Raw genomic sequence first — 55,693 nt, forward strand, 5'->3', positions numbered from 1 at the left:
AGCACCTCCAGATTGTCGACCTTCAGCATCAACTTCGCCGAGCCGCGCCCAGGCACAGGGCTTTTCGCAGCAAACAGCCCGGTGTCCCCGTCTTCGTCAAACGCGAAACCGACGGCCGCGCCATCATCGCCTGCCTCGGCCGGATCGCCTTTATTCGCACGGAAAGCCGCCCCCCAGACCCGGCGTTCAGCGTCGCGCCAGGCGGCATCGGTAATGCCATAGCCATCCAACGTAGAAGGCTTGCCAGACGTGATCTTGCTCCAGTCCAACGTGGGCACATCGTCACCGGACAGTTGGCGGCCGTTGGTCACACGGCCTTTCACGTCGACAGTCACAATGGGGTAGCTACCCGGCTTCACGCCGCTGTTGGCCAGCGTCAGCGCTGCGCTGGCGTCGCCACTACCGTCAAACGCTACATTCCAGCTACCGTCGCCGGTCAGGGTGATCTGGCGTGCTGTCCTCAGCTGCGCGGCGTAAGCTGCCGTCGACGTGCCGCCTGCAAGCTCATCCAGCTGCTTCTTCAGAAAAGCGGTGCGGTTGGCCAGCTGTTTGCCCTGCAGATTGTCGATGCCGTCCGGCCCGGCCAGTACCGGGTCGGAGGTTTCCAGTTGATAGATGCCCGCCTCCCAGACGGGCTTTTCCTGCAGATTGGCCATCAGGCGCTCCCTCGGTTGAATTGCTTGTTACGGCGGATCACGCCGTTGTGGCGGTTGGCCGCGGCCTGGTACTCCAGGCTGGCCAGGTGGCAGCGTGCCGGCGCGACGGCACGCAGCGCGCTGCGCAGGCTCACGGCCTGATCGTTGGTGATGGGTTGCTGCAGCACCACGCGATACTTCGCCCATGAATCGACCTCGCCATGCACGTGCATGCCGTCATGCCGAATGGTGCCGTTGCGAAGCTGGCCGGCCAGCCCTTCGATCAGCGTGGCCTCACCCAGGCCCAGCCGGCGGATCACTTCTCGGACGGCCCACGGCGTACCCTTGTAGCGGTGCAGCTCGATGGCACCTTTGATCATGTGCCGCCGCGCGTCGTCGGACTCGGCCAGTTCCCAGCCATCGCCTGGCAGGCTGAATTGTTCGGCCAGCAGCGGCAGCGCCGAGCTGGTGACGTTGTCCACCAGGTAGACCAGCAGCCCGGACACGTCCACCGCGCTGATCCTGGCCGCCAATACACCGAGAATGCGGCTGCGGGTATCGCCGGCCAGGGCCGGCGGCAGAGGCAGGTCAGCCATTCGTCGCCTCCGTCGGCACGAGCTTGATTCCAATGCAGCGCGCCCATTCGTTCTCAGCCAGCTGCAGCCGTGGCGGATTGACCAGCGTGACCTCGTAGACGCCCGTCACCTGCAGTGCGGCGATGATTTGGCTGGGCACGATGTCCCGTCCCAGCGCGGCAGCATGTTCCGCTGCGTAGGCGGCGGCCTGCTGGTTGGCGGTGGTACACACCTGCGGGGCATCAGCCTGAGTAAATAGCTTCAGCTGTGCCTCGATCACATAGTCCACGGCGGCCGGCGCCAGGGCTTCGACACGGTCGGTCAGCGGCCGGACCTTCTCGGCCGAACACGTGGCCTGTACCAGGGCGAGCATGTTGGCATCCGGCAGTCCGGTCTTCAGCAGCGGGTAGAGCTGAACTACGCCAGGCGTAGGCGACAGCACGGCGACGTCGACAATGTTTTGGTGCGCTCGCAGCGCGTGGAAACGGTAGGCCGCCACGCTGCCTGCATTGGAGAACGATTCCGGTGCCAGCGTGATGCGTTCGCGCAACCTCTCGTCGTCCTCCTCGTCCACACCACCGGCCGTGGCTCCCGTGTTGGTCACCACCACGTCCATGTCGCCCAGATCGTCCATCAGATTGACGATCTGGCCGGTCTGCCAGCCGTTGCCGGTGATACCGGCGTCCTGGCAGGTTGCTGCAGCATCCAGCGATATGCTGCCGACCGGCAGCGTCACGGCCTCGTCGGTGGCGAACGCCACCACACCGTCGCCACTTTCGACGCGCGTACCTGCCGGGATCAACAGCGGGCTGGCCAGCGGCGCGTCTAGGCTGAAGCGGAGTACGGCGCGGGCCGGTTGGGCCGGCAAGCGGGTAACACCTACCAGCTGGCCCAGGTAGTCCAGCATCGGCGCGCGGGCAAATGCCACCAGGTTCTGCTTGGCGGCCTCCTGGATGCCGACGCGGACCAGCGTTTCGCGGTAGGCGATCAGGTCGATCAACAGCCGTTCCACCTGAGCCGGATACAGGGTTTTGCCGCTCATCTGCTCGTATTGGGCGATGATTTCGGCCGTAATGGCATCCGGGTCGCGGGCGATGAATTCCGGTGCAGGTAGGGTCACAGCGTCACCTCCGTTTCGCGTACGCCGGCAGCAATGCGCCAAGTCACGCGCAGAGTGATGCGGGCGCCGTCGATCAGCGGCGCCACCTTTACCAACTGGCAGCGCGGCTCCCATGCCCGGATCGCCTCCACGGCTTCGCGCACCACGTGCGGTACGGCCAGGGTGACGGGATAGTCGAGGTAGAGATGGATGTCGGAGCCAAAGTCCGGCCGATGCGGATCGCTGCCCTTGGGGGTGGTCAGGATGATGCGGATGCACTGGCTGATATCCGCCTCGGCCTCGACCAGGTCAGGGCGGTTCAGCGCGGGTTGCCAGTGAATGGAGTCAGATAGCTTCATGCCACTATTAATCCGGCAGTAATAATCCGTACAGATTGTATACTTCCGGCATGGAAAAAATCGATGTGCGCAAGCTTGAACTGGCCGCCCGTGAGCAGCTGAGGCGTACCGCTATCCGGATGTACAAGCGAGGCCGGTCTCAAGCCAGTATTGCCGAAGAACTCGGGCTGCGCCGCCCCACCATTTCCGCCTGGGTGGTGCGTGAGGCAGCACTAGGTGCGCAGGGATTCAAAGAACAGAAGCGCGGTCGCGCCGAAGGCACCGGCCGTCGGCTGACCGAGGCGCAGGAAGCCCGGATCAAGCAGGACATCGTGGATCGCACGCCAGACCAGATGAAGCTGAGGTTTGCCCTGTGGAGTGCTCAGGCGGTCAAGGCTGTAATCAAGCAGATGTTTCTGATCGATCTGCCGATCCGTACTGTCCGTCTGTACTTGGCCCGCTGGGGCTTTACGCCGCAGCGCCCGCTCAAACGCGCTTATGAGCAGCGACCGGCAGCAGTCGAGAAATGGCTCAAGGAGGAATACCCGGCTATCGTCGCGCGTGCCAAAGCGGAAATGGCTGAAATCAGCTGGGGCGACGAATCGGCGGTGTCGAGTGTTGAGCACTTTCCGCGTGGCTACGCCCCAAAAGGCCAAACCCCAGTTCTGGTGTTATCCCAATCGAAAAGAGCGCGCATCAACTTGATTTCGGCCATTACCAACCAAGGCAAGATGCGCTTCATGCTGTACCGGGAGACCTTGACGGCCCGGGTGCTGATCAAGTTTCTGATGCGGCTGATCCGTGATGCTGGCGGCAAGAAGGTGTTCTTGATCCTCGACAACTTGCGCGTGCATCACAGCAAGCTGGTGCAAGCATGGTTGGAGGAGGAAGAGAACAAGAAGGCGATTGAGTTGTTCTTCCTGCCCAGCTACTCACCGGAACTGAACCCGGATGAATACTTGAACGGCGACCTGAAGGCCAGAATGAGCGCAGGTGAGCCGGTTCGATCAGACGGTCAACTTCAAGGGAAAGTGCTGTCCCATTTACGCTCATTGCAGAAGCAGCCGGCCAGAATCCGGTCGTACTTCCGGCATGAAAAAATCCGCTACGCGGCATGAGCTTTCTGTACGGTATTTGACTGCCGGATTAATAGCGTCACTGGCGTCTAGATCAGACCCGGCATGCAAAATCCCCCTACTTGAACGGAGATGCGGAGGATGGTTGGGCTTCCGGCTTGCTCAACGTGAAGCGCAATTTCTGCACCTTGGCTGCCACATCACTCATATCGCTTAGCAAGCGGTAGTGAATCCCGCGGGACGCAGAAAGGCCGTTATTTGGCAAAGACTCTGCCGGTCCTGCGGTAACGACGTAGCCGGTGGAAGCCGCCACGGTGAACACTCCATCGAAGCGCTGTTTGAATTTTCGCTTGGTGATCATGCCTATTTGGTTTTCGACCATATTGCGGTTGTGCTGGCTGATCAACCATGGCCAGTCCCACTTCGAGTTTGCCGGCCTAAGGTATTGCGATAGCAAGTCCCGTGTAGCGTTCAGACCGTCGTAGCCGCCGAACTTGCCGAGATAAAACGGGCGGTCCGTCGGATGGCCATTGAGGGCATTGCCGCCATAGCGGAGGAAGTTGTACAGTTCAGCATCGTAAGTTATGTAGATCATTGAGGTATAAGGGGTATCTGCCCTTTGCTCATATAGCGTCAGCGTGATCTCACGCTTGGACCGGGCTGGTAGTTGAACCTGGTACTCGGCGCTCTGGGATACGGTTTCTTTATGGTCGCTTGCAGTTATCCAGTCTGCATCGGCATTGATTTTCACCGCCACCGAACTCCCCTCGCTATCGCCCAATGGCAGGCTGGCGTTCCATGGCCTGGCCACGGTGACGGGACCATTGACGGTTATATTGTCCACCTTGCTCCAAGCGACTGCAGACTCATAATTCAGATTGGCCACGGTGGAATCATCGATGTCGCCGTGGTTTTCCAGCAGAACCTTGATGGTCTTGATCGGCTGCTTGTCATGCCGCCGTGACGCCATCAGGACCAGATCATCGGGTGTTGTCTCCCACTGGATGTTGAGAAACGCCATGCGAAAACGCTTGTCTGCCCAATAGCCGCCTGGGCCGTTGGGGTCGTATTTGCTGTTAAACATATAACGGCGCCTGCTATCCGAGATCGATAAATCATCCAGACGGGTGTCTATTCTCCGATACTCCATTTCGGAACCCACCTCTTCGTTTTGATTGGTATTGCCGCCTACCCAGCCGTAGCCCAGCATATCCGCCAGCTCCGTCCAATGTTTAAAAAATTTCTCGTTAGTGATGATTTTTCGAATGGTTGATTCATTGTCCAATGAAGGCTCATCGAATATCAGGTCGGGATAGGCGGGGACGGTATCATCCCCCCAGGCATGGGTTTGGATTGTGGAAAACAATACGATCGCCGAGGCGATAAATTTTACGCGATTCATACTGTATACCTTTTGGATTAGGAATTAAATTAATGATGTTAATTCATTGATTGACAATATTCGCAGTCGGCAATTAAAACCAAGAAATGGCAATGCCATATATTTCATGCTAGAACCGTGCCTAGTCATAGGCAATTAGTATTGACTCATTTCTTGTGAATGAATTGTAAATGGCTAGGATATTCAACATGAAACTCGAGATCGAAAATGTGCACAGTTGAATTTATGGAATGCTGGGCCATTAAAATGGTGCGCTAATATCAAGTAAGGAAGGGGTTTGCCTTGCAGGATGTTGAAGGGTGAGGATGAGTGGAAGAGTAAGTTCTAAAGAAAGAGCTTTAAATAAATTAAAGCCGTCCGGTCTAGCTCGCAAGCGCAGAGCATCAGAGGCACGGCTGCAGAAATGTCGAGATCACCAGGGGCTTCCAGGCAACGGTTTGCGCGAATCTGCCGGGCATTTCCAAAAAAAAGCCCGGCGCAAGGCCGGGTCAAGGGTATTGCCTAGATAACGACATGCAAGTACACGCCAACAATGTCCCAAAACCCGTCAGCACAAAGCGCGCCACGCAACCGCGCTCGAAGCGCAATGCAGAGGACGGTGCGGCGCCAAGGAAAAAAGACCCGGCGCAAGCCGGGCCAACATCCTTGGAGAAGACTGTGACGAGCAAGGCACGCCACACACGCAGCATGGACTCAGTTGTCGCCGGCAGCCGCGGGAAAATCGAATATTCGGAATATTCCGAGGAATGGCTCGTCCTGCCCAGGAGAATGGACTGGGAATGTGAGAAATGTTGATCATGATGCAGCGCTCGCCCGCGAGGCGAGCGCATTTCAGGGAAAAACAGACTATTCCGAACCAAGCGCGGCGCGAAACGGCCGCCTTGGCTAGGGAGGGGGCTGCGTCAGCCAGGTCGGAGTGAAGACCATATTCGATCTTTCAGTCCACGTCGCGCATGCATTTGTCGGCGCCATCAGGCAGAGTGTTTTTGTCATCGACATCGGCAAAGGACCGCTCGAGGATGCACTCATCCGAAATGGAACTGTCCGTATTAATAGCCGCTAACAAAACCTCGCAGAGTCCCAGAGCCAAGGCGCGCCGACGCAGGCAGTGCAGAGAGTACGATAAGGAGGCGCAACGCAGGATCAGGGGTTTTGTTAGCGGGTCTAGAGGATTGAGCCGAAAGACCTGTGGTGTGTCGTATGGCAAGCTGCGCAAATGGCATTGGGTATCGAGCCGCTTGCTCGATACATCGACCATAACCGCAAGACCTTCAACCGTCGTCACCGCGGCGGGAAGCCAGGCGGCGATGGCGCGATTTTATTCATCGGCACCAAAACGGACTGTAAGCTATTTGCCGAAATCATCGAGGAAGCCCTGCATCATCACCACCAGCCAATGCGCCGCTCAAGGACGCTGGCAAGCTGGCCGATGATCAGACCGATTGCTGATTCTGCGTCGCCTTGGCGGGCCCGGTCTGGAGACGCCTCGGGGAGGTTCGCCAGTGGCTTGAAACCGGCCCCGCTACTGCTGGCTTCTGGTCGAGACGCTATTGATTGCTCGCTTGGTCCGCTGATCCGCGGTCGGCCTAGCCTCCGCGGCGCGGGCTGGGAGATGCGGACGGTGGTCGCCGAGTGCGACACCGCTCAGAATGCCGCTGTTCGGCTTGTTCGCGAAAATTGAGCGGATCTGGTTGCGTGAAGGTCTTGATCGCTGCGCGCGCAAAGGGATGTTTACCAGCTTGCCCGAAAGACTTGAGCGAGTAAACTTATTGCCCACTTTCGCACCAATCCTTGCAGCCACCTTGCTTGGCATGGCTATCCAGTGGCGCCATAAATGACAGGTCTGGGCAAAAAAAAAGCCCGCTAGGGGCTTTTTTGATGACAGCAATAATTTTACAGCGGCTGAATGCCGGATGCTGCCGGACCTTTTTGGCCCATGGCTCGGGTGTAGCTTACTTTTTGACCTTCATGCAGCGATTTGAAGCCATCGGCACGAATTTCAGAAAAATGAGCGAACAGGTCATCGCCGCCATTATCCGGGGTGATGAAGCCAAAACCTTTTGCGTCGTTGAAAAACTTAACGGTACCCGTTTCCATAATGCACTCCTTGTGTCGGTTAACGGCAATAAAATTGCCAAGGGCATGATAATCAAGGAATAGATAAGGAAACAATGAAGACCAACTGGGTGGGCAACGCGGTGTCGATAGATATGATGCTTGAATATCCTGCTTTATCAATTTTGCACAGGTTGCCTTCCAACTGTCAACAATATTTTTTAGACCCGCTAACAAAATCCCTGATCCGGCGTTGTGCCTCCTTGGCGTGCGGCTGGTACTGCCCGCGTCGGCGCGCCTTGGCTCAGCTTCTCCGCGAGGCTTTGTTGGCGGCTCCAAGCCATGCTCCGGGGAATGGCTTATCAGCCGCCCTCTGACGGATCGCGATTTCATTCCGGCCAGTCCGATAGGCCCGCTATCTGTTTGGAATGCCATCAAGATTTCCAGCGACATAGGCAAGCGATCGCTGTAGCGCCATGTCCAGGAACGGAATGTCGTGGAGACGCTCGTCGCCGGCGGCGCCCTGCGCGCGTGCGCGCTCAAGGGCAAGATCCAAATCCTGGATCACAGCCAGCCTCGCCTCTACGCCCTGCGCGAAGCCGCTTTCGTTGGGAAAGAGATCGGAGACGATGAAGGCCTCGCGGAACTGCGCCGTCAGCTGCTGGGCTTCCTGCAGCGTGGGCTGGCCACGCCGGATCGCTCGAAGGGCGATGTTCAGTTCGTCGGCGAGGACGTCAAGGGTATAGGGTTTCATGCCGGTCCGTATTTGAATTTGTACAAATTCAAAATACAGCGAGGGCGCCCCGACGGCAATAAGGATCCGACGAACGGTTGCGCAGGAAAATGTTGACCAAAAAGCGGACCAAACCACCTCAAGAGCCCAAAAAAAAGCCCTGCATAAGCAGGGCTGTTTTTGGTAAGCAATTAACTTGCTTGGAATTGGTGGTGGAGGCGGCGGGAATCGAACCCGCGTCCGAAAGTCCTCTACAGTGAGTTCTACATACTTAGTCGTGTCATTTGGATTTAACCGCTGCCACGCCGACGGACAGGCTGGACTTTGGCGAGTTACCTATTATTTCGCACTGAACCAAGTAACCCGGAGCAGCACTAGCAGATGTAGAGTGACACTACAGGGTTTTGACGCCCCCGGCCCATCTGCGAACCGTTGTAGTGTCTAGCCGGCCGTTAGGCTGCTAGAGCGTAAGTTTCGTCGTTTGCGACTAAAAAAATTCAGTGTTTTACGGGGTGACTGAAATCCCGGTATGCCCCCATCTGCTTCGCAACCCCCGTCGAAACCAGGTCGCCCCCAGACAAGACGATCATTGTATTACAACTCTCATCGCTTGGCGAGCCTTCGCATGGTTCGCCTGCGCAATTTACTTGAACAGCATGTGACCGAGCTTGGCGGCCTTGGTGTCCAGGTAATGGTCGTTATATGGGTTGCGTCCCACTTGCAGCGGCACACGCTCCACCACATTGATGCCGGCATTTTGCAGCGTCGCCAGCTTGCGCGGATTATTGGTCATCACCCGGACGCTGCTGATGCCGAGATGTTCCAGCATGTGCCGGGCAATGCGAAAATCGCGCATATCGGCCGGGAAGCCCAATCGTTCGTTGGCTTCCACCGTGTCGGCGCCGCCGTCCTGCAGCTTGTAGGCGCGAATCTTGTTGATCAGGCCGATGCCGCGCCCTTCCTGGCGCAGATACAGCAAGGCGCCCCGCCCTTCCTTGCTGATGGCCTCCATCGCCGCCTCCAGCTGGAAGCCGCAATCGCAGCGCAGAGAAAACAGCGCGTCCCCGGTCAGGCATTCGGAATGCAACCGCGCCAGCACCGGATCGCCGTCGGTCACTTCGCCCAGCGTCAGCGCGACATGCTCCTGTCCGCTTTCCTCTTCGAAACCGTGCATGGCGAATTCGCCCCACGGCGTGGGCAGCTTGCAGCTGGCGATGTAGTGGATAACAGGTTCGGGAACAGGCTGGGGTTGCGACGACATGACTTCTCCGGAGTATCTCAATGGCAATGCGAACAGGCCGCTCAAGCGGCCCGGACCGCGATTAGTTGGGGGACGATTCCGTTTTTTCAAGCGGAGGCAGCTTGCGCAGCAGCTGCGGCAGCACGATGGCCAGCGCGGCCAGCCATACCTGGCGCTCCTCGGTGAAGTGGCCGGCGGTGAACGACTCCGCGTCGATGATGCCGAGCACATTGTCGTCCGCGCCCAGTACCGGCAGGCAGATCTCGCTCATCACCTTGGGGTCGCACTCGTAATAGCCGCCGCCTTCGGCACGCCATTGCGCCACGTCGTCGATCAGCACCGCCCAGCCGGTCAGACCGACGCGGCTGTTGTTGCTGAATTCGGCGAAGGCCTCTGTCAGCGGAAATTCGGCGCGGCTCTCGACGCCATGGTAGGCCAGCTTGACCAGCATCGCCTTGCTGCCGACGCCGATCTTGCGGTAGATGCCCAGCCAGTCCGCGCCGATCTTGGCATTGACCGAATCCAGCAACGCGCCCAGATTGACCAGCGTGGCGGTGGTCTCCGCCGACTCGCCGCCCAGGACCGCGGCCAGGTCGTACGGCGTTTCGTCCAACTCGTCGAACAGCGAGCAGCTGCCACCCTCGCCCAGTTTGGGCACCAGGTAACGGTACAGGTCGCGGCGAGGCGCAGGCTTGTCGATGGCGATCACCGCCTGCAGCGTCATCACCGCGATCTGCAATTCGGTGATGTCGAGTTTCAGGGCTTGTTCGCGCAGATAGTCGGTCAGCTGGCTTGCGGGTATCATCGGGGAACTCCTGGGCTGCGGCGCGCGCCGCGACGCGCGCGTGATTCGAAACGGAACAGGATAACAAACCCGACCACGCTTCGCCATTTCGCCACTCTTATATCCTAATGACCGCCATTCATATTCGCCACGCCGCGCTTATCGTCAAGGCCGGCGCCCGCGCCCGCCAGTTGTTGCGAGACGGGCTGCGTCCCGAACAGGTGGCCATGCTGCCCGGCGCCGCCGGCGGCCCGAAGGCGGTCGGCATCACCGGCCTCGATCAGGCGGTGTTCGGCTGGCTGGCCGACGCGCCGCGCGAGCGCGAATTGGTCGGCGCATCGATAGGCGGCTGGCGCTTCGCCTGCGCGATGCAGGACGATCCGGCCCGAGCATTGGCGCGACTGGCGGAACGCTATACGGCGGAAAGCTATCATCCGGGCGTCACCACCGGGCAGATCACCGCCCAGACCCGGCAGATGCTGCGCGACATTCTCGACGACGACGCGCTGGCGGCGATACTCGCCCATCCGCATTATCGGCTCAATCTGTTGCTGGTGCAGTCGCGCGGGCTCGCCAACCGCGAGAACAAGGCGGCGCTCTTGTCCGGATTGATGCTGGCCGCCGCCTTGAACGCGGTGTCGCGACCGCTGATTCGCCACAGCTTCAGCCGGGTAATCTGTCACGACGCGCGCAGCCGCCTGCGCTTCGCGCCGCGGGACGCCATCCCGACGAGGCTGCAGCCGCTGGATGCCGGCAATCTGGAAACCGCGCTGATGGGCACGGTGGCGATTCCCGGCGTCCTGCACGGCGTGCAGCTGCCCGAGGCGCCGACGGCGGTCTACCGCGATGGCGGGCTGACCGACTACCACATCGATTTTCCTTTCGCCCACGGCGACGATATCGCGTTGTATCCGCATTTCACCGACCGCATCGTGCCGGGCTGGTTCGACAAGACGCTGCCCTGGCGCCGGCATAGCGCCGCCAACCACGCCAACACCGTGCTGCTGGCGCCGTCGCGCGAATACCTGGCCGCCCTGCCCGGCCACGGCCTGCCGGACCGCAAGGATTTTCGCCGCTATCTGGGCCGAGACGAGCTGCGTCGCCGGCACTGGCGCGCGGCTACCGCCGAAAGCGAGCGGCTGGGCGACGCGTTCCGGGAGTGGCTGGAAAAACCCGGCGCCGTCGCCGTGCAAGCCTTGTAGGCTGCCGCCCGGCATTCCCGGTCTGTGCATTGTTTCAGACGCAAAAAAGCCGGGCGATTGCCCGGCTTCGCTTGCTCGTCGGCTCAGCTCGACCTCAGCCCGCCTGTGCCCAGCACTGCTCTTCCGGCATGTCGCGCGGCGTGGCGTTCAGTTCCACCACCACATCGCGGAACTGCGCGCCCTTGCTGAGACGGACCGTCATCTTGTCGGCCACGCCCGGTTGATCGAGGTCGCGGCGATAAGTGAACGATCCCCAGTCCGATATCGCCGCCCGGCCCAGTTGCGGCGCCTGCACCAGCTGGTAGCGCTCCACGCCGCCTACACCCTGCAACTGTCCGCGCAGGCAGCGCGACGCGCCCCCGTAGCTCAGCTTGGCCAGGTTCAGCTCGCCTTCCTGCGGCGGCAGGGGCTTGGCGCCGCCGGCCGGACCCAGCGGGCCTTCGCAGCGCAGCGCCGCAGTTTTGCGCTTGAAGTCGTAGTCGGTGGCCGAGCAGTTGGTCGCCGTCAGGTTGTTGAGGCCGGCGGTTTTCACCAGATTCTGCAACGCGTTGTCCAACAGCTTGTCCAGCTCCTGGCGCGCCTGGGTGTTGCCGGTCGCGGTCAGCGGCAGCGTGCCCTGGCATTCGAAACGGCGCAGCGCGCTGTCCTTGCCGTCGGCCCATACCTGGCAGCCTAGCGGCAGCGAGCGTCGCAGCGCCGCCTCCACCGCGGCGGCGTCGCCGGTCTGCCATTTGTCCTGCGCCATCCAGTCCGTGCCCTCGACGGTGGAGGTGTTGCCCAGCTGACCCGCCTGCGCCAGTTTCACCTGCTGGTCGACATAAGCGCGGAAGCCGGCAACCAGCGCGGCATCGCCGCCCATGTCGCGCACCAGGGCGTCGAAGCGCTTGACGTCGTCGGCGCGCAACGAGGCCAGGATATCGGCGATCTTGCCGGGCTGCTGTTGGTTCAGATAGTAGAACCACAGCGCGGAATGGCTGTAGAAGTCCCAGCCGTCGCTATAGCTGGAGCGCATGATGCGGGACGGCTCCAGGAAGCTTGTCGGCCAGCCGCCCGCGACGACGTCCACCACATGGCCGCGCACCTTGATGCCGTCGCGCGAGGTGCTCCAGGCCATGAACTCGGCGAAACCCTCGTCATACCACGGCATGCGGCGATCGTCGCGATAGAACTCCGACGTGCCCCACATGCCGGGCTGGATGAAGCGGCCGGACAGATAGTGCACGTATTCGTGCCGCACCAGCTCCTCGAGCGTCAGATAGCTTTCCTTTGGCACTTCGCGCTGGAAGGTGTAGAAGGTGCCGTCCTTTTCGATGTAGATGCCGCCGTTGTCGGTGGACAGCTCGTTGAGCAGGCCCTGGAAACGCTGATAGGCGGTCTTGCTGCCGTAGATCACCATGCGCAGCTTGGCGTTGGGGTCGTCCGCCACCGGCTGCTTGGTGCCGGCGACGCGGAACAGCTGGGTTTGCACCTGCTTCATCGCATAGTACAGCGGCTCCACCTCGGCCAGGCTCAACGGCGTCTCGAATACCAGATTGCCGTTATCGAAACTCCAGCGGTTGGGGAACAACTGGGCGCGCAGCTCCTGCTCCGCCTGGCAGATGCCGTAGCGTTCGCACGGCACCTTGCCCAGCGTTTTCAAGGCATAAACGGCCTCGGCCCAGGCGGCGCCGAACTTCTCGCCGTTCAGATGCTGGGCGACGGCGGCCTCGGCCTGCGGCGCGGTGCGCGGATACTGCATGAAACGGCCGGTTTCGCGCAGGGTGTTGAGGAACATCTGCTCGTCGGCGAAGGCCGGCTGGCCCGCGCGGGTCAGCGCGACCAGGCTGGCCACCAGGCCGTCCAGCTGCCCCTGTCCGACCTTGTCGGCGAAGCCCGGCTGGTAATGCATATTGAACAACAGCGTTTGCATCGGATGCAGCGCGAAGCGCGCCCAGCTATCCTTCGCCGCTGCGTTGTAGCGGCCGAAGAAGCGGGTCAGCAGCGGCAGCGCGTAGTCGGCCTTTCGCACCGAGTCGGCCAGAATCAGCGTTTCCGCCACGCTCTGACGGGCGTCGCGCTCGCGGTACCAGGCATCGTGGTCGCCGCGGCCGTCGATGGCCTTGACCTCCCACAGCGCCGGATTGGCCGCCATCGCCTCCACCACCTGCATCACCGGCTGGTCGACGGCGGGGCCATAATCACCGACTTCCTGGGCGTGGCTGTATTGCAGGAAGTAGCCGGCCTTCAAGAATACCGACAGCGGCCACAAGCCGTTGGCGTTTTGGCCGTCCCAGCCGGCCGCGCGCTGACGCGCCTCGGCGGCCACCAGTTTCATATTGACAGGAGAGACCGCGCGGTAGCTCAGCGCGTCAGCCTGAAACAGGCGGTTGACGCAAGTGCCGTCCACACTGGCCACATAGCGCACCAGTTCCTGTCCGGACAGCTGGCCGAACTTGGCGGGATCGCAGTCGGCGTAGCTGGGAGCAGTCAATTGGGCGCGCGCCGCCAGTCTGGTCGCGGCCAGTCCTTGCGGCCCCTGAGGCTTGGCCGTCGGAGCCGGACCGTCGTTGTCCGGCGCGGCCGGCGGCAAGCCGTGAGGGTAGTCGGGCTTCTCGCCCAGGGCCGGCGAGTGCGAGGAGTAGCGGGCCGAGGGCTGATTGGCCTGCGGCGCCGGCTGGTTGGAAGCGGCCGGTTTGCCGCTGTCGGTCGCCACGCAGGCGGACAGCGTAGCGGCGGCCATCACGGACAATCCCCATGCCAGGCCACGGCGGGGAAGTATTGTTGTATTCATTCTGTCATCCATAAGCTCGTTGAAATGACGCCAGGTTATTTTCCCTGGCGAGGCGAAGCATAATGGATGACGGCTGGATTGAGTATTGTGTTTAAGACCAAAGGCTGATTTTAAACAACAAAATCAATTGGGTAATTTTCACGCAACAAATCCGCGCGATGCGCGCAAAAAAAGCCGATAAAGCGGCTTTTGGGGAGGAATGTGCCTTGATTTAGTGGCGAGCTTCGCGTGCCGCGGCCACCACGTCGTAATCGAACAACTGGTTGGCGTCTTCCTCGTCGAACACGTAGCGCTGGTTGCAGTAGTCGCAGACAATCTCCACGCTGCCCTGCTCCAGCAGCACGTCGCCGACCTCCTGACCACCCAGCATGGTCAGCATGTCGCTGACCCGTTCGCGCGAACAATTGCAGTTGAAGCTGACAGCCTCCTGCTCGAACACCCGCACCTGCTCCTCATGGAACAGGCGGTGCAGGATGTCTTCGGCGCCCAGGTCCAGCAGCTCCTCCGCCTTCAAGGTGCGGCCCAGCATCTGGACGCGGTTCCAGCCTTCCGGCTCGCCATGACCTTCCGGCAGTCGCTGCAACAGCATGCCGGCAGCTGCAGCGTCGCCGCTGGCCAATACCAGGGTGGTTTCCAGCTGTTCCGAACGCCGCATGTAGTTTTCCAGCATCTCGCCGACCGAAGCGCCTTCCAGCGCCACGATGCCCTGCCAGGTCTGGTTTTTGTCCAGCCGCGGCTCCAGCGTCAGCACGAACTTGCCGCCCTCGCCCAGCAACTCGGCCAGCGGCTTGTCGGCCAGCTCGCCCTGCCATTTGGCGGTGGCGCGTACCGTGCGGTCATGATTGCACTCGACCACCGCCAGCTTCAGCGCGCTGCTGCCGTGAATCTGCAGGATCAGCGTGCCGTCGAATTTCAGATTGGCCGCCATCAGCACCGAGGCCGCCATCATCTCGCCCAGTATGGTCTTCAAGACCTCGGGATAGGCGCGTCTGGCCAATACCTGCTGCCAGGCGCCGTCCAGCCGCACCAGCGCGCCGCGGACAGGCGCGTCGTCAAACAAAAAACGTTGCAATTTGTCGTGTTGGTTCATTCTGATGCTTCCTTGGCCGCGCCGGCGGCCACTTCAACGGTGTAGATGGACAGCGGCAGCGAGGAGCTGACATCGAATTCGCAGCCGGCCCGCACGCCGATTTCAGCGATCTCCCTGGCGGAGAGATCCTGGTCGTATACCGCGTACATGGCCCCCATCGCAAATTTGCGCCCGGAGCCTATCGCCCATATCCGGGAGAACTCGTAAATCTCGCGCATCGGGTAAACACCGAAGATGCCCTGAGAGTTGGCGATCACCACCATCATCTGGCTGGATTCGTACGGATCCTCTTCGTCCTCTTCCGGGCGCAGATAAAACCCGTCCTTCAGCTTCGGGTGAAGCTTGCGAAAGGTTTCGAAAATACCTTGACGGCTGCCCAGATCCTTCTTTTTCAGGTCCTTCAGCGCGCCTTGCAGCACCAGGTCGTGCGCGGCGGAACCAGACACCGCCAGATAGCTGTCGCCGTGGCGGAAGATCTTGTTGTGGAAACAGTCGTACGGCGCCAGCAGCTTCTGGTCGTCGCCGAAGGTGGTCTGGCTGTCGGCTGCGATGGCAATCTGCTTGCCCTTGCGCACGGCCACAATGGTCGTCATGCGTTTACCTCTTAATGATCGGGGGCGGAGGCGTTTGCGCGCCCGGCGCCCGACGCCGAACCGGGAATCATAGCACAAACCGGGCCGTCGCCGCGCCTGGATGCGCGCCCCCGGACAGAGCCCACCGTCGGATTCAGGCTCGCCCGGATTTGTAAGCCACTGTTCCAACGGCCATTTCCATGGAGGCTAGCGGTTCCTACTTATAAACAAATCAGCCGAACCTACATATGATGTAAGGGCAAAGTTCAGCCCGCCCCACGCCATCAGCTCAAGGCGGAGACCCCTTTTTCAAGAGGTGAGTGCCATGCTTGACAGCAATTTCGAACTGGATGAGCCGTTGGAGGCCATCCTGCAGCGTCCCCTGACCTGGTTTGAAAAGCAACAGATCAAGGAGAAGCTGCAAACATCCTCAAATGAAGCCCTGGAGGGTTCAGAGGATACGGCAGACGCTCACCCGCTGCGCCGGCGCTTGAAGGACATGGCCCTGATGCAAGTGGCGCATGTCGACTATCAGCCGCGCGAGGCGCGCAAAGGCCTGATCGAAATCCCGCTCAACGCCAAAACCGCCTGAACCGCCGCGCAGCGATCGGATCAAGACCCCGCGATGCCGCGGGGTCTTGGCGTTTGGCGCGTGTCGAATGTGAAATCGGAAGCAAGGCGCGTTGGCGCGAACAGCGCAGGCCGCTCGGCGACACGTGGCAATAGAATGGATGGATGGCGGTCTTGTCTAAACGACAGAACCGCGTCTGTGGACCCGGGCATCGATTGGCCAGGCCGGAACATGGCCGGAAGGACATGCCTGATATTCGCTACTGGCGGGAACCGCGCGATTGCCATCCGCCCGCGCGGCTCCCGTCCGCCTCGAGACCGCTCAGCCGCGAGACAGGATTTGCCGCTTCAAGCCCAGACGGTGCCGCAGCAACTGTCCGGTGGCGTGAACGATGCCGCCCAGCGTGACTGGCACCAAGGTCAACAAGCCATGGCCCAAGTGATAGCCTGGATTGCGCTGGATGTAGAACTGCGCCGCCCGGTTCGGATGTTGCTGCCAGCGCAGGCGGTCCAGTTCATTGTCCCGGGTCTGCCAGCCCACGTGCACCACCCCCGGCACCGCCGGGTCGACGGGCTGCAGACCGAACAATCGACTCAACTGGCCGATCACGCCGCCGTAATCCCGCTCGGCGGACGCATCGACGCTTGGCCACACTTTGGGCGCGTACTTGTCCAGCGCCATGTAGCTGGAAGGATGGACCAGCGCGCCCAGATAATAAATGCGCCTGCCCGGCCGACTCAGCCGGTATCCCAGCACCTGGCGGCAGACGAACGGCGCGTTGCGATTTCGCCCGCGATAGGCCCGCATCAAACCGGCCTCCATCCGGATCACCGTCGCATCGCACCCATCGAGCCTTTGCTCGAAAAAATGGATTGCGCAATATCCGACAGGCCGCCCGTTTATATCATTGTGAATCAGAATGCGTGTTTGGTTTGCCTTTGAATTAACCACGTAATTGGCAAAATCCTCCTTGCTAACGCCGTCGAATATATCACAATGCACGCCATATAATTGATCAACCAACTGGTCACGATCAAATATGGACAATGCGCCCGGAGATACAATCTCAGACTTTCCCATTCTAGACATATCAAACCCATCCTATCTAAACGGTAAATTGCATTAATATTTCACAAATTGGAATTTTCAATCCCAATGCCGTGGAAAATGTTTAGAAAAGATTAGTTCAATCGTTTGTATGATCTCAACGGTAAAAAAGGCCAGTCTAAGACTGGCCTTTGATAGTGCGAATATTATTTATATTTAAATGGAAGATTTTTTTAAAAAAATACCTCAATAAAAATCAACTCAAGCCGCAATAGACTTTCGAATGAAATACCCTTTCATTCTGGCCATCGGACGCATGTCATTCATAACCAGACTTTCTAAATCCACCCCCGCTTCACCTGTCAGGTTGCGCCACCCATCGTCGGTGATTACCAGGGTATCGGAATGGCGATAACCCCCCTCTCCATCCAGATAAATGCCAGGTTCGATCGATACCACCATGCCGGCCTGCAACACATCGGCGCTGCCCTGGGCCAGCCACGGCGCTTCGTGGTTGCCGAGCCCCAGGCCATGGCCGCAGCGATGCAGGCGCAGACGCCAGTCCCCGAAGTTTTGTCCGCCAAGAAAGTCGTTCACCGCGCCGTCCACCTCGGCGCACGCGACGCCGGGCCGCAACATGGACATCGCCAGCTGACGCGCGCGGCTCATCGCCGCAAAGCGCTCGCGCTGCTCGGCGACAGGAGGGCGGGTGAAGAAAGTGCGTTCGCATTCGGCGGTGTAGCCGTCCAGCCTGACCACCGAGATCACCACGTGCGGGCCGCCGTTCAGCCGCTGCGACAATTGCGGAATTGCGTGCGGCTGAGCGCTGAGAGGCGCCGGCCACGGCGCCAGCAGCACACGGGTGCATAGCGGATCGAAGTGCGGCTCCTCACGGATGATGCGCCGCAACAGCTGCTGACCGGTGGCGAAACCCTCGGCTACCGACGCGCCGTCATAGGCGCCGCTCAGCAAGCGCTTGACGCCTTCCGCGGCATAAGCGCCGGCGCGCGCCAGCTTGGCGATCTCCCAGGGGGACTTGATCATGCGGATATGATCGAGCGCGTCATCGGCATGGCCGCCGGCCTGCTGCAGGAACGCCGCCAGCGGCAACGCCGCCGCCGGATCGAAGGCGAAACCGTCTTGCAACAGCGGCGACAGCATGTCCTGCCAGCGTTCGCCGGCCGGCGCCGGATATTCGCGGTAACTGCCGACATCGTCGGCTGCCACGCCCCAGGCCTGTTTCAAGTGGGCATGTTCCAGCTGAGGAACCAGCAGGCGGCGGCGGCCACTGTCGACATCCAGCAATAGGAAAAAGGGACGTTCCAGCGGCTCATAACTGATGCCTGAGAGGTAGTAGATGCTTTCTGCCCCGCTCGCCACATACTGCCGGATGCCCGATTCGCGCAGCCGGTGGCGCAACAGCCGGTCGCGTCGTTCCATATCCTGCTGACGCGCTTGTTCGAATTGTGCCATGTCTCCATCCCAATCCAGTCATCGAGATATCAATATGGCATGACTGAATAAGCGCCGCTCCCCATCAGGCATCGGCAGTCCGGCCGATGGCGCCCAAACGACGCAACTCGCGCCACAACACGCAGGCCACCAGCACGCCCAGCAACAGATTGACCAGCGGCATCGCCAGCCACACGCCATCAAGACCCAGCAGCAGCGGCAGCAGACCCAGCGACGGCAGCAGCAACGCGGTCTTGCCCAGCGTGACGCCGAGCGCCAAGCGCGTCAGCGCCATCGCCTGCAACGCCGTGCAACCCACCACCACCAGTCCGTCCAGCGGCATCGCCAGCAGATGCAGACGCAGGGCGCGACTGCCCGCGGCCACCAGTTCCGGATTGCCGTCGCTGTACCAGCCGGCGATGACGGCCGGAAACAGCTGGACGGCCGCGAGCGCCGCCACCCCCAGCATCAGGCAGGCTTTCAGTCCGTACAGTAACGCCTCGCGCGCCCTCTCCGGGCGCCCCGCGCCTGTGGCGTGGCCGAGCAAGGGCTGCATGCCCACCGCCAGACCATGGATTACCAGGGTGAACAGCGACTCGCTGTATCCGGCCACCGCGTAGGCGGCCACGCTCAGATCGTCGCCCCAGCTCAGCAACTGGCGGTTGTGCGCGTACAAAAGCAGCGCCAGGTTCAGCTCCATCAGCAGGCTGGGCGCGCCCAGCGCCGCGATCGGCCACAATCCGCTCCAGTCGGCGCGCAAGGACCCGAAGCGGATCCTCAAACCGGCATGGCGGCTGAAGAAATAGGCCAGGCCGAGTGCCAGCACCACCGATTCGGCGATCAGGGTGCCGATCGCGGCGCCCTCCAATCCCATCCCCGACACGCCGACCAACAGGTAGTTCAGCAAGATGTTGAGCAGCGCGCCCAGCGCCATCAGCGCGGTGGACAGCCCCGGGCGGCCATCGTTGCGCATCAAATAAGTCAGCAGCATCGGTCCGATGGTCAACACCGCGCCGGCCAGCATCCACCACAGATAAGCGCGCGCCTGCTCCGCCACCTCGGCTTGGCCGTCCGCGTGCAGCCAGCCCAGCAGACGCTCCAGATTGGGCAAGCCCAAGGCCGGGATCGCCACGCCCAACAAGACCAGCAACAACAGCGCGGACAACAGCGCGCCCCGGGCCTGGGCATCGTTGCCGGCGCCTTGCTGGATGGCTATGCGAGTGGCGGCGCCCATGCTGATCATCGCGCCGAGACCAACTTGCAGCATCACCAACGGATAAGCGAGATTGATCGCCGCCAGGCCGTGGCTGCCGACGTAGTGGCCGACGAAGATGCCGTCGACGACGGCGTACAGCCCGGTCACCAGCATGCCGGCGACGGAGGGGATGGCGTAGCGCCAGAACAGCGTGGAAACGGGAAGCATGTCGAGGTCTTTGGTGTGCGCGCTCGGCATCGGACATCATTCTGGATGGTTGGCAATGCGCCATTCTATCATTTAATCAGTCATGCATGATTAATTAATTTGCAGCACAATGCGGTCGACAGCAAAACAGGAACGGAAACGACATGGCCCGCAAGACCAAAGAAGACTCGCAGAAAACCCGGGACGCGATTCTGGACGGCGCCGAACAGGTCTTCCTCGCCAACGGCGTCGCCAACGCCACGATGGCGGAAATCGCCGACGCCGCCGGCGTATCGCGCGGCGCGGTGTACGGCCATTACGATAACAAGCTGCAGGTATGCCAGGCGATGATAGACCGAGCGTTCGCGCTGGACGCCTTGCGCTTCCCCGCTCAACGCGCGTCCGCCTGCGAGACGTTGCTGGAGGTCGGCTGCTACTATCTGGCGCAGTTTCTGGAACCGGGTTCGCCGCAACGGGTCGGCCAAATTCTGTACCTGAAATGCGAGCAGATAGCGGAAAACCGCAGCGTGCTGCGCAGGCGCGAAACGATGGACCGGCTAACAATGCACTATGTTCGCCGCCAACTGCGCCGCGCCGTCGCACAGGGCGAGCTGCCGGCGAGCCTAGATGCGCCCTTGGCCGCCGACTATCTGGTCTGTCTGTTTACCGGGCTGTACGATCTGCTCGAGCAAGGGCCGACCGCCCTGCCCCGGTGCCAGCGCATTCTGCGCGGCGCCTTGCAAGGCCTGCCCCACGCCGCCAGCCTGCGCCAGGCCTAATGGCTCAAGAGCCTGCTCAAGGTCTTTGCTTGCGGAGCCGCGCGGCTTGGTCAAACATCCCAGACAGTGAGCGGCGCTGCGGCGGACCGTTTTCCGCGTCCGGCATCCAGCGTTAAAAGGTTTTCGACATCAGGAAACCGGCGCCGAACCACAGTCCGACCACCATCAACGGCTCGGCCATTTTGGCGCTCAACAGCATCAGCGGCGCGCGAAAACGCGTCCGTACCGGCCACAATAGCGGAATGCCGGCCGGCGTCAGCCAATCGCCGATCAAGTGCGAGGCATAGCCCACGCAGATGCCCAGCACCAGCGGCATGGAATGTCCCAGCTTGACGCCCCAGCCATGCAGACAGGCCACGCAGGCGTAAAACACTCCGATCACGGCCAGCAGGCTGTGGGTAACGCCGCGATGGCCGAACAGGTAGGCCACCGGCCCGGAAATGAATGGAATGCGCCGGCCCAGCCAGCTTTTGGGATGATCGATGTCCGGCAACAGCGAACCGGCCAGTCCTCCGGCAAGCAGGACCGCCGCCGCCGCCGCCGGCAAATGCAGCCACAACGCGGCCGATACCGCGCAGAACGCGCCAAACGCGACATGTGTGGCCACCATCATTCGGCTATCCTGCCGTTTTCTCTCGCTACCATGTTTCCGCCCCCTAGCGGCATATTGTTGACCGGCGACCGATGGCCATATTGCGGTGTTTTCGCCCGGGCCTTCCAAAGCAGGGGCGCCATGCTACTGCATGGCGTCCGCCGGCGCAAAGCCGCCGCCTGTCGCATGAAAAGCCAGGCCCATCGTACGCGGGCTGCCGCGCGCCTCCCCGCTGATGCTTGTCAGCGGAAACAGGCAAAGACAGGCGGCGCGGCAATTGGTGCCGCGCAAAATGATGAAGCTTTGTTGCCGCATGCGACAGGCCGAAGCTCGCCTTCCCGCTGCCAGTCATGCCGGCAACTATGCCGGCGCGCGTCCTTGTCCACTGCGTCGAATGTCGCCACTGAAAAATTCAATCGGTTCGCATACGAGGTTGCGAGCTGGCCATCATGGCTTGACTTGCAACGTCGATGGATATCGAACCTGTATTTAGACCCGCTAACAAAACCCCTGATCCTGCGTTGCACCTCCTTGTCGTACTCTCTGTACTGCCTGCGTCGGCGCGCCTTGGTTCAGGGACTCTGCGAGGTTTTGTTATTAATCCGGCAGTCAAATACCGTACAGAAAGCTCATGCCGCGTAGCGGATTTTTTCATGCCGGAAGTACGACCGGATTCTGGCCGGCTGCTTCTGCAATGAGCGTAAATGGGACAGCACTTTCCCTTGAAGTTGACCGTCTGATCGAACCGGCTCACCTGCGCTCATTCTGGCCTTCAGGTCGCCGTTCAAGTATTCATCCGGGTTCAGTTCCGGTGAGTAGCTGGGCAGGAAGAACAACTCAATCGCCTTCTTGTTCTCTTCCTCCTCCAACCATGCTTGCACCAGCTTGCTGTGATGCACGCGCAAGTTGTCGAGGATCAAGAACACCTTCTTGCCGCCAGCATCACGGATCAGCCGCATCAGAAACTTGATCAGCACCCGGGCCGTCAAGGTCTCCCGGTACAGCATGAAGCGCATCTTGCCTTGGTTGGTAATGGCCGAAATCAAGTTGATGCGCGCTCTTTTCGATTGGGATAACACCAGAACTGGGGTTTGGCCTTTTGGGGCGTAGCCACGCGGAAAGTGCTCAACACTCGACACCGCCGATTCGTCGCCCCAGCTGATTTCAGCCATTTCCGCTTTGGCACGCGCGACGATAGCCGGGTATTCCTCCTTGAGCCATTTCTCGACTGCTGCCGGTCGCTGCTCATAAGCGCGTTTGAGCGGGCGCTGCGGCGTAAAGCCCCAGCGGGCCAAGTACAGACGGACAGTACGGATCGGCAGATCGATCAGAAACATCTGCTTGATTACAGCCTTGACCGCCTGAGCACTCCACAGGGCAAACCTCAGCTTCATCTGGTCTGGCGTGCGATCCACGATGTCCTGCTTGATCCGGGCTTCCTGCGCCTCGGTCAGCCGACGGCCGGTGCCTTCGGCGCGACCGCGCTTCTGTTCTTTGAATCCCTGCGCACCTAGTGCTGCCTCACGCACCACCCAGGCGGAAATGGTGGGGCGGCGCAGCCCGAGTTCTTCGGCAATACTGGCTTGAGACCGGCCTCGCTTGTACATCCGGATAGCGGTACGCCTCAGCTGCTCACGGGCGGCCAGTTCAAGCTTGCGCACATCGATTTTTTCCATGCCGGAAGTATACAATCTGTACGGATTATTACTGCCGAATTAATAGCGGCCCTTAGCCCGGTAAAAACCGGAACCATTAAAATATGCTGGAATTGGCAAGCAGCTAAGACACGGAAATGGTCATAACATAACTGGCGATAATACTGGAAAGCCATTAATAACCATTACCAAATCCAATATTGACGTATTATTTTCCATTACAAAAAAAATTCTTATTATTTATCGATTACCCATCTTGATGAGAACGATGCAGGCCTCCTAGATTAATAGCGAATGCTCGGATACGTCTCTAACCGATTGCGCTATCTCAGGAGATCAGACAATGAAAGCCAGCTTGTTGCGCGCATTGATCGTAACGTCTATTCCCCTCGCCGCCTGTGGTGGCGGTGGCGGAGGAGGACAGGAGTCCGGAATTAGCGCTGATGCAGGAGGCGGAGGCGGAGTGAATGGTGGGGGGGAAATGCCTTTACCACCCGCAATTCCAATCGAACCGAATCCCCCTGATGATACGAGTCCTATGGAACCGGTATATCCCGTTTGTGATGACTCTCCGAGCATGAAAAGCGAGACTACACATATCATCCCGTCGCTGGTGTTGGCTGAAAAAAAACAAGGTGCCCAATACGACACCGCCGTTGCAAAGCGTGTGAGTTTTGCCACTAAAGATCAGAGCATAAACGAGTACAAAAACGCCTCCCAATCTCAGGGGGACGAATATGGATCAAGCTTCAAAGGATTAAAATTTATCGCGGATAAAGCAATCCGCCCAAACCCATCAAGCAATAAAATGGAGACCATCAAGCTTGACATTAATCCATCTTTTCATCGCATGGTCAATACAACAATGATCTCTCCGCTTTCGGAAAGTGGGAAAATCATAAAAACTGTGGCGAATATGAGCCTAAAGACCAAGGCGGAAGTAGAAAACCATTACGTCGCTCAAAGCATTCCAGAACGCTTCAGTTTCAATCGAGCAATTCAGACTAAACTGTCCACACCGAATGTCGGGAAAATATCCAACTTCGTTAAAGTTGAAAATCTGGTATCGGGTGGGGCGGTAACAGTGACCATTGCAGGATCTGGCACTGCCGGGCTTTTTAATGGGTACCCAAGAACGGCCAGATTTTACTACCCCATTTCGGTAGCGGTAGATTCAAGCAATAATATATATGTAGCTGATTTCTACAATCATGCGATTAGAAAAATAGATGCGTCAAATCGTATAGTTTCGACTGTCACAAGCACTGATGCCAAACTGTATTATCCTGGCGGTGTAGCTGTAAACAATCAAGGCGATGTATACATTGCTGACAGCTACCATAATCAGATAAAGAAATACTCCAAAGACGGCTTAATTTCAATCGTTGCCGGTACTGGAGCCGCCGGTCGCGTAGATGGACAAGGCGGTTCTGCGAGTTTCTATCGCCCCATGGGAATTGCCGTCAGCGAAGACAATTCGCTTTATGTAGCGGACAGTGGCAACCATTTAATAAGAAAGATTACTCCGGACGGCATGGTCAGCACCATCTCTGGTTCCAGTTATGGATTCGCCGATGGCAACTTAAAGAATGGGAAATTTTACTATCCATCAGGAATTACGCTTGATGAGAAAGCTGGATTGATTTATGTGTTGGACAGTCGAAATTACCGAATAAGAAAAATAGATATCAAGGCAGACACTGTTTCAACATTTGCCGGAAATGGATTGGCGGGCTCTGTTGATGGCACAGGAGCAGAGGCAAAATTCTACTTCTACGGGTACTACAGCACGGGGATTGCCATCAATCCCAAAGGGGAGTTGTATGTAACAGATACCCTAAACAATAAAATCAGAAAGATCGACCAAAATGGAAACGTCACGACCGTGACAGGTTCTGTTTATGGGTTTCTGGATGGCACCGCGGAAGTTACAAAATTTGCCTACCCCACTGGGGCTGCCGTTGGGAAAAATGGATGCCTTTTTGTTGCAGACTTCTACAATCAGATAATCAGAAGGGTTTCGGATTAAATGGTCGTCTCGGCTTTGCAAGTCATCAAGATTTTATCTGCGCCTTAAACGCCTAAAATCGCCAACAAGACCTATGAATTTTGGTGTTCCGATGCAGGCTTGCAACAATAAAAAAGCCTCAACGCGAGATTCTGAGATTTTGTTGGCGATAAAGGCGCGCAGATCTGTCATAGACCATCCCTGAAACAAATAAGATATCCACCAAGTCACACCCTCCGCTTTACACCTACAGCTTAGGCTTGAATATTCGAGCCCCTCCACCTCACGGAACTTAATATCCCTTGCAATGGTGCCCGCTCACATTTTAAGAAATACATATATACTATTTATATTTCATCTTAAATTGAAATTTATAGTCAAATAACATTAATAAAAATAACCTTTTTCCAACTTTTTGGCAAATATGTGATTTATTTGGAATAAAATTAAAGACTATCTATAAACAGACTTTACCATTCACATTTGAATCACAATAATCAATCAGCATGCAACTGCTTTGATCATGGCCTCCATAACAATGCACTGAGAAGTGCTTCTCTCGCTCGAAGTTGAAAGTGGGGTCATGTGACAGACGATCGAACCTGCGAAGCTCTTGATATTGTATAACACGGCCACTATGCATCGGCCTGATTACCAAACTATTTCCGGTATTCTGCGTGGGCATGTCGAGACCAATGGTGAATATTAAAAAATCAAGGGCTCATCATTTGGAGGGTGTCATGGATTATCGGCTAGGAGAGGGACGAGTTTCTTTTCTTTATGACCAAGGCGTACTGAAGTCCATCAATGGCGTCAGCGTCGAGCTAAGGAGAGCCGAATGTGAGTTACTGCACTGCCTGCTTAGCGGAGTTACCGACAAGAAAGGCATTATTTCCGCAGTATGGCCAAACACCGTAGTAGGGAATGGTAGTTACAACAAAACCATCTTTGATTTGCGATCACAACTGAAACAGGTTGGTTTAGATGCTTCGTTGATTAAAACAGTGCCGCGCAAGGCTTGCCATTACATAGGCCATGTAGAGCCAATTGCCCTAAGCGGAGAGGCTGAAGCGCGAAAATACTCTGTACCTGTATTAGAAAAAAGCAATACGCCAAATCTCAAAAAAACAGATAGATTGTCATGTATTGCTCTTGTCGCATCAAGTTGCGCACTGGGCATAGTCGCCTCTATTTTTTCAAACAGCCCATACCATGCCCTCGCTCAAAAAAATGAAGGGGGAAATATTTCCGTTTATACGGAAGGCGCACTATCCGTCATGGATATCGAGTCGCTGACGAGAGTTCGGACAGCTTCTCGTATTTATGCATATGCAGAAAATGAACGAGTCGTGTTTTTTATTTGCTCAAAAAATTACGAGGCTTTAAAATGCACGAATCAAGAAAAGTTACAATGAAAATTATTATGGCATTTCTAAGTTTTTATGCCGTATTTTTTGTGTGTGATTACTTTCTCATGTCCAGACTGGAATGCGTCGGCAATTTTCGGGATATGAAATTTGATGCTGTTTATCAATCCGAGCCGGTTTATTTGAGCGGGAGATTCTATTTCAACGAAGTTGTTGGGCGGCTTATATTTTATGGCGAGTCTAACAATGGAGATCGAGTACGTCGTGACATCGTTTTTGACACATCGATAAATATTTTTGGCAGAATTTCTACCGTACGCATTAAAAATATCGAGACCATAGAATCCAACTCGGGAGGTTCCCTCCCCGATCATTATTACTTTGCCCCCAAGCAGACTGTCAGTGTTGGCATAGACCGATTTCCTGATGATGTTTACTTGATAAAAATGCATGACAGGGTCAGATTTTTTGCGCAGTGTCAGCGCATTTAAGGGCCGCTGCCAGAACCCTTATCTAGAGCGAATTCAACGCCGGATCTTGCCGAACCTATCGCAGCCGACCTGAGCGCAGCGTTAGCCCGCGGCCAGGCGTATCCTCAACGCCGTCGCGGCACGCCATGCGAAGGCGTAGATGGACAACTGTGGATTCGCGCCGACACTGGTGGGGAAAACCGAGCCGTCGACCACCGTCAAATTGCGCCACATCCAGTGCCGGCCCCATTCGTCGACGACGCCGCGCGTCGGATCGTCGCCCATCGCCATGCCGCCCATGACGTGCGCGCTGACCAGCTTGGCCATCAGCGGTTGCAACGGCAGTGACTCTATCATCGCGCGCGCCTGCCTCCAGGACGACGCAGGCTCGGCGCTGGTATGCAGCGGCAGCACCCGCTCGGCTCCGGCGGCGAATTGCAATTCGGCCATCGCCAGCCAACCGCGTCGCACGCCGTCCCAAACGACATCGTTCAGCGGGTAGTCCAGCAATGGAGAACCATCGCCGCGCAAGCCGACTTCGCCTCCCTGGCTGTCCGGATGAAAACCGTCCCGCAACAGCGCCAGGCTCGCATGCAGATGCGGAAGCCGGCCCAACAGCTCTGCCTGGGCCGAACCGAAACCCGGAAAGGTCACGCCGGCCAGCAAGGGATGAATCGGAGGCACTTCCAGCTTGAAACCCAATGGCCCATCCAGCGACTGGGTGTGCATGAAATGGTCGGAATAGACGGTTTGCGGCGCGCCGTTGTAAGGCTCTATCCGCTCCGGCATCAGCGCGGCGGACATGGCCACCGGGTGCAGAAAGGTGCGCTTGCCGGTCAGGTCGGCGCTGTCGGGCAAGTCGCTGCGCAACATCACCGCCGGCGAGCCTATGGCGCCGGCGGCCAGCACCACGTGGCCGGCCCTGACCGTCAACTTGCGACCGGACGGCGTCAGACCGTCGGCGGCGAGCAGGCTACCGCGCAGGCTGATGATGCGTTTGCCCGCCTGGTCGCCTTGCAACCGCTCCACCCGCACCCGGGTCAACAGGCGCGCGCCGCGCTCCAGCGCGGCTGGAATGCTGGTCACCAGCATCGATTGCTTGGCGTTGGTCGGGCAGCCCATGCCGCAATAACCCAGGTTCCAGCAGCCGCGGACATTGCGGCTGATCCGCGCATGGCGTAGCCCCAAGGCCTGACAGCCGCGCTCCAGCACCAGATTGTTGGGATTGGGCATGCCCTGCCACGGCGCGATGCCCAGTCTTTGTTCGGCCTTCTCGAACCAGGGCCGCATCGCTTCCGGCGTCAGCGTCGCCAGGCCGTAGCTTTCCTGCCACCAGCGCAGCGTGTCCGGCGGCGTGCGGAAGGCGCTGGTCCAGTTGACCGTGGTGCCGCCGCCGACGGTGCGGCCCTGCAAAATGGAAACGCCCTTGTCGGCGGTCTGCCGGGACGCCGACTCCTGATATAGCTCCGAATAGGCCTTGGCTTCGTTCAGACGAAAATCGGCCGAGCTGTACAGCCCGCCTTCCTCGACGATCAACACATCCAGTCCGGCCCCGCTGAGCACCTCGGCGGCGATGCCGCCGCCGGCCCCGCTGCCGACGATGACCACGTCGGCCTTCCAGTCCAGATCCTGAACCTGGCGCGAGCCGTCGAACACCTTCCAGCCCGAGGCCAGCCCGGCGCGTAGCGGATCGGGAATCCTGCCGCTCAAGGCAGCATCTCCATCACCCCGGCCGGCAAGCGATAGCCTATGGCCGCCCAACTGGCCGGGTTGCCGTACCAGGCGGCGCCTATCAGCTGATGCAGGGCCTGGTAGGCGCTGCGCTGCAGCAAAAAGTGGCTGTCGCGCCAGCGTTGCAGGAAATCGGCCAACTCGGCCTGCCCCGCCTGACGCCACGGCGATCTGACGCCGGCCAGCCAGCGGCGCGCCCAGCGATTGCCCAGCAGATCGAACAATTGGCGCACCTCCTGGCGAGTGGCCGGCGGCAAGCCGGCCACCGCGAGATCCACGCCGTCGATCACCTGCGCCAACGGCAGATCGGCCCGGCCCAGCATCGTCGGGGCCAGCGCGGCGACGATCTCGGCATCGCGCGGCTGCAGCCAGCGCCGCTGGCCGTCGGCCGGCGCAGGATCGGCCGACGGCACGGCTGCGTAGCCGGCCAGCAGCAGGGCCGCGCCGCCGAGCGCGCCGGCCTGCAGGAATCGGCGGCGGCTGGGCATGTCAGCGGCGCAGCATCAGCTTGAGCAGCCATTCCACCGCGACGCCGTATGGCGGGCGAGTCAACCAGGCGCCGGACAAGCGACTCTGGCGGAAGATCGGCTTCAGCTTGGAGAAGGTCAGAAAGCCCTCCCGGCCGTGGTAATGCCCCATGCCGGACGGACCGACGCCGCCGAACGGCAAATCCTCCTGCACCACATGCAGCAGCGTGTCGTTGACGCTGACGCCGCCGGACACGGTCTCCTTCAACACCCGCTCGATGCGTAGCGCATCGTCGTCGAACAGATACAGTGCCAGCGGACGGGGCCGGGCGTTGATATAGGCCAGCGCCTCGTCGAACTTGTCGTAGCTGACCACCGGCAGGATCGGACCGAAGATTTCCTCGCGCATCAAGGCGCAGTCGTCCGGACAATCCTGCACCAGCGTCAGCGCCATCTTTCGGGTGACCGCCGGATCCTCACCGGCGGGGTTCAACTCTTCCACCCGGGCGCCGGCCTGGCGCGCGCCGTCCAGCCACTGCCGCAGCCGCTGATAGTGGCGATCGTTGACAATGGCGGTGTAGTCGGGGTTGCCGGCAAGCGTCGGATAGGCGCGCTTGGCCGCCGCGCGAATTTCGTCCAGCAACGGTTCGCGGTCCTTGTCGTTGACCAGCAGGTAGTCCGGCGCCACACAGGTCTGGCCGGCATTCATCAACTTGCCGGCGACGATGGCTTCGGCGGCGCGACGGAGGTTGGCGCCTCGCGCCACCAACGTTGGCGATTTGCCGCCCAACTCCAGCGTCACCGGCGTCAGATTTTCCGCGGCGGCGCGCATCACGTGGCGGCCGACGGCGGTGGAGCCGGTGAACAGCAGATGATCGAACGGCAGGCGGGTGAAGGCCTGAGCGAGCTCGGGGCCGCCGTTGACGACGGTCAGCAGATCGCTGCCGAAATACCGTGCCGCCAGCTGTTCCAGCAATTCGCCGGTGGCCGGCGTGTACTCGGACATCTTGACCATCACCCGGTTACCCGCCGCCAGCGCGGCGACGATGGGACCGAAGGACAGGAACAAGGGATAATTCCACGGCACCACCACGCCGACCACGCCTAGCGGCTGCGGAAGCACGCTGGCGCCGGCCGGTTGGAACCATATCGATACCCCGCGCCGCGCCGGGCGCATCCAGCGATTCAGATGGCGGCGCGCGTGGCGAACCGCCTCCAGCGATGGAAACAGTTCGGCCAGCCGGGTTTCCACGCTGCTGCGCTGGCCGAAGTCGCGGCTGACCGCGTCCACCAGCGCCTGGCGGTTTTCCTGGAGCAGGCGCTCCAGCGCGTTCAGCCAGGACCCGCGGGTCTCCGCCGCGGGGTAAGGCGCGGCGCGCGAAGCCGCCCGCAGCCTGGAGAAAGACTCCAGCAGCGCACTTTCCTCCTGGGTGGGCATCTTGATGGCGTCCATGATGTTATCCTTATTGATTGAAGCCCAATATTAGAGCCGTGGCTCTAGGCAAGATTAGCATCAGCCCGCCCCACTGTCACCATGCCCGGATGTCATGCCGATTCGACTTGCGTCGCTTGGCCGGCTGACGCCGTGGGCCGCGCCTCTCAGCTGGCGTCGCGATCCTGCCGCCATTGCCGCGGCGTCATCCCGCACTGCGCCTTGAACGCTCGCGACAGCGCGGCCTCGCTGCCATATCCGACCTCCTCCGCGATCCTCTTCAGGCTGCGTCCCCGGCCCAGGCCCTGCTGCGTCAGCCTGACCCGCCAGCCTTGCAGATAGGCGCCCGGCGTGCAGCCGACAATGTCGCGGAAGACGCCGGCGAATACGCTGCGCGACATGCCGGCGCTATCGGCCAGCGCCTCCAGCGTCCATGCCCTCCCCGGCTGCTCGTGCATCGCCGTCAGCGCTTTTCGCAGCTTGGGGTGCGTCAGACCGGCCAGCATGCCGCCGCGAATCTGTCCGTCCTCCAGCAGATGGCGCAATAGCCGAACCAGCACGACTTCGAACAGCCGGTCGACAACGGCCTCGCGGCCGCAGTGATCGCCGAAGGCCTCGTCGAACAGCATCGTCAACACGTGCTCCATGGCGGCGATGTCGGCCAGCGGCAAGCAGACGACGTCCGGCAGCGCCGCGGCGATCGGGTGCTCGGCGCCGCCATCGAACAGCAACTCGGCGCACACCAGGTCGGCCTCGCATCCCGGCTCGGTCATGAAGCGGCGAGGCAAGGGGCGCGGATAGAACAACAGGCTGGGAACGCTCACATGCAGCGCGGCCAAGCGTCCTGAGTGGACGACGTCCATGGCCCCGGCCCTGAGCAGATGCAGCTGGCCACCCGAACCGGGCGTGGAAAAGTCGGCGATGCCGCACACCGCTCCGGCATGGAACATCCGCGCGCGGACCGGAAAGCGGTGCAGCAGCGTATCGAGGCGATTCACGCATGCATCGGCCATGAAAATACTCCCTATCAAATTTTCAGGATTCTACGCAGCTTATCGTATTTGAGGCCGGCGTACAGTTGTCGCTGCCAAACGGCTCAACTGAAACCCGCCAATTCACAAGGAACACAATATGGCTATCGAAAAAATCCTGTACCGCACCGAGGTCACCGTCGCCGCAGGCCGCGAAGGACGCGCCGAATCCCCGGACGGCGCGCTGAAGGTCCAGTTGTCCAACCCGCGCGAGCTGGGCGGCGACGGTGGCCCCGGCACCAATCCCGAGCAACTGTTCGCCGCCGGCTACGCGGCCTGCTTCCTCAGCTCGCTGCGCTTCGCCATGGCCAGGCAAAAGCGGACTTTGCCGGCCGGCGCCAGCGCGACCGGCATCGTCGGCATCGGCACCATCGCCAGCGGCTTCGCCATCGAGGTGGAGTTGCGCGTCAGCCTGCCCGGACTGCCGGACGACGAGGCGCGGGACTGGATGGCGCAGGCTCACATCGTCTGCCCCTACTCCCATGCCACCCGCGGCAATATCGACGTGCGCCTGCTCCTCGTCTAAGAGCCTGTTCACGATCTTTTTGCGGCATCGCACCGCCACTCGAAAGGAAACAAGATGAAACGCATGCTAAGAATCGCCGCGATCATGACCGCGGCGCTGATCGCCGAAACCGCGCCGGCGGCGGGCAGCCCCGGCGTCGAAGGCCATACCCAGGCCTTCCTCGACGCCTTGGCCGACAGCGGCGGCCCCGCGCTGGAGACGCTGGCGCCGGCCAAGGCGCGGCAGGTGCTGACCGGCGCGCAACAGGGCGTCAAGCTGCCGCCGGCCGACATCAGCGGCAAGGTCATCGAGGTGGACGGCAAGCCGCTGAAACTGACGATCATCCGCCCGGCCGGCGCCAAGGGCGCCCTGCCCGCCTTCATGTTCTTCCATGGCGGCGGCTGGATCCTCGGCGACTACCCCACCCATGAACGCCTGGTGCGCGATCTGGTCGTCGAGTCCGGCGCGGCGGCGGTGTTCGTCAACTACACGCCGTCGCCGGAGGCCCGCTATCCGGTGGCGATCAGGCAGGCCTACGCGGCGACCCGATGGGTGGCCGAGAACGGCGCGCAGATCGGGGTGGATGGCGGCAGGCTGGCGGTGGCGGGCAACAGCGTGGGCGGCAATATGGCGGCGGTGGTCGCGCTGATGGCCAAGGACAACGGCGGCCCCAGGCTGCGCGCCCAGGTGCTGCTGTGGCCGGTGACCGAGGCCGATTTCGACGACGCGTCCTATCGGGAATTCGCCACCGGTCACTTCCTGACCCGGGCCATGATGAAGTGGTTCTGGGACGCCTACGCCCCGGATACCTCGCAGCGCCGCGACATCTACGCCTCGCCGCTGCTGGCGACGACGCGGCAACTGCAAGGCCTGCCGCCGGCCCTGGTGCAGACCGCGGAGAAGGACGTGCTGCGCGACGAGGGCGAGGCCTATGCCCGCAAGCTGGACGCGGCCGGCGTCAGCGTGGTGGCCACCCGCTACAACGGGATGATCCACGACTTCGGTCTGTTGAACGCCTTGTCCGGGCTGCCGGCCACGCGCGCCGCGCTGCGCCAGGCCGGCGAAGAGTTGAAGTCGCGCCTGCGCTGAGGCGGGAGCGCCATCGGGGGCCGCGCGGCCCCGGCATGGCGCGCCGGCGACGAATGGCTGCCCGGCCATGCCGGGACATAGTATGATGCGCGACAAGATGCTTGTTGTTCCAAACCCTTGCCCGTCCTCGCCATCATGCTGATCGATTTCTTCTACGCGCTGCGCGCCGCCGGTCTGCCGGTCACCTTGAAAGAATTCCTGTTGTTGCTGGAGGCCCTGCAGCGCAATGTCGCCTTCGGCAATCTGGACGAATTCTATTATCTGGCGCGCACGGCGCTGGTGAAGGACGAAAAGTATTTCGATCGTTTCGACCAGGTGTTCGGCCATCATTTCAAGGGCCTGGAGCTGGCGCTGGAAGACTTGCAGCGCGCGATTCCCGAGGACTGGCTGCGCAAGCAGGCGGAAAAGTATCTGAGCGAGGAGGAAAAGCGAAAGCTTCAGGCGCTGGGCTGGGACAAGTTGATGGAAACGCTGCGCCAACGGCTGGACGAGCAGAAGGAAAGGCATCAGGGCGGCAACCGGTGGATAGGCACCGGCGGCACCAGCCCGTTCGGCGCCTGGGGCTACAACCCGGAAGGCGTCCGCATCGGCCAGGACCGTTCGCGCCACCGCCGCGCAGTGAAAGTGTGGGATCAGCGCGAGTTCCGCAATTTCGACGACAAGACCGAGTTGAACACCCGCAATATCAAGCTGGCGCTGCACCGGCTGCGGGAGTTCGCCCGAGACGGCGCCGAGGACATCCTGGATCTGGACGCCACCATCGCCGCCACCGCGCGCAAGGCAGGCATGCTGGACCTGAAAATGCAGCGCGAGCTGCACAACAGCGCCAAAGTGCTGGTGCTGTTCGATGTCGGCGGCTCGATGGACGACCATATCCGCGCCTGCGAGGAACTGTTCTCCGCGGTAAAGACCGAGTTCAAGCACCTGGAGTATTTCTACTTTCACAACTGCGTGTACGAATCGGTGTGGAAGGACAATGCCCGCCGCCACAACCAGCGTTTCCCCACCTGGGACCTGATCCACACCTTCGGCCGCGACTACAAGCTGATCTTCGTCGGCGACGCCAGCATGAGTCCGTACGAGATCGCCTATCCCGGCGGCAGCGTCGAGCATATGAACGAGGAGTCCGGAGAGGTTTGGCTCAGACGGCTGCTCGAGCATTTCAAGCACGCGGTATGGCTGAACCCGCTGGCCGGCGAGTACTGGAGCCATACCCAGTCGGTGGGCATGATCCGCCAGTTGATGGCGCAGCGAATGCAGCCGATGACGCTGGCCGGACTGGACCTCGCGATGCGCGATTTGAAAAAAACTGCCGCGCCGGCTTGAAAAATTAACGTCGTCACACAATTTTCTGCTTGAGTCGCAGGCATGTTGTAGCCCAGAATGGAATTCAGGGGCCGCAGCACAAATCCGAAATCGGCCTCAGGTTCACCCACGGGGAGTCATACCATGCAGATCCTTCTTTTCGCCGCCCTGGTCGTCGCGGTGGTCGCAGTCGCCAAATTGCTGGCTACCCCGGTACAACAGCAAGCCAAACTGGTGCCCATCCGGATCCGGAACGACGAGACGCCGCGCCGCCGCCGTTGATCTGACCCGCCAGCAGGCAAAAGCGCGCCCCAGGGCGCGCTTTTTCATTGTCGGCTTCCCGCCGGCGGCGGCACCGCCTTAACACTTTGTTTACCATTGCAAAACAAACACATCATTATTATCACAACTGAAACATAGCGATTATCCATTCTGACTAGAATGACCCACGCAACAGAACAAAATCATTAATCTACAAGGGTCATCAAATGAAGAAACTCGCTTTGGCCGCCTGCTTGCTGGGCGTTTCGTTCGCGGCGCTTGCCGACGCCAAATCCGACTGTCGCGCCGCCGCCGGCAGCTATCTGACCGGCACCGTGGTCAGCGGGCCGAGCTTCGCCTCCGGCCAGATGCTGAACGGCGTCGAACTGTCGCATACCCATGTCTCGCTGCAGGCCGACCAGGACGGCCGTACCTACGACGTGGCGATGGACAATGTGTACGCGTCCGGCTACGACTCCGCCGGCGAAAGCGTGCCCTACCCGCTGAATACCATCCAGCCGGGCGACCACCTGCAATTGTGCGGCCAGCGCTATACCAGCGGCGTCGGCATCCACTGGGTGCACATCAATTGCGGCGTCAAGCCCAGCAGCCGTCAGCCCAACGGCTGGACCAAGAAGATCAACAGCGACGGCTCGGTCAGCAGCAACTACGAGTCCAACACCGAATACTGCCAACTGTGGCCGTAAACCGCTGTCCGACGCAGCGATGAAGAAAGCGCGCCGGAAGGCGCGCTTTTCATTGCAACGACGCGGGCCCGGGGCCGCGCTCAAAAATCGCGTTGCGGCACCAGCACCGTGCGGTTGCCGTTGCTCTCCATCGGGCTGACGATGCCGGCTGCCTCCATCTCCTCTATCAGCCGCGCGGCGCGGTTGTAGCCTATGCGCAGATGGCGCTGTACGCCGGAAATCGACGGCTTGCGGGTGCGCAGCACGATTTCCACCGCCTCGTCGTACAAGGGGTCGGTCTCCGTCGCCGCCTGCGCCTTGGCCGTGGCGTCCGCGGATGCGTCGTCCGCCTCGCTTTCGCCGGTCAGCAGGCCTTCCACATAGTCCGGCTCGCCGAACTGCTTCAGATGTTCGACCACCGCGTGGACCTCGTCGTCGGTGACGAAGGCGCCATGCACGCGCTGCGGATAGCCGGTGCCCGGCGGCAGGTAGAGCATGTCCCCTTGGCCCAGCAGGCTCTCCGCGCCCATTTGGTCCAGAATGGTGCGGCTGTCTATCTTGCTGGACACCTGGAAGGCGATGCGGGTCGGGATGTTGGCCTTGATCAAGCCGGTGATCACATCGACGGACGGCCGCTGGGTGGCCAGAATCAGGTGGATGCCGGCGGCGCGCGCCTTCTGCGCCAGTCGGGCGATCAATTCCTCTATCTTCTTGCCGGCCACCATCATCAAGTCGGCGAACTCATCGACCACCACGACGATGAACGGCAGCGTGTCGAGCGGTTCCGGCGTTTCCGGCGTCAGGCTGAACGGATTGGCGATGCGCTGGCCGCGCTCGGCGGCCTCGCGCACCTTCTGGTTGTAGCCGGCCAGATTGCGCACGCCCAGCGAGCTCATCAGCCGGTAGCGGCGTTCCATCTCGCCGACGCACCAGTTCAGCGCGTTGGCGGCCAGCTTCATGTCGGTGACCACCGGCGCCAGCAGATGCGGGATGTCGTTGTAGACCGACAGCTCCAGCATCTTGGGGTCGATCATGATGAAGCGGACTTCGTCCGGCGTCGCCTTGTACAGCAGCGACAATATCATCGCGTTGACGCCGACCGACTTGCCGGAACCGGTGGTGCCGGCGACCAGCAGGTGCGGCGCCTTGGCCAGATCCGTCACAACCGGCTCGCCGGTGATGTCCTTGCCCAGGGCCATGGTCAGCCGCGACGCGTTATTCTGGAACACGTCGGCGGAGAAAATTTCCGACAGCCGTATCATCTGCCGCTTCGGATTGGGCAGCTCCAGGCCCATGCAGGTCTTGCCCGGTATCGTCTCCACCACCCGGATCGAGGCCAGACCCAGCGCGCGCGACAGATCCTTCATCAGGTTCACCACCTGGTTGCCGCGCACGCCGACCGCCGGCTCCACTTCGTAGCGGGTGATCACCGGACCGGCATAGGCGTCCACCACGCTGACCTTGACCTTGAACTCGGCGCACTTTTCCTCGATGACGATGCCGCGCTCGATCAGTTCGTCCTGGTTGCAGGCTTCCTGGGCCGCATCGGCCGGGCTCAGTAGTTCCAGACCGGGCAGCATGGAGTCGTCGTAATCGACGCGCGCCGCCGCCGATGTCTCGGCATCGGCCTCCGTGTCGGCCTGGTCCGTCGACTGCGTCTGCGCAAGCGTGACCTGTTCAAACGGTATCTGCTCAAGCGGGATCGGAGGCGCTGCCGGCGCGTCCACCAGCACCCAGGGCAGCGGGCTGGCCACCAGCTTGTCGGCGGTCGCCGCCAGCGTCGGCGCCGGCGCCGCGTCCTGCAGCACCGTCTGCTGGACGATGGCCGGCTTGGCGTCCTGCTGCTGCACCAGTACGTCGCGGGTCTGCGGCCAGCGCCACGGCGTGCGGACGGACGGCGGCTCGGCTTCAGCCTGGGCCGCCGGCGATTCCGCTTCGACTGTCGTCATCGGCGGCGGCTCGATCTCGGGCAGCGGCTCGGCCTCGTGGGCCTGCGGCGCCGGTTCCGGCTCGCCTATTCGCGGCCACGACTCGACGCCGGCGAAAGATTCGACGTTGTCGTCTTCGGCCGCTTGCTCAGGCGGCAACGGCGCAGGCGTCTCGACCTCCTCGACAACGATCTGGACCGGCGCGATGGGCACGGACTCGATGACGATTTCAGCAACCGGCGGCGGCGGAGGATCGGCCGGCCGCGGGCTGGGCGCCGGCGTCGGACGCGGCAACTCGACGACAGGCAGCGGCTTGGCCGGTTCGGCCCGGGCCGCCGGCTTGGCGCGCGGAATCGGCACCAGCTCCACCGGGGGCAACGGCGGCGGAGCGGATGGGACCGCGCGGCGATGGGCGTGCAGGCTGGCGACCTTGACGCGCACTTCGTGGCTGCCGATCACCGGCAATTCGCCGCTCCCGTCGCCATCCGCTCCGGCGCCGCGCGCGTGCTGCCTACGGCGGTAGTCCTGCTGCAGGTTGTCCTGCATTTCCGACAGGCCGATCACCGGCAAATCGTCACGCTCGGCGACGCGCGGCAACGGGCGCGCCTTCTTGCGGTAGTCGCGCGACAGCTCCAGCGTCGGCAACTCGGCCGGCGACTCGCGGCGCTCAGCCGGCGGCCTAGGCGGCAGCACGATGGTTTCGCGAGTATCGCGCACCGTGTCGGCGACCGCGTCGACCGGCGCTGGACGCGGCCGGAATATCGGCCGCGGCATGGCCACTGGCGGAATCGCTTCAGGCGCCGGCGCGATCGGCGCCGAGGGCCGGGATTTGATCTCGGCGGGATCGGCCGCCATCGCGGCTTCCGCTTCGACCGCGACCGGCTTGCGCGCTTCGTCGGCGAAGTAATCGGGCTCGTAACGCTCGGCCCGGCCCTCGACGCCGAGCATGCGGTCCAGCTTCTGCGTCAGCATAGGCAAAGACAGCTTTTTGCTCTTGATCAGCCAGCCGGCCAGCGCCAGCAGCGGCAACAGTAAGACTACAAACCACACAGTGGAAAACCCCGAATTCTAGCCGCCCGCCGTTGTCGCGGACGCGTTTTGGTCGATGGCGGCGCGATGCGCGCACGCATCCGTCAAACCGCCTGTCACTTTTATCGTCGAATTGTAACGGCTTTACCGTCGTCCGGCAGGCCGATTTGCATCAGCGCCTGTTTACGCTCTTTTTGCGCCGCGATACTCGTAAAAGACCGTGAACAGGCTGTTACAGCCAGCGCCAGATCAGCGCTTGCGCCGCCAGCGCGAACAGCGCGGCGATCACGTCGTCCACCATCACGCCGAAACCGCCGCCGACGCGCTGGTCGAACCAGCGTATCGGCCATGGCTTGACGATGTCGAATAGGCGGAACAGCGCGAAGGCCAGAATCCAGCCGGCCCAGCCGGCCGGCGCGAAAGCCAGCACCAGCAGCATGCCGACGACCTCGTCCCAGACGATGCCGCCGTAGTCGTGCACGCCCAGCGCCTTGCCGGTGACGCCGCACACGTATACGCCGAGCAAGAACAGCGGCAGGCACAGCGCCGCCAGCATCCAGCCGGAAACGCCCAGCGCCTGCAGCGGGAAGAACAGCGGATAGGCCACCAGCGTGCCCCAGGTGCCCGGCGCCTTCTTCATCAAACCGCTGCCGAAGCCGAAGGACAGCAAATGCTCGGGCCTGCTCAGCAGAAAGCGCCAGTTTGGCGTCGTTTTCGGGGTCTCAGCCGAAATGGTCATAACCTTCCTTGTCCAGTTTCACTATCTGGCCGGCGGCATCCAGCAGGCGGCCGCCCTGCCCGTCCAGCACGCGGCCGATGCGGGTCGCCCGGCAGCCACAGGCCGCGGCGGCGGCCTCGATGCCGGCCCGCGCGCCCGGCGGCGCGGTGAACACCAGTTCGTAGTCGTCGCCGCCGGCGGCCAGGCAATCGATGTATTCCAGCCTGTCGGTCTCCAGCCGCGGATGCGACGGCAGGCTGTCGGCCCATACTTCGCCGGCCACGCCGGAGGCGCTCAGGATGTGGCCGAGGTCGGCCATCAGTCCGTCCGACACGTCGGCGGCGGCATGGGCCAACGGCAGCAGCGCCGCGCCCAGCGCCAGCCTCGGCTCCGGGTACTCCAGTTTGTGTCTGGCCGCGGCCAGCAGTTCCGCATCGTTTACATTCAGCCGCCCCAGGCGCTGACGCACCGCCAGCGCGCCCAGCCCCAATTCGCCGGAGACCCAGATATCGTCGCCGGCCCTGGCGGCGTCGCGCCGCAGCGCCCGGCCGGACGGCGTCTCGCCCATTATCGTGACCGACAGCGTCAGCGGGCCGCCGGTGGTGTCGCCGCCTATCAGTTCGACGCCGTGCGCGTCGGCCAGCGCGAAAAAGCCGGCGGCGAACTCCGCCACCCAGGCTTGGTCGGCGCGCGGCAGCGCGATGGCCAGCAAGGCCCAGCGCGGCGTCGCGCCCATCGCCGCCATATCGGACAGATTGACGGCCAGCGTCTTGTGGCCCAGCGCGCGCGGCGCGACGTCGGCGAAGAAATGGCGCCCCTCGACCAGCATGTCGACCGACACGTGCAGCTCATGGCCGGGCGTAGGCCGCACGATGGCGGCGTCGTCGCCGACGCCCAGCAACGCCGACGGCGCGGCGCGCTTGAAGTAACGGCCTATCAGTTCGAATTCCTTCATGGCCCCTCACGCAAAAACACCCGCCGGCGGCGGGTGTGATCGAACGGCAGCGCCGGCTCAGTCCTGCTTGCGGCGCTGCTTCTGCGCCAGCACTTCGTCGCCGCGCACTTCGGCGGCCAGCTTGTCCAGCACGCCATTGACGAATTTGTGGCCGTCGGTGCCGCCGAAGGTCTTGGTGATCTCGATGGCTTCGTTGATGATCACCGGATACGGCGTTTCCGGGCTCTGCGTCAGCTCCAGCGCGGCCATCAGCAGCACGGCGCGCTCGACCGGGCTGACTTCGTCCTCGGCGCGCTCGTAGTAGCGGCCGATCTGGACCGACAGCGTGCCGACGTCCTTCAGCACGCCGTACAGGATGCTGCGGAACAGCGCCTCGTCGGCCTTGGCGAAGTATTCGTTCTCGCGCAGGTGCTTTTCAATCAGCGAAGCCGGACGATCCTGGTTCAGCTCCCATTCGTAAATGCCTTGCACGGCGAATTCACGGGCGCGGCGGCGGGCGGTTTTCATGTTGGCGATTCCTTGAAAAGAGCAAGGGAAGCGGCGATCGCGCGCGCTTCCCGTCTGTGGCGGCGGGCGGGATCAGCCGCGCAGCGCCTTGTGCAGATTGGCCATCTCCACCGCGACGCGGGCGGCGTCGCCGCCCTTCTCCTGCATGCGGACTTCCGCCTGCTCGTCGTTCTCGGTGGTCAGGATGGCGTTGGCTACCGGAATGTCGAAGTCCAGGCCGACGCGGGTGACGCCGGCGCCGGATTCGTTCGATACCAGCTCGAAATGATAGGTTTCGCCGCGGATCACCGCGCCCAGCGCCACCAGCGCGTGGTAACGGCCGGTCTTGGCCATGGTCTGCAGCACCAGCGGCACCTCCAGCGCGCCCGGCACGGTGGCCAGCGTCACATCGGCGGCGGCAACGCCCAGCCGGCCCAGTTCGGCGAGGCAGGCGTCGCGCAGGCCGTGGCATACCGGCGTGTTGAAACGCGCCATCACAATGCCGATTTTCAGGCCCTGACCGGACAGGTTGGGTTCGATACGCTGGATGGTTTCAAGCATGGGAGTCCTCGCGGCGAAAACACTAAGGAAAGCCGGCGATTGTACCCCAAGCGCGGCGATTAGGCCACGCCCGCGCCGTCCTGCCCATCGACATGAAAGTGGCCAGGCTGGCTGAAACCGGTCACTTCCAGCTCGAAGCCGGCCATCGACGGCAGACTCACCGGGCTGGACATCAGCCGCATCTTGCCGACGCCGAGCGCTTTCAGCATCTGCGCGCCGATGCCGAAGGTCTTGCTGTCCCACTTCTGCCGCTGCGGCTCCTGGCCGAGCGCCCGTTGAGCCAGATCGACGCCGGTCTCGTCGCGGTACAGCAGCACCATCACGCCGCAGCCTTCGTCCTCTATCGTTTCCAGCGCATTGGGCAGCGTCCAGGAATGATGGCTGCACAAGGGCGCCAGCATGTCGATCACCGACAACGGCTCATGCACCCGCACCAGGGTCTCCCGGTCGGCGCGGATCTTGCCCTTGCTCAGCGCCAGATGGGTGGCCGAGGTGGTGATGTCGCGGAACACGTGCAGGTCGAAGCTGCCGAACGGCGTCTCCACCGGCCGCTCGCCGACCTTTTCCACCAGCGACTCGGTGCGGCTCCGGTACTGGATCAGGTCGGAGATGGTGCCTATCTTCAGGCCATGCTGTTTGGCGAACTCCAGCAATTCCGGCAGGCGCGCCATCGTGCCGTCGTCGTTCATGATCTCGCAGATCACGCCGGCCGGCCCGACACCTGCCAGCATCGCCAGATCGCAGCCGGCTTCGGTATGGCCGGCGCGGATCAGCACGCCGCCGTTCTGCGCCTTCAGCGGAAACACGTGGCCCGGCTGCACCAGATCGCTGGCCTTGGCCAATCTTGCCACCGCGGTCTTGATGGTGTGGGCGCGGTCGGCGGCGGAGATGCCGGTGGTGACGCCTTCGGCCGCCTCGATGGACACGGTGAAGTTGGTGCCGAAGCTGGTGCCGTTGTTGCCGGTCATCATCGGCAGGTTCAACCGCTGGCAGCGCTCCTCGCTCAACGTCAGGCAGATCAGGCCGCGGCCGTGCTTGGCCATGAAGTTGATCGCCTCCGGCGTGACGAATTCGGCCGCCATCACCAGATCGCCCTCGTTCTCGCGGTCTTCGGCGTCCATCAGCACCACCATCTTGCCAGCCTGGATGTCGGCGATGATGTCTTGAATCGGGGAAATGGCCATTGCTGTGCTCCTTTGTCTGTCCGCCCGTCTCATGCGGGCAATAAATCCAGCGCCCGGTATTCGCCGAGCGTCGCCGTTTCGCCGTCTCGCAGCGCCAGCGGCTTGTTGAACAAGGGGCCGTCCACCACCAGCGTGTGGAACTCGCCCGCCTCGCCGCAGGGATCCACGCCCTCGGCCAGCATGTCTTCTATCAGCTGCCGGTTGAAAGTCCGGCCCAGCCACTTTTCATCCACCAGCGCGGTATTGACCATCACCACGCGGGCGACGAATCCCGCATTGACGAACGCCCGCGCCAGATCGGCGCGGGCCTGCCGCCACAAAGGCAGGATCGCGCCGAGGCCCGCCTCGGCGCAGACGCCCTCTTCCCATTCGCGGTGCGCGTCCAGATCGATGTCGCCGAACACCACGGCCTGGACGCCGTCCGCTCTGGCCGCGCGCAAGCGCTCGATGAAGACCTCGCGATAATCATTCCAGCTCGCCTTCCCCAAACACTGGGGCAGCCCCAATGCCTGAGCCTGAAGCGCCAGCACCTCGGGCCGCGCGCCATGCGAGCGGGAGCGCCCGCCGGTCTCGTCCAGCATGGTCAGCAGCGCCTTCGGCTTGGCGCCGGCCTGGACCGCGCGCCACAGGGCGAGGCAACTGTCCTTGCCGCCGCTCCACGACGCCAGCACCGGCAGATCGCGCAAGATCACGCGGCCTGGCCGCGCTGAGCCAGCACGCGCTCGACGGTGTCGACGATGGCCTGGGTCTGCGGGTCTATCTCGATATTGATCTTGTCGCCCGGCCGGCGGCTGGCGATATTGGTCCGGTTCAACGTTTCCGGAATCAGATGGACGCAGAAGCGGCGACCCTCGACCGCGCCTATCGTCAGACTGATGCCGTCTATTCCGATATAGCCCTTGGTGAACACGTATTTTTCCAGACCGGCCGGCAGCTCGAACCAGACGGTGTGGTTGTTCGGAGATTCCACGACGTCGGAAACCGCGGCGAGTCCCATTACGTGGCCGGACATCGCGTGGCCGCCGATGTCGTCGCCGAAGCGCGCCGCGCGCTCCACATTGACGCCGTCGCCGGCCTTCAGCGCGCCCAGATTGGTGACGCGCAGCGTTTCCTGCATCAGATCGAAATGAACGAGGTCGCCGTCGACGCGGGTGACGGTCAGACAGCAGCCGTTATGGGCCACCGAGGCGCCGAGCTGCAGGCTAGGAAGCATCGCCTGGGGCAGACGGACGATATGGGTGCGGAAATCCTGCTTTTCTTCGATGGCGACCACTTCGGCCACGCCCTGGACGATACCGGTGAACACGGCAAGCTCCTTCGCTTTGATTGTCGTTTGGACGATATTGTAGCCGAACGGCCGTTTTCCAATCCGCCGCCGTCATAAAAAAACCGGCCAGCGGCCGGTTCGGGAATGATGCGCGACGGATCAGAAGCGCCAGGACACGCTGCTGCGGATCGCTCGGCCCATGCCTTCGGCGCCCTCGGTCAGATACGGCTGGTAGCTGCGGTTGAACAGATTGTCGACCGACAGCCGCGCCTCCATGCCCTTCAGCGCGGCCTGCTTCGGCTGCCACACCGCGAACAAGCCCGCCAGCGCGTAACCGTGCTGGGCCGGATAGGCGTAGCTGACCGCCTCCGGATTGACGTTCTGCGGCACGCGGTCCTGGGCGCGGATGAATTTGCCCTGGGCGCCCAGCGTCAGTCCTATCGGCGCGATAGTGTAGCCGGCCGACAGCACGGCCTTGCGCGGCGGAACGTCCACCATAGGCTCGTCCTTGCCCCATGGGTCGCGCAGACTGTGGCGGCGCTCGCCGACGATGGACGACAAGGACAGGCCGGCGAAGAAGCCGCGCCACTGATAGCGGCTGTCGAACTCGAAGCCGTCTATCACATAGCCCGGCAGATTGCGGTAGAAGCCTATCACCGCCGGCAGCGGCGCGCCCGGCGCGTCGCCGCGATTCTGGCCGATGCGCTGGCCGATGGCGTCGGTGACGTCCTGGCGGAACCAGGTCAGGCTGGCGGCCAGCTTGTCGCCGGCGGCCAACATGCCGCCGCCGTCGAAGGCCAGGCCCAGTTTCAGCGCTTTCAGCTTCTCCGGCTGAAGCTGGCGGCTGCTGGCTGTGGTGCTGCCCAGGGTCTGCACGTCGTAGACCTCGTCGGCGTTCGGCGCGCGCCAGGTGCGGGCGTAGCCGGCGTCCAGCGTCCAGTTCGGCAGGAAGCGCCAGCTGGCGGCCAGTCGCGGCGACCAGCCGGAGAAATGCAGCGGGCTGTAGTCGTGCCCCTTGGCCGGATTGTTGTAAGTGGAGGCCAGATTTCGCCGGCCGCGCACCTCGATGTCGTCGTAGCGCAGCGACGGCGTCAGGCTGACGCCGTCCAGCGGCTTCCATTCATGCACCCAGTAGGCCGACTGCATCGTTTCGCTACCCGGCGGCGAGTAGCGCGGATTCATCAATCCGTAGTTGTAGGTCTTGTCCTTGGCCTTGCTCGGCATATAGGCCAGCGCGTCGCGGTCCTTGCGCGACCAGCTGGCGCCGACGGTCACGACCTGGCTGGTCCAGCCCTCGCCCAGACTGGCGACGTTGCGCAGCTCCCATTGCTTGTCGCGCTGGGTCACCCAGCTTTCCTTGCCGAACTGCGAATCGAAGGCAGTGCTGCTGGCGTTGTCGGGACGGGTGTCGTGCTGGAAGCGGCGCGACTGGGCGTAGCTCAGCGTCAGGTCCAGCCACGGCATGCGGCTGCTGACGTAGTTCCAGCTGGCGGTCATCGAGTCTATCCGCTGCTCGCGCCAGACCGTTTTCAGCAGCCAGGCCTCGTCCAAACCGTACTTCTTGATGTCGGACGCCGACGGCGCCGGGATGTCGCCGCGCCTGGCGGCCCACGGCGTGCGCAACTCGTCGTCCTGGCGCACCAGGCCCAGCTTCAGGCTGTGGCCTTCGGCCGGGCGCCAGCCCAGCTTCAGCATGCCGCCCTGCTGCTCGCCGCCGGAGAAGCGGTAAGGCGTGCCGTCCGGCTGCACCCCGTCTCCGCCGCGGCTATGCGTGATATAGGCCAGGATGTCGGCCGGCTTGCCGGCGCCGCCGGCGTAGGCCGCCAGCGACTGGCTGAAACGGTGGCCGTTGTCCTGGTAGCCCAGCTTGGCGAAACCGCCGACGTTGCGGCCCGGCAGCAGCAACTCGTCCACGCTCTTGGTTTCCGCCTTCACCACGCCGCCGAAGGCGCCGTTGCCGTAGAACGGCGAGTGGCCGCCCTTGATCACCTCCACCGACCCGAGCAACTCGGGATCGACGAAGGACGTGCCCTGCTGGTATTTGTCGAAGCCCTGGCCGGCGCCGTCCAGATAGACCTGCACCTGCTCGACATCGCCGAAGCCCCAGACATTGATGGTCTGGCCGCCCGGACGCGGCGAGCCGCCGGCGTTGACGCCCGGCAGCACGTCCAGCACCTCGGCCAGCGACTGGGCCTGCGGGCGGGCGATCTCCTCCCGGCCGAGCTTGCTGACCGCCGGCGTCAATGGCACGGCGTCGGCGCTGACCTTGACGGTGTCGAGCTGCTGGCCGGCTTCGGCGCCAAGGGATGGCGAACTGGCGAGACTGAGGGAGAGGACGGTCAGGCAGAATGGGAAAACTGCGGACGGACTGCGGCCATTGGCCATGCTTTTCTGGTGCAACATCACGGGGTGGACATTTTTGTAATTGATAATCGTTATCAAATATTAACATATAAATTTCATCACCGCCTCAACTCCGGTAAAATGCCCGGTTTTACTGAATTCTCAAGCCATCGCCCATGTCCGCCGAACTGTCCCGCATCGCCGAAGAAGTCTCGCACCGCCGCACCTTCGCCATCATTTCCCACCCCGACGCCGGCAAGACCACGCTGACGGAAAAGCTGCTGCTGTTCTCCGGCGCCATCCAGATGGCCGGCACGGTGAAGGGCAAGAAAGGCGGCAAGTTCGCCACTTCGGACTGGATGGAGATCGAGAAGCAGCGCGGCATTTCGGTGGCGTCGTCGGTGATGCAGTTCGACTACCGCGACCATACCGTCAACCTGCTGGACACCCCGGGCCACCAGGACTTCTCCGAGGACACCTACCGCGTGCTGACCGCCGTCGACAGCGCGCTGATGGTGATCGACGCCGCCAAGGGCGTGGAAGAACAAACCATCAAGCTGCTGAACGTCTGCCGCCTGCGCAACACGCCCATCGTCACCTTCATGAACAAGTGCGACCGCGAAGTGCGCGACAGCCTGGAATTGCTGGATGAAGTGGAAAACGTGCTGAAAATCCGCTGCGCGCCGATCACCTGGCCGATCGGCATGGGCAAGACCTTCCGCGGCGTGTACAGCCTGTTGAACGACGCGGTGATCCTGTTCGAGGCCGGCACGGAGAAGCTGGTTTCCGATATCGAGGTGATCCAGGGCATAGACAACCCGCGCCTGGACGAGCTGTTCCCGCTGGAAATGGAACAGCTGCGAATGGAGATCGAACTGGTCAAGGGCGCCTCCAATGAATGGAGCCTGGACGAGTTCCTGGCCGGTAAACTGACCCCGGTGTTCTTCGGCTCGGCCATCAACAACTTCGGCGTCCGCGAAATCCTCAACGCGCTGATCGACTGGGCGCCGGCGCCGCAAGAGCGCGACGCCACCGTTCGCAGCGTGGACCCGAAGGAGGCCAAGTTCTCCGGCTTCGTGTTCAAGATCCAGGCCAATATGGATCCGAAGCACCGCGACCGCATCGCCTTCCTGCGCGTCTGCTCCGGCCAGTTCGAGCGCGGCATGAAGATGAAGCACCTGCGGCTGAACCGCGACATCGCCGCCTCCAGCGTCGTGACCTTCATGTCGCACGACCGCGAAATCGTGGAAGAAGCCTTTGCCGGCGACATCATCGGCATCCCCAACCACGGCAACATCCAGATCGGCGACAGCTTCTCCGAGGGCGAGGACCTGGCCTTCACCGGCATCCCCTTCTTCGCGCCGGAACTGTTCCGCTCGGTGCGGATCAAAAACCCGTTGAGGCTGAAGCAACTGCAAAAGGGCTTGCAGCAGCTCGGCGAGGAAGGCGCGGTGCAGGTGTTCAAGCCGCATAGCGGCGGCGACCTGATCCTCGGCGCAGTCGGCGTGCTGCAGTTCGAAGTGGTGGCCAGCCGCCTGGCCGCCGAATACGGCGTCGACGCCATCTTTGAATCGGCCAGCATCTGGTCCGCGCGCTGGTTCAGCTGCGACGACCGCAAGAAACTGGACGAATTCGTCAAGATGCTGCAGATGAACATCGCGACCGATGCCGGCGGCAACCTCGCCTACCTGGCGCCCAATCGCGTCAACCTGCAACTGACGCAAGAGCGCTGGCCCGACATCGTATTCCACGAAACCCGCGAGCACGCGGTGAAACTGAACGACTGAGGCATGCGGACCATCCTCGACCTGATCGCCTTCCTGCGGGAGAACTACTCGCACGAGATCACCCGCTCGCTGCTGTTGATCCTGACGCTGCTGATCAGCCGCGTGGCGGTGGACCGGCTGCTGGCGGCCAACAGCCGCGTGCCGGTCGAGGCCCGCCGGCGCTGGTCCATCAACACCCGCAACGGCCTGTTCGTCACCGGCCTGGCCGGCATAGGCTTCATCTGGGCCAACGAGCTGCAGACGCTGGCCGTGTCGATGCTGGCCTTCGCCGCGGCGTTGATCCTGGCCACCAAGGAACTGATCATGTGCCTGTCCGGCGGCGTGGTTCGACAGATGTCGAACAGCTACACGCTGGGGGACCACGTCGAAATCGGCACGGTGCGCGGCCGGGTGGTCGACATCGGCCTGTTGTCGACCACCGTGATGGAAATCGGCCCCAACCACAGCTCGCACCAGATGACCGGCCGCGCCCTCACCTTTCCCAACAGCCTGCTGCTGTCGACGCCGGTGATACGGGAAAACTATATGGGCGAGTACGTGATGCACATCATCAACGTGCCGATGGCCTACGCGGTGCCGCCGACGCAGGCGGAGCGAATGCTGATGTCGGCGGCCGAAGGCGCCTGCCAGTCGCATGTGGAGGTGGCGCGCCGCCACATGGAAGACATGGCCAAACGCTACCTGGTGGACATTCCGTCGGTGGAGCCGCGCATATCGATACAGCCAGTGGACGAAAAGCGCTATCAGTTGATCCTGCGCATCGCGATTCCGGCGCGGGAACGGCAACGTATCGAGCAAACCATCCTGCATCGATTCCTGGCCGATTGCTATCCCGTCGTCAATCCGCAATGAATAGAGCAACAACTCCAAACATCGTATACAATTGCGCTATGCGAAGTCCTTCCCAGCCGGTGCCTCATGAGTAAAACCAGAATCAAGACCTACGACCGCATCATCCAAGAGAGCCTGAAGCTGTTCAACGAACAGGGCGAACGCAGCATCACCACCAACCACATCGCGGCGCATCTGGGCATCAGTCCCGGCAATCTCTACTACCACTTCCGCAACAAGGAAGAAATCGTCTACCAGATCTTCACGATGTACCGGGAGTTCATCAACCAGCGCCTGGCCGTGCCGGAAGACCGGAAGATGACGGTCGACGATCTGGTCAATTACCTAGACACCGCCTTCCTGGCGATGTGGCAGTTCCGCTTCATGTTCTACGACCTGCCGGGGATGCTGGCGCGCAATCCGCAAATGCAGTCGGAGTACCACCAGTTCGTCAATACCGAGCTGAAGAACATCCTGGGCGAGCATTTCCGCGAGTTCATCCGTCTTGGCTTGTTGAAAATGGACGAGGAAGACATCGAGGCGGTCAGCATCAACATCTGGCTGGTGGTGAAGTTCTGGTTCGCCTTCGAGCAGACCTCGCGGCCCAAGGCCCCGATCACCGAGGAGTCGGGCCACCGCGGCGTGCTGCAGGTGCTGGCATTGCTGAAGCCCTATGTGCAGCCCGAGTACATGCACGCCTTCCGCTCGCTGTGCGAGCGCCACGCCGTCTGATACCCGCCGCCGGCAAGCAAAAAAGCCACTCCTCGGAGTGGCTTTTTTTGGCGCGCTGCCGCTTCAGGCTGCTGCTGCGGCGGTGCCGGGCACCAGATAACCCAGCAATTCGCCATTAGCCAACAACTTGCGCAAATGACTGCCGGGGGCCGAGCCGGAGTACTCCAGCTGCCGCCCTGCGCGACGGGCAACGGTGCCGTCGGCGCAAACTTCCATTTCCACTTCGAGATTCCAGAGCGCAGGGCGCGCATCCGGATCCACCGGCTCCAGCGATACGGTCAGCCGGTAGCGGCTGTCGCGGGAATAAACGTCGAGCAGGCCGAGCAGGCCCAGGTTGTTGCGGACATCGGCATCATCCGCGTCAAAAGCACCCGCAGAGATGGCCTGCGGAACCAGCACTTCAGGAAAAGTCGCAGTCATGGCATCTACCCCGAGGGTTTCCCCTCTAAACAAGCTGTTGGATTATTGTTCTTGCCGCCCCGGCTTGACCCAGGGTCTGCAATCCGACATTCATTGATGTCTTCCAGCATCATGCGGATATTTCTCGGCGTAGACAATGGCGCAGCGGGCAATTCCCTGGGCTACTAGACCAAACCTGTCCTTTTGGCCACTGCTTTCTTGGCGGCCGCGTCACAAGCGCAAGCCATTGATGTCAAATGCATTAAAAATGCACTGAAAACTGCCATCCGCTTAATCATTCGCGCGGCAAAGCATATGAAAACCCCGGCGGATGCCGGGGTTCGCCCATCGAAAAACGTCGGTCAGCCCCGCACCACCGCGGCTATCGCCGTGGCCACGTACTCGACATTGCGGCTGTTCAGCGCGGCCAGGCAGATACGCCCGGTGGACACCGCGTAAATGCCGAACTCCTCGCGCAGGCGCTCGACTTGCGCCGCGCTCAGGCCGGTGTACGAGAACATGCCGCGCTGCTCGGTGATGAAGGAGAAGTCGACGGCGACGCCGCGCGCCCGGATCGCCTCGAGCAGCGCCAGACGCATCGCGCGGATGCGATCGCGCATGCCGGCCAGCTCGTCCTCCCACTGCTGCCGCAGCTCGGCGCTGGACAGCACGGCGGCGACGATGGCGGCGCCGTGGATCGGCGGATTGGAGTAATTGGTGCGGATCACGCGCTTCAGCTGGGACATCACGCGAACCGATTCGTCCTTGCCGGCGGTGACGATGGACAGCGCGCCGACCCGCTCGCCGTACAGCGAGAAGCTCTTGGAGAAGGAGCTGGCGACGAAGAACTGCAGGCCGGAGCCGGCGAACAGCCGCACTGCCAGCGCGTCGGCGTCGATGCCGTCGGCGAAGCCCTGATAGGCCATGTCGAGGAAAGGCAACAGACCGCGCTCGCGGCAAATCCTCACCACCTCTTCCCATTGCGCGGCCGACAGGTCGGCGCCGGTGGGATTATGGCAGCAGGCATGCAGCACGATGACGGAACCGGCGTCCAGCGAGGCCAGGCAGGCCTTCATCGCGGCGAAATCCACGCCGCGGCTGGCCGCGTGGTAGTACGGGTAGTTCTCCACTTCGAAGCCGGCCGACTCGAACAAGGCGCGGTGGTTTTCCCACGACGGGTCGCTGATATAGACCTTGGACTTCGGGTTCAGCTTGCGCAGGAAATCGGCGCCTATCTTCAGCGCGCCGGTTCCGCCCAGGGCCTGGGCGGTCACCACGCGGCCGGCGGCCAACAACTCGCTGTCCTGGCCGAACAGCAGTTTCTGCACCGCCGCATCGTAGGCCGCGCCCCCCTCGATCGGTTGATAGCCGCGCGCCGGCAGCGCTTCCAGCCTGGCCTTCTCGGCGGCGCGCACCGCGGCCAGCAGCGGGATCTTGCCATTGTCGTCGGAATAGACGCCGACGCCGAGATTCACCTTGGTGTCGCGGCCGTCCGCGTTGAAGGCCTCGTTCAAACCGAGAATGGGGTCGCGCGGCGCCAGCTCCACGCCGGCGAAGATCGAAGAAGTCATACCAGGCTCCATTGCTTTGCAGATCGGCCGGCGGCTTGACGCCGGCCATAAGAAAAACCGTATCGTGCTGTTGCCTTCCGAATGCAAGGCTGTTCGCTGTCGAACAACAGTCTAACACGAGCGCGCCGGCCGGCGACAAACCACGACCCCTGGCCGGCACGGCAGGATATTGCGACCGCGCATCGACAAATCCCCATTGGTGGCATAATCAGAAGCATGACGCCGCCCACGCGGCGCTTTCCTGCCGCTCCATGCCATCCGGAGACACACGATGAAAAAGGGAATCCTGCTGTTTTGGCCGTCGTTCATCATCGCCGTCATCGCCACCGGCGTGTTCTACTCCATCTTCGACCCCGCCGAGCTGACGCTGCACGGCCACGCGCTGTTCGCCGACAAGCTGACCGCCTACTCGGTGTTCCTGCTGGTCAGCTGGGCCTTCGGCGCGCTGAACACGTCCATCGTGCTGCTGCTGGAAAAAAGCGCCCGCGACATCAACGGCTTCACGCCGCCGCCGGCCCAGGCGCCCGAGGAGGAGATTCCGCTGCCCTGAGCCGCGCCTGGATGCAAAAAAGGCCGGACATCGTCCGGCCTTTCCGTTTTAGAACACTTTCAGCCCTTTCAGCATCACCGCCAGAATCAACAGCGGCGAGACGAAGCGGAGCACGAAGAACAAGCCCCTCAGCAAGCGCTCGTTGCCCAGCGTCCCGCCGTTGCTCAGCGCGTCGCGGAAGCGGTCGAAGCCCCAGACCCAGCCGGTGAACAGGCACAGGCAGATGCCGCCCAGCGGCATCAGCACATTCGAGGTGATGAAGTCGAACAGGTCGAACAGCGTCATGCCGTGGATCTTGAAGTCCGCGGTCAGGCTGTTGGACAGCGCGCAACCGGCGCCGACCACGGCCAGCAGCAACAGATTGATCACGGTGGAGCGGACGCGGCTGATGCCGAAGCGCTCGCTGAGCACCGACACCGGCACTTCCAGGATGGACAGCATCGCGCCGGTGGCGGCGATGGCGGCCAGCACGAAGAACACCACCATGAACAGATGGCCCAGCGGCATGCTGGCGAATACCGCCGGAATGGTGATGAACAGCAGCGACGGACCGGCTTCCGGCTTGAAGCCGAAGGCGAACACCGCCGGGAAGATGGCGATGCCGGCCAGCAGCGACACGAACAGGTCGGCGCACATGACGCGGAAGGTCGTCAGCGGAATGTCCTGATCGTCGCGGAAGTAACTGCCATAGGTGATCATCGTGCCCATGCCGATGGACAGTTTGAAGAAGGCCAGACCCATCGCCGTCAGCACTACCGCCGCGCTGATCTTGGAGAAGTCGGGCGTGAACAGAAAGGCCAGGCCCTGGCCGGCGCCCGGCAGCATCAAGCTGCGCGCGCCGATGACGACCAGCAGCACGAACAGCAGCGGCATCAATTTCTTGGTCACCGCCTCGATGCCCTTGGACACGCCCAGCAGCAGGATGCCGCCTATCAGCGCCAGCACCAGCCACTGCCACAGCAGCGACTGCAGCGGATCGGAAATCAGCGAGGAGAAGGCGTCCGACGTGACCTTGGGGTCGCGCGACAGGATCTCGCCGCCTATCGCCTTGAAGATGTAGGCGAACACCCAGGCCGCCACCTCGGAATAGAAGGCCATGATCAGGAAGGCGGCGAACACGCCGAAAACGCCGACCAGCCACCACGGGCGCCCCGCCGGCCCCAGCTTGGCCAGCGTGGTCACGGCGTCGCGCTTGGCCTTGCGGCCCAGCATGATTTCGGAAATCATCACCGGCAGGCCGACCACCAGCGTGGCCAGCACATACACCACCAGGAAGCCGGCGCCGCCATTGGTGCCGGTCAGATACGGAAACTTCCAAATATTGCCCAAGCCCACCGCCGAGCCCAGCGTCGCCGCCAGCACGCCGAAGCTGGACGTGAATCCGTCCCGCGACTTCGCCTCTCCACCCGATTTCGATTTGTCCTGCATATTGTTCTCTCGCTAATGTAACGAGCCCGCGCGGAAATCTCCGAGCGGGCTTCTTTTGGAGCCGGCAACAAAACCATGGTGTCGCGGCGCGCCAGGCTCGGGCGCGCTGCGTGATATTGTTGGCGGCTCGTCGACCTTCGATGCTACCGGGGCAGGATTTTGAGGCCTAACGCTGATACAGGCAAAGCATTTTTTAGGTCTATTTGATTAACTTGTTAGCCAGCGCCCCCAGCCAGTCGTAGCAGGCCTGCAGTTGCGACGCTTCGATATACTCGTCCGGACGATGCGCCTGCTCGATCGAGCCCGGGCCCAGCACCACGCAGGGCATGCCGGCCTGGCTGAACAGCCCCGCCTCGGTGGTATAGGCGACGCCGGACCCGCCGTCGCAGCCGCACAGGCTGGCGACATACTGGCGAATGGCCGAAGCCGGGTCCGACTCGAAGGCCGGACTGTACACCGCCGGCTCGATGACGATGTCGGCCTCCGGCGCCACCTCCCGCATCTCCAGCAGCAGATTGGCGGCGTAGTCCGACACCGACGACACCAGGCGCTGCGGATCGTCGCCCGGCAGCCAGCGGCACTCGAACATGAACTCGCAGTCGGCCGGCACGATATTGCAGGCGATGCCGCCATGCACCAGGCCGGTCTGCATCGTGGTGAACGGCACATCATATAAGGACTGTCGATGACCGAACGCCGCCTCGGCGTCGGCCAGCTTGCGGATGTGGGTGATCAGCCGGGCGGCGTACTCGATGGCGTTGACGCCCTGAGGGGTCAGCGACGAGTGCGCCGCCCTGCCCTTCACCTTGCAACGATAATGGGCGATGCCCTTGTGGGCGATCACCGGCCGCATCGAAGTCGGCTCCCCGACCAGGCAGCCGGCGATGTCTTCTCCATCGGTGAGCAAGGCGTCGATCAGGCGCCCGACGCCGAGGCAGCCGACCTCTTCGTCGTAGGACAGCGCGATGCCTATGCCCTGAGCCAGCTTGCCGTCGGCCGCCAGCGCGACGAACAACGGCACCCGCGCCAGCACGCAGGCGATGAAGCCCTTCATGTCGGCGCTGCCGCGCCCGTACAAGCGGCCGTCGTCGCCATCGCTGAGCTCGAACGGCGGCTTGCTCCAGTCCTGGCCATCGACCGGCACCACGTCGGTATGGCCGGACAGCACGATCAACGGCTGCCCGGGCGCGCCGATGCGCGCGAACAGATTGGCCTTGCCGCCGTCGTCGTTGTACGTCAGCCGGCTGGCGATGCCGAAGCCGGCCAGATAGGCCTGGACCCACTCGATCAGCTGCAGGTTGGAATAACGGCTGGTGGTGTCGAAGCGGATCAGTTCGGCCAGCAGGCTTCGAGCGTCGTTAGGCATGGGCAATCCTGTCGGTAGCGGTATCGGCAGAGTCTGCACCCGCCGTGCCCGGCAGGCAATAGCAGCCTCGGCGGCATCATTCCGCACAAAAAATGCTTGGCAAATAGCCAATCATTAGATAGAATTCGTTCTCTCTATGGCGGGCCTCCCCGCATTGCACGGTAGCGAACCTGGTCAGGTCCGGAAGGAAGCAGCCACAGTTATTTAGTGCAAGTGCCGGGGGTTGGGCTCGCCACCCCTCCCTTCTCCGTTTTTTGCTCAGTACAATTGCAAAATTGCGACACTTTTTCAGCCATATTACGTCGTCCAGAATCAATTCCATTGTCCTTGACGATTAGATTCCGCTAACATTAGCAAAGCTGAATTTTCAAATTCATGGAACTTCACTAATTTCCCTGCATCATAAATATTCCTGTTGGATTTTTTTTGCTATTTTTAATAAGCAGGGCGAAGTCCTAAAAAAATATTAGAACCATTTGTTTCAGATACGAGAGGAACACTCATGAAACTGTTTGAAAAAATCCCGAATCCGCGGGAGATTCGCCGCAAGCTGGGCCTGAACCAACAAGAGTTCTGGAGCCGCATCGGCGTGACCCAGTCTGGCGGCTCCCGCTACGAAAGCGGCCGCAACATGCCGAAACCGGTCCGCGAGCTGCTGCGCCTGGTGCACGTCGAGCAGATCGACCTGTCCAAGGTCCGCCGCGAGGACTTCGAGATCGTCGAATACCTGAAGGAAACCCACCCCGATCTGTACAAGAGCCTGCGCAAAGCGGTTCGTACCAAGATCGAGGCTCAGGAAGGCGGCGCGGAAGTCGCAGCCGGCTAAGCGCCCTCCCCCGCAAGAAAGCCAGCCGAGCAATGCCCGGCTGGCTTTTTTATCGCCCGAATGTCGGACAAGGCCGCACCCGCCCGACGGCGGCCCCGCCATCGGCTCGCCGCGGCGAATATGGCAAGCGGCTAGTCTTCCGGCGTGCGGAGCAATAATACCGGCATATCCGCCACCTTCAGCAGGCCTTCCGCGACGCTGCCCATTAGCAGGTGCATCAGCCCGCCCAGGCCGTGCGTGCCCATCACGATCAGATCCGCGCCCCAATCGGAGGCGTCGCCGGACAGCACGGCCGCGATCTTGTCGCCCCA

The 55,693-nt window shown here is 61.8% G+C and carries 54 protein-coding genes and 2 other RNA genes (2 of these 56 cut by a window edge); 20 read left to right on the top strand and 36 right to left on the bottom strand.

The features are described from left to right. The 4 genes in view from CXB49_RS09870 to CXB49_RS09885 are tightly spaced (each overlapping or abutting the next) and all read right to left on the bottom strand, a layout consistent with a single transcriptional unit that may run on beyond the window. A protein-coding gene (locus CXB49_RS09870; RefSeq protein ID WP_101708235.1) for a hypothetical protein crosses the window boundary here: on the bottom strand, positions 1-656 show its 5' portion. The gene continues 445 nt to the left of window position 1, outside the view; the window shows 656 of its 1,101 coding nt (coding positions 1-656); it begins with the start codon at positions 654-656; its stop codon lies off the left edge, out of view. After that, positions 656-1,231 carry a phage tail protein I gene (locus tag CXB49_RS09875; protein WP_101708236.1) on the bottom strand — a complete coding sequence of 192 codons (576 nt, stop codon included), beginning with the start codon at positions 1,229-1,231 and terminating at the stop codon, positions 656-658. The genes CXB49_RS09870 and CXB49_RS09875 overlap by 1 nt, the downstream gene beginning before the upstream one ends. Then, the gene (locus CXB49_RS09880) at positions 1,224-2,330 is read right to left on the bottom strand and encodes a baseplate J/gp47 family protein (RefSeq protein ID WP_101708237.1); all 1,107 of its coding nucleotides are present in this window, start codon (positions 2,328-2,330) and stop codon (positions 1,224-1,226) included. The genes CXB49_RS09875 and CXB49_RS09880 overlap by 8 nt, the downstream gene beginning before the upstream one ends. Further along, positions 2,327-2,668, bottom strand: a complete 342-nt coding sequence (locus CXB49_RS09885; RefSeq protein WP_101708238.1) for a GPW/gp25 family protein — start codon at positions 2,666-2,668, stop codon at positions 2,327-2,329. The genes CXB49_RS09880 and CXB49_RS09885 overlap by 4 nt, the downstream gene beginning before the upstream one ends. A 50-nt stretch (positions 2,669-2,718) precedes the next feature. On the opposite strand from CXB49_RS09885, the gene CXB49_RS09890 reads away from it, so the two are divergent. Further along, positions 2,719-3,765 (top strand): IS630 family transposase, encoded by a 1,047-nt coding sequence (locus CXB49_RS09890; protein WP_101706528.1) that lies wholly within the window; start codon positions 2,719-2,721, stop codon positions 3,763-3,765. 76 nt (positions 3,766-3,841) lie between these two features. Here CXB49_RS09890 and CXB49_RS09895 read toward each other — a convergent pair whose 3' ends face one another. Continuing rightward, positions 3,842-5,125, bottom strand: a complete 1,284-nt coding sequence (locus tag CXB49_RS09895; RefSeq protein ID WP_101708239.1) for an aerolysin family beta-barrel pore-forming toxin — start codon at positions 5,123-5,125, stop codon at positions 3,842-3,844. Between the two features lie 513 nt (positions 5,126-5,638). On the opposite strand from CXB49_RS09895, the gene CXB49_RS23415 reads away from it, so the two are divergent. Both CXB49_RS23415 and CXB49_RS23420 read left to right on the top strand, forming a co-directional pair. Further along, positions 5,639-5,920 (top strand): hypothetical protein, encoded by a 282-nt coding sequence (locus CXB49_RS23415; RefSeq protein WP_158300727.1) that lies wholly within the window; start codon positions 5,639-5,641, stop codon positions 5,918-5,920. A gap of 421 nt (positions 5,921-6,341) precedes the next feature. After that, complete coding sequence (locus CXB49_RS23420; RefSeq protein ID WP_158300728.1) at positions 6,342-6,806, top strand: hypothetical protein; 465 nt, start codon at positions 6,342-6,344, stop codon at positions 6,804-6,806. Positions 6,807-7,018: 212 nt separating this feature from the next. Here CXB49_RS23420 and CXB49_RS09905 read toward each other — a convergent pair whose 3' ends face one another. From CXB49_RS09905 to CXB49_RS09925, 5 genes are all read right to left on the bottom strand, one after another. After that, positions 7,019-7,222, bottom strand: a complete 204-nt coding sequence (locus CXB49_RS09905) for a cold-shock protein (protein ID WP_021476955.1) — start codon at positions 7,220-7,222, stop codon at positions 7,019-7,021. Positions 7,223-7,595: 373 nt separating this feature from the next. After that, positions 7,596-7,934: a hypothetical protein gene (locus CXB49_RS09910; RefSeq protein ID WP_101708241.1), complete on the bottom strand. Its 339-nt coding sequence runs from the start codon at positions 7,932-7,934 to the stop codon at positions 7,596-7,598. Between the two features lie 189 nt (positions 7,935-8,123). Next, positions 8,124-8,488: a transfer-messenger RNA gene (gene ssrA, locus CXB49_RS09915) on the bottom strand. Between the two features lie 68 nt (positions 8,489-8,556). Next, positions 8,557-9,174, bottom strand: a complete 618-nt coding sequence (ribA, locus tag CXB49_RS09920; protein WP_101708242.1) for a GTP cyclohydrolase II — start codon at positions 9,172-9,174, stop codon at positions 8,557-8,559. 61 nt (positions 9,175-9,235) lie between these two features. After that, positions 9,236-9,958 (bottom strand): GAF domain-containing protein, encoded by a 723-nt coding sequence (locus tag CXB49_RS09925; protein WP_101708243.1) that lies wholly within the window; start codon positions 9,956-9,958, stop codon positions 9,236-9,238. Positions 9,959-10,065: 107 nt separating this feature from the next. On the opposite strand from CXB49_RS09925, the gene CXB49_RS09930 reads away from it, so the two are divergent. Then, positions 10,066-11,139 carry a patatin-like phospholipase family protein gene (locus CXB49_RS09930; protein ID WP_101708244.1) on the top strand — a complete coding sequence of 358 codons (1,074 nt, stop codon included), beginning with the start codon at positions 10,066-10,068 and terminating at the stop codon, positions 11,137-11,139. A 94-nt stretch (positions 11,140-11,233) separates the two neighbouring features. Here the strand turns inward: CXB49_RS09930 and CXB49_RS09935 are convergent, their stop codons facing one another. The 3 genes from CXB49_RS09935 to CXB49_RS09945 form a co-directional block, all read right to left on the bottom strand. After that, positions 11,234-13,858, bottom strand: coding sequence for a M9 family metallopeptidase N-terminal domain-containing protein (locus tag CXB49_RS09935; RefSeq protein WP_158300729.1), 2,625 nt, complete (start codon positions 13,856-13,858; stop codon positions 11,234-11,236). Positions 13,859-14,120: 262 nt separating this feature from the next. Next, the gene (gene hslO / locus CXB49_RS09940) at positions 14,121-14,999 is read right to left on the bottom strand and encodes an Hsp33 family molecular chaperone HslO (RefSeq protein ID WP_199406821.1); all 879 of its coding nucleotides are present in this window, start codon (positions 14,997-14,999) and stop codon (positions 14,121-14,123) included. Next, positions 14,996-15,592: an MFS transporter gene (locus CXB49_RS09945; RefSeq protein WP_101708247.1), complete on the bottom strand. Its 597-nt coding sequence runs from the start codon at positions 15,590-15,592 to the stop codon at positions 14,996-14,998. The genes hslO and CXB49_RS09945 overlap by 4 nt, the downstream gene beginning before the upstream one ends. A 304-nt stretch (positions 15,593-15,896) precedes the next feature. On the opposite strand from CXB49_RS09945, the gene CXB49_RS09950 reads away from it, so the two are divergent. After that, complete coding sequence (locus tag CXB49_RS09950; protein WP_101708248.1) at positions 15,897-16,163, top strand: hypothetical protein; 267 nt, start codon at positions 15,897-15,899, stop codon at positions 16,161-16,163. Between the two features lie 300 nt (positions 16,164-16,463). Here the strand turns inward: CXB49_RS09950 and CXB49_RS09955 are convergent, their stop codons facing one another. The 3 genes from CXB49_RS09955 to CXB49_RS09965 form a co-directional block, all read right to left on the bottom strand. Further along, positions 16,464-17,222: a hypothetical protein gene (locus CXB49_RS09955; RefSeq protein WP_158300730.1), complete on the bottom strand. Its 759-nt coding sequence runs from the start codon at positions 17,220-17,222 to the stop codon at positions 16,464-16,466. Between the two features lie 228 nt (positions 17,223-17,450). After that, positions 17,451-18,608: a Xaa-Pro peptidase family protein gene (locus CXB49_RS09960; protein ID WP_158300731.1), complete on the bottom strand. Its 1,158-nt coding sequence runs from the start codon at positions 18,606-18,608 to the stop codon at positions 17,451-17,453. A gap of 118 nt (positions 18,609-18,726) precedes the next feature. Next, positions 18,727-20,064, bottom strand: coding sequence for an MATE family efflux transporter (locus CXB49_RS09965; protein WP_158300732.1), 1,338 nt, complete (start codon positions 20,062-20,064; stop codon positions 18,727-18,729). 143 nt (positions 20,065-20,207) lie between these two features. Between CXB49_RS09965 and CXB49_RS09970 the strand changes: the two genes are divergently transcribed. Continuing rightward, positions 20,208-20,822, top strand: coding sequence for a TetR family transcriptional regulator (locus CXB49_RS09970; protein ID WP_101708252.1), 615 nt, complete (start codon positions 20,208-20,210; stop codon positions 20,820-20,822). Positions 20,823-20,934: 112 nt separating this feature from the next. Here the strand turns inward: CXB49_RS09970 and CXB49_RS09975 are convergent, their stop codons facing one another. After that, the gene (locus CXB49_RS09975) at positions 20,935-21,435 is read right to left on the bottom strand and encodes a metal-dependent hydrolase (RefSeq protein WP_101708253.1); all 501 of its coding nucleotides are present in this window, start codon (positions 21,433-21,435) and stop codon (positions 20,935-20,937) included. A 608-nt stretch (positions 21,436-22,043) separates the two neighbouring features. Beyond that, positions 22,044-23,090: an IS630 family transposase gene (locus CXB49_RS09980; protein WP_101706528.1), complete on the bottom strand. Its 1,047-nt coding sequence runs from the start codon at positions 23,088-23,090 to the stop codon at positions 22,044-22,046. 322 nt (positions 23,091-23,412) lie between these two features. On the opposite strand from CXB49_RS09980, the gene CXB49_RS09990 reads away from it, so the two are divergent. From CXB49_RS09990 to CXB49_RS23430, 3 genes are all read left to right on the top strand, one after another. Next, positions 23,413-25,098, top strand: coding sequence for an NHL repeat-containing protein (locus CXB49_RS09990; protein WP_158300733.1), 1,686 nt, complete (start codon positions 23,413-23,415; stop codon positions 25,096-25,098). A gap of 719 nt (positions 25,099-25,817) precedes the next feature. Continuing rightward, entirely contained in the window at positions 25,818-26,492 is a 675-nt protein-coding gene (locus tag CXB49_RS23425; RefSeq protein ID WP_158300734.1) for a hypothetical protein, read from the top strand. Then, a complete protein-coding gene (locus tag CXB49_RS23430) occupies positions 26,489-26,935 on the top strand; it encodes a hypothetical protein (protein ID WP_158300735.1) in 447 nt (148 codons plus the stop codon). The genes CXB49_RS23425 and CXB49_RS23430 overlap by 4 nt, the downstream gene beginning before the upstream one ends. An 81-nt stretch (positions 26,936-27,016) precedes the next feature. On the opposite strand, the gene CXB49_RS09995 is transcribed toward CXB49_RS23430, so the two are convergent. The 4 genes from CXB49_RS09995 to CXB49_RS10010 all read right to left on the bottom strand — a co-directional run bounded on the left by CXB49_RS09995 (position 27,017) and on the right by CXB49_RS10010 (position 31,542). Continuing rightward, entirely contained in the window at positions 27,017-28,624 is a 1,608-nt protein-coding gene (locus CXB49_RS09995) for a GMC family oxidoreductase (RefSeq protein WP_101708255.1), read from the bottom strand. Beyond that, entirely contained in the window at positions 28,621-29,133 is a 513-nt protein-coding gene (locus CXB49_RS10000) for a twin-arginine translocation signal domain-containing protein (protein ID WP_101708256.1), read from the bottom strand. The genes CXB49_RS09995 and CXB49_RS10000 overlap by 4 nt, the downstream gene beginning before the upstream one ends. A gap of 1 nt (position 29,134) precedes the next feature. After that, positions 29,135-30,565, bottom strand: a complete 1,431-nt coding sequence (locus CXB49_RS10005) for a coniferyl aldehyde dehydrogenase (protein ID WP_101708257.1) — start codon at positions 30,563-30,565, stop codon at positions 29,135-29,137. Between the two features lie 146 nt (positions 30,566-30,711). Further along, a complete protein-coding gene (locus tag CXB49_RS10010) occupies positions 30,712-31,542 on the bottom strand; it encodes an AraC family transcriptional regulator (RefSeq protein WP_233493029.1) in 831 nt (276 codons plus the stop codon). A gap of 133 nt (positions 31,543-31,675) precedes the next feature. Between CXB49_RS10010 and CXB49_RS10015 the strand changes: the two genes are divergently transcribed. The 5 genes from CXB49_RS10015 to CXB49_RS10030 all read left to right on the top strand — a co-directional run bounded on the left by CXB49_RS10015 (position 31,676) and on the right by CXB49_RS10030 (position 35,442). Further along, positions 31,676-32,101, top strand: a complete 426-nt coding sequence (locus CXB49_RS10015) for an organic hydroperoxide resistance protein (protein WP_101708259.1) — start codon at positions 31,676-31,678, stop codon at positions 32,099-32,101. Positions 32,102-32,155: 54 nt separating this feature from the next. Next, complete coding sequence (locus CXB49_RS10020) at positions 32,156-33,169, top strand: alpha/beta hydrolase (RefSeq protein WP_233493030.1); 1,014 nt, start codon at positions 32,156-32,158, stop codon at positions 33,167-33,169. A 135-nt stretch (positions 33,170-33,304) separates the two neighbouring features. Continuing rightward, positions 33,305-34,495: a VWA domain-containing protein gene (locus CXB49_RS10025; protein ID WP_101708260.1), complete on the top strand. Its 1,191-nt coding sequence runs from the start codon at positions 33,305-33,307 to the stop codon at positions 34,493-34,495. 123 nt (positions 34,496-34,618) lie between these two features. Then, positions 34,619-34,756 (top strand): hypothetical protein, encoded by a 138-nt coding sequence (locus tag CXB49_RS23435; protein WP_158300736.1) that lies wholly within the window; start codon positions 34,619-34,621, stop codon positions 34,754-34,756. A 206-nt stretch (positions 34,757-34,962) separates the two neighbouring features. Beyond that, complete coding sequence (locus CXB49_RS10030; protein WP_101708261.1) at positions 34,963-35,442, top strand: hypothetical protein; 480 nt, start codon at positions 34,963-34,965, stop codon at positions 35,440-35,442. An 80-nt stretch (positions 35,443-35,522) separates the two neighbouring features. Here CXB49_RS10030 and CXB49_RS10035 read toward each other — a convergent pair whose 3' ends face one another. The 9 genes from CXB49_RS10035 to CXB49_RS10075 all read right to left on the bottom strand — a co-directional run bounded on the left by CXB49_RS10035 (position 35,523) and on the right by CXB49_RS10075 (position 45,934). Further along, the gene (locus tag CXB49_RS10035) at positions 35,523-38,399 is read right to left on the bottom strand and encodes a DNA translocase FtsK (protein WP_233493031.1); all 2,877 of its coding nucleotides are present in this window, start codon (positions 38,397-38,399) and stop codon (positions 35,523-35,525) included. Between the two features lie 211 nt (positions 38,400-38,610). Next, the gene (locus tag CXB49_RS10040; RefSeq protein ID WP_101708262.1) at positions 38,611-39,117 is read right to left on the bottom strand and encodes a phosphatidylglycerophosphatase A; all 507 of its coding nucleotides are present in this window, start codon (positions 39,115-39,117) and stop codon (positions 38,611-38,613) included. Continuing rightward, positions 39,101-40,051 (bottom strand): thiamine-phosphate kinase, encoded by a 951-nt coding sequence (gene thiL / locus CXB49_RS10045; protein WP_101708263.1) that lies wholly within the window; start codon positions 40,049-40,051, stop codon positions 39,101-39,103. Before thiL ends, CXB49_RS10040 begins: the two co-directional genes overlap by 17 nt. Before the next feature lie 57 nt (positions 40,052-40,108). Next, positions 40,109-40,558 (bottom strand): transcription antitermination factor NusB, encoded by a 450-nt coding sequence (nusB, locus tag CXB49_RS10050; protein ID WP_101708264.1) that lies wholly within the window; start codon positions 40,556-40,558, stop codon positions 40,109-40,111. Between the two features lie 72 nt (positions 40,559-40,630). After that, positions 40,631-41,098: a 6,7-dimethyl-8-ribityllumazine synthase gene (ribH, locus tag CXB49_RS10055; protein ID WP_101708265.1), complete on the bottom strand. Its 468-nt coding sequence runs from the start codon at positions 41,096-41,098 to the stop codon at positions 40,631-40,633. Positions 41,099-41,157: 59 nt separating this feature from the next. Further along, a complete protein-coding gene (gene ribBA, locus CXB49_RS10060; protein ID WP_101708266.1) occupies positions 41,158-42,282 on the bottom strand; it encodes a bifunctional 3,4-dihydroxy-2-butanone-4-phosphate synthase/GTP cyclohydrolase II in 1,125 nt (374 codons plus the stop codon). 29 nt (positions 42,283-42,311) lie between these two features. Next, the gene (locus tag CXB49_RS10065; RefSeq protein WP_101708267.1) at positions 42,312-42,974 is read right to left on the bottom strand and encodes a diphthine--ammonia ligase; all 663 of its coding nucleotides are present in this window, start codon (positions 42,972-42,974) and stop codon (positions 42,312-42,314) included. Next, positions 42,971-43,588, bottom strand: coding sequence for a riboflavin synthase subunit alpha (locus tag CXB49_RS10070; RefSeq protein ID WP_101708268.1), 618 nt, complete (start codon positions 43,586-43,588; stop codon positions 42,971-42,973). Before CXB49_RS10070 ends, CXB49_RS10065 begins: the two co-directional genes overlap by 4 nt. A gap of 120 nt (positions 43,589-43,708) precedes the next feature. Next, positions 43,709-45,934 carry a TonB-dependent receptor domain-containing protein gene (locus CXB49_RS10075; RefSeq protein ID WP_158300737.1) on the bottom strand — a complete coding sequence of 742 codons (2,226 nt, stop codon included), beginning with the start codon at positions 45,932-45,934 and terminating at the stop codon, positions 43,709-43,711. Between the two features lie 134 nt (positions 45,935-46,068). Between CXB49_RS10075 and CXB49_RS10080 the strand changes: the two genes are divergently transcribed. The 3 genes from CXB49_RS10080 (at position 46,069) to CXB49_RS10090 (ending at position 49,242) form a co-directional block, all read left to right on the top strand. After that, complete coding sequence (locus CXB49_RS10080; protein ID WP_101708270.1) at positions 46,069-47,679, top strand: peptide chain release factor 3; 1,611 nt, start codon at positions 46,069-46,071, stop codon at positions 47,677-47,679. Positions 47,680-47,682: 3 nt separating this feature from the next. Next, entirely contained in the window at positions 47,683-48,531 is an 849-nt protein-coding gene (locus CXB49_RS10085) for a mechanosensitive ion channel domain-containing protein (RefSeq protein WP_101708271.1), read from the top strand. Positions 48,532-48,597: 66 nt separating this feature from the next. Further along, positions 48,598-49,242, top strand: coding sequence for a TetR/AcrR family transcriptional regulator (locus tag CXB49_RS10090; protein ID WP_101708272.1), 645 nt, complete (start codon positions 48,598-48,600; stop codon positions 49,240-49,242). Positions 49,243-49,305: 63 nt separating this feature from the next. Here the strand turns inward: CXB49_RS10090 and CXB49_RS10095 are convergent, their stop codons facing one another. Beyond that, positions 49,306-49,662, bottom strand: coding sequence for a hypothetical protein (locus CXB49_RS10095; protein ID WP_158300738.1), 357 nt, complete (start codon positions 49,660-49,662; stop codon positions 49,306-49,308). Positions 49,663-50,003: 341 nt separating this feature from the next. Then, a complete protein-coding gene (locus CXB49_RS10100) occupies positions 50,004-51,212 on the bottom strand; it encodes an amino acid aminotransferase (RefSeq protein ID WP_101708274.1) in 1,209 nt (402 codons plus the stop codon). 271 nt (positions 51,213-51,483) lie between these two features. Here CXB49_RS10100 and CXB49_RS10105 point away from each other — a divergent pair, with 271 nt between their 5' ends. After that, on the top strand, positions 51,484-51,762 hold the full coding sequence (locus CXB49_RS10105; protein WP_101708275.1) for a hypothetical protein: 279 nt from the start codon (positions 51,484-51,486) through the stop codon (positions 51,760-51,762). A 48-nt stretch (positions 51,763-51,810) separates the two neighbouring features. On the opposite strand, the gene CXB49_RS10110 is transcribed toward CXB49_RS10105, so the two are convergent. Together CXB49_RS10110 and argE are read right to left on the bottom strand one after the other, a co-directional pair. Then, entirely contained in the window at positions 51,811-53,190 is a 1,380-nt protein-coding gene (locus CXB49_RS10110) for a sodium-dependent transporter (RefSeq protein ID WP_101708276.1), read from the bottom strand. 199 nt (positions 53,191-53,389) lie between these two features. Next, on the bottom strand, positions 53,390-54,556 hold the full coding sequence (gene argE / locus CXB49_RS10115; protein ID WP_101708277.1) for an acetylornithine deacetylase: 1,167 nt from the start codon (positions 54,554-54,556) through the stop codon (positions 53,390-53,392). A 138-nt stretch (positions 54,557-54,694) separates the two neighbouring features. Between argE and ffs the strand changes: the two genes are divergently transcribed. After that, an RNA gene (gene ffs / locus CXB49_RS10120) (signal recognition particle sRNA small type) lies at positions 54,695-54,793 on the top strand. Between the two features lie 265 nt (positions 54,794-55,058). Then, positions 55,059-55,382, top strand: coding sequence for a DNA-binding transcriptional regulator (locus CXB49_RS10125; protein ID WP_101708278.1), 324 nt, complete (start codon positions 55,059-55,061; stop codon positions 55,380-55,382). A 131-nt stretch (positions 55,383-55,513) separates the two neighbouring features. Here the strand turns inward: CXB49_RS10125 and CXB49_RS10130 are convergent, their stop codons facing one another. Continuing rightward, on the bottom strand, positions 55,514-55,693 hold the final stretch of the coding sequence (locus tag CXB49_RS10130; protein WP_101708279.1) for a universal stress protein. 270 nt of this gene lie beyond the right edge of the window; only the last 180 of its 450 coding nucleotides appear in the window; its start codon lies off the right edge, out of view — the gene reads right to left on this strand; it ends in the stop codon at positions 55,514-55,516.

This window comes from Chromobacterium sp. ATCC 53434 (assembly GCF_002848345.1).
GTDB lineage: Bacteria > Pseudomonadota > Gammaproteobacteria > Burkholderiales > Chromobacteriaceae > Chromobacterium.

Coding starts and splice junctions, on each gene's coding strand:
- CXB49_RS09970 (WP_101708252.1), top strand. CDS start 20,208: ATGGCCCGCAAGACCAAAGAAGACTCGCAGAAAACCCGGGACGCGATT.
- CXB49_RS09885 (WP_101708238.1), bottom strand. CDS start 2,668: ATGAAGCTATCTGACTCCATTCACTGGCAACCCGCGCTGAACCGCCCT.
- CXB49_RS09965 (WP_158300732.1), bottom strand. CDS start 20,064: ATGCTTCCCGTTTCCACGCTGTTCTGGCGCTACGCCATCCCCTCCGTC.
- CXB49_RS23420 (WP_158300728.1), top strand. CDS start 6,342: ATGGCATTGGGTATCGAGCCGCTTGCTCGATACATCGACCATAACCGC.
- CXB49_RS23415 (WP_158300727.1), top strand. CDS start 5,639: ATGCAAGTACACGCCAACAATGTCCCAAAACCCGTCAGCACAAAGCGC.
- CXB49_RS09930 (WP_101708244.1), top strand. CDS start 10,066: ATGACCGCCATTCATATTCGCCACGCCGCGCTTATCGTCAAGGCCGGC.
- CXB49_RS23430 (WP_158300735.1), top strand. CDS start 26,489: ATGAAAATTATTATGGCATTTCTAAGTTTTTATGCCGTATTTTTTGTG.
- CXB49_RS10100 (WP_101708274.1), bottom strand. CDS start 51,212: ATGACTTCTTCGATCTTCGCCGGCGTGGAGCTGGCGCCGCGCGACCCC.
- CXB49_RS10015 (WP_101708259.1), top strand. CDS start 31,676: ATGGCTATCGAAAAAATCCTGTACCGCACCGAGGTCACCGTCGCCGCA.
- CXB49_RS09910 (WP_101708241.1), bottom strand. CDS start 7,934: ATGAAACCCTATACCCTTGACGTCCTCGCCGACGAACTGAACATCGCC.
- CXB49_RS10090 (WP_101708272.1), top strand. CDS start 48,598: ATGAGTAAAACCAGAATCAAGACCTACGACCGCATCATCCAAGAGAGC.
- CXB49_RS23435 (WP_158300736.1), top strand. CDS start 34,619: ATGCAGATCCTTCTTTTCGCCGCCCTGGTCGTCGCGGTGGTCGCAGTC.
- CXB49_RS10085 (WP_101708271.1), top strand. CDS start 47,683: ATGCGGACCATCCTCGACCTGATCGCCTTCCTGCGGGAGAACTACTCG.
- CXB49_RS09990 (WP_158300733.1), top strand. CDS start 23,413: ATGAAAGCCAGCTTGTTGCGCGCATTGATCGTAACGTCTATTCCCCTC.
- CXB49_RS10025 (WP_101708260.1), top strand. CDS start 33,305: ATGCTGATCGATTTCTTCTACGCGCTGCGCGCCGCCGGTCTGCCGGTC.
- CXB49_RS10080 (WP_101708270.1), top strand. CDS start 46,069: ATGTCCGCCGAACTGTCCCGCATCGCCGAAGAAGTCTCGCACCGCCGC.
- CXB49_RS09890 (WP_101706528.1), top strand. CDS start 2,719: ATGGAAAAAATCGATGTGCGCAAGCTTGAACTGGCCGCCCGTGAGCAG.
- CXB49_RS10125 (WP_101708278.1), top strand. CDS start 55,059: ATGAAACTGTTTGAAAAAATCCCGAATCCGCGGGAGATTCGCCGCAAG.
- ribBA (WP_101708266.1), bottom strand. CDS start 42,282: ATGGCCATTTCCCCGATTCAAGACATCATCGCCGACATCCAGGCTGGC.
- CXB49_RS10020 (WP_233493030.1), top strand. CDS start 32,156: ATGAAACGCATGCTAAGAATCGCCGCGATCATGACCGCGGCGCTGATC.
- CXB49_RS10105 (WP_101708275.1), top strand. CDS start 51,484: ATGAAAAAGGGAATCCTGCTGTTTTGGCCGTCGTTCATCATCGCCGTC.
- hslO (WP_199406821.1), bottom strand. CDS start 14,999: ATGAACCAACACGACAAATTGCAACGTTTTTTGTTTGACGACGCGCCT.
- nusB (WP_101708264.1), bottom strand. CDS start 40,558: ATGAAAACCGCCCGCCGCCGCGCCCGTGAATTCGCCGTGCAAGGCATT.
- CXB49_RS09950 (WP_101708248.1), top strand. CDS start 15,897: ATGCTTGACAGCAATTTCGAACTGGATGAGCCGTTGGAGGCCATCCTG.
- CXB49_RS09955 (WP_158300730.1), bottom strand. CDS start 17,222: ATGGGAAAGTCTGAGATTGTATCTCCGGGCGCATTGTCCATATTTGAT.
- CXB49_RS09905 (WP_021476955.1), bottom strand. CDS start 7,222: ATGGAAACGGGTACCGTTAAGTTTTTCAACGACGCAAAAGGTTTTGGC.
- argE (WP_101708277.1), bottom strand. CDS start 54,556: ATGCCTAACGACGCTCGAAGCCTGCTGGCCGAACTGATCCGCTTCGAC.
- ribH (WP_101708265.1), bottom strand. CDS start 41,098: ATGCTTGAAACCATCCAGCGTATCGAACCCAACCTGTCCGGTCAGGGC.
- CXB49_RS10095 (WP_158300738.1), bottom strand. CDS start 49,662: ATGACTGCGACTTTTCCTGAAGTGCTGGTTCCGCAGGCCATCTCTGCG.
- CXB49_RS09975 (WP_101708253.1), bottom strand. CDS start 21,435: ATGATGGTGGCCACACATGTCGCGTTTGGCGCGTTCTGCGCGGTATCG.
- ribA (WP_101708242.1), bottom strand. CDS start 9,174: ATGTCGTCGCAACCCCAGCCTGTTCCCGAACCTGTTATCCACTACATC.
- CXB49_RS23425 (WP_158300734.1), top strand. CDS start 25,818: ATGGATTATCGGCTAGGAGAGGGACGAGTTTCTTTTCTTTATGACCAA.
- CXB49_RS10110 (WP_101708276.1), bottom strand. CDS start 53,190: ATGCAGGACAAATCGAAATCGGGTGGAGAGGCGAAGTCGCGGGACGGA.
- CXB49_RS10030 (WP_101708261.1), top strand. CDS start 34,963: ATGAAGAAACTCGCTTTGGCCGCCTGCTTGCTGGGCGTTTCGTTCGCG.
- CXB49_RS10005 (WP_101708257.1), bottom strand. CDS start 30,565: ATGGACGCCATCAAGATGCCCACCCAGGAGGAAAGTGCGCTGCTGGAG.
- CXB49_RS10000 (WP_101708256.1), bottom strand. CDS start 29,133: ATGCCCAGCCGCCGCCGATTCCTGCAGGCCGGCGCGCTCGGCGGCGCG.
- CXB49_RS09895 (WP_101708239.1), bottom strand. CDS start 5,125: ATGAATCGCGTAAAATTTATCGCCTCGGCGATCGTATTGTTTTCCACA.
- CXB49_RS09935 (WP_158300729.1), bottom strand. CDS start 13,858: ATGGCCGCCGCTACGCTGTCCGCCTGCGTGGCGACCGACAGCGGCAAA.
- thiL (WP_101708263.1), bottom strand. CDS start 40,051: ATGAAGGAATTCGAACTGATAGGCCGTTACTTCAAGCGCGCCGCGCCG.
- CXB49_RS10040 (WP_101708262.1), bottom strand. CDS start 39,117: ATGACCATTTCGGCTGAGACCCCGAAAACGACGCCAAACTGGCGCTTT.
- CXB49_RS09925 (WP_101708243.1), bottom strand. CDS start 9,958: ATGATACCCGCAAGCCAGCTGACCGACTATCTGCGCGAACAAGCCCTG.
- CXB49_RS09875 (WP_101708236.1), bottom strand. CDS start 1,231: ATGGCTGACCTGCCTCTGCCGCCGGCCCTGGCCGGCGATACCCGCAGC.
- CXB49_RS09980 (WP_101706528.1), bottom strand. CDS start 23,090: ATGGAAAAAATCGATGTGCGCAAGCTTGAACTGGCCGCCCGTGAGCAG.
- CXB49_RS10075 (WP_158300737.1), bottom strand. CDS start 45,934: ATGGCCAATGGCCGCAGTCCGTCCGCAGTTTTCCCATTCTGCCTGACC.
- CXB49_RS09945 (WP_101708247.1), bottom strand. CDS start 15,592: ATGACGACCATTGTGGCCGTGCGCAAGGGCAAGCAGATTGCCATCGCA.